A 57,671-nucleotide genomic window follows, 5' to 3' on the forward strand; every position below is an offset into this window, starting at 1 on the left:
ATAACGGTCCTAAGGTAGCGAAATTCCTTGTCGGGTAAGTTCCGACCCGCACGAAAGGCGTAACGATCTGGGCACTGTCTCAACGAGAGACTCGGTGAAATTATAGTACCTGTGAAGATGCAGGTTACCCGCGACAGGACGGAAAGACCCCGTGGAGCTTTACTGTAGCCTGATATTGAATTTTGGTACAGCTTGTACAGGATAGGTAGGAGCCTTGGAAGCCGGAGCGCCAGCTTCGGTGGAGGCATTGGTGGGATACTACCCTTGCTGTATTGAAATTCTAACCCACAGCCCTGATCGGGCTGGGAGACAGTGTCAGGTGGGCAGTTTGACTGGGGCGGTCGCCTCCTAAAATGTAACGGAGGCGCCCAAAGGTTCCCTCAGAATGGTTGGAAATCATTCGCAGAGTGTAAAGGCACAAGGGAGCTTGACTGCGAGACCTACAAGTCGAGCAGGGACGAAAGTCGGGCTTAGTGATCCGGTGGTTCCGCATGGAAGGGCCATCGCTCAACGGATAAAAGCTACCCCGGGGATAACAGGCTTATCTCCCCCAAGAGTCCACATCGACGGGGAGGTTTGGCACCTCGATGTCGGCTCATCGCATCCTGGGGCTGTAGTCGGTCCCAAGGGTTGGGCTGTTCGCCCATTAAAGCGGTACGCGAGCTGGGTTCAGAACGTCGTGAGACAGTTCGGTCCCTATCCGTCGTGGGCGCAGGAAATTTGAGAGGAGCTGTCCTTAGTACGAGAGGACCGGGATGGACGCACCGCTGGTGTACCAGTTGTCTTGCCAAAGGCATCGCTGGGTAGCTATGTGCGGAAGGGATAAGTGCTGAAAGCATCTAAGCATGAAGCCCCCCTCAAGATGAGATTTCCCATCACATTAGTGAGTAAGAACCCTGAAAGATGATCAGGTTGATAGGTCTGAGGTGGAAGCGCGGTGACGTGTGGAGCTGACAGATACTAATCGTTCGAGGACTTAACCACAGTCTAATAAAGTGTAAAACCTAAGTGAATCTTGTTATCATACGTTATTTAGTTTTGAAAGAATAACTTCTTTCAAAAAAACACTTGAAATCTTCGGATTTTATAGTATAATAATTTTTGTCATTATGTCTGGTGATGATGGCGAAGAGGTCACACCCGTTCCCATGCCGAACACGGAAGTTAAGCTCTTCAGCGCCGATGGTAGTTGGGGGTTTCCCCCTGCAAGAGTAGGACGTCGCCAGGCTAGCATTATTCCGCAGTAGCTCAGTGGTAGAGCTATCGGCTGTTAACCGATCGGTCGTAGGTTCGAGTCCTACCTGCGGAGCCTTGCTTCCATAGCTCAGTCGGTAGAGCACTTCCATGGTAAGGAAGAGGTCATCGGTTCAAGCCCGGTTGGGAGCTTACATTAAACTAATAAAACGGCCCGTTGGTCAAGCGGTTAAGACACCGCCCTTTCACGGCGGTAACACGGGTTCGAATCCCGTACGGGTCACCATTCAAACTTAAGTCTTAATATGTGAAATATCAAACAATCTTTTATGCGGAGGATTAGCTCAGCTGGGAGAGCATCTGCCTTACAAGCAGAGGGTCGGCGGTTCGAGCCCGTCATCCTCCACCATTAAGACATTGCAGCAGACGACTTTAAAAAGCGAATAAATAGTATTGTATTTCACTATATATGCCGGTGTAGCTCAATTGGTAGAGCAACTGACTTGTAATCAGTAGGTTGGGGGTTCAAGTCCTCTTGCCGGCACCACTTATGTGTGGAGGGGTAGCGAAGTGGCTAAACGCGGCGGACTGTAAATCCGCTCCCTCCGGGTTCGGCGGTTCGAATCCGTCCCCCTCCACCACTTTATTTAGACAAACTTAACTGAATAGTTCTTGTCTAGACTGTAAATAATATGTTTAGTTAACATAAACCTTTTTACGGTCAATTAGAATTTTATAGAATACATAATTGATGGGCTATAGCCAAGCGGTAAGGCAACGGACTTTGACTCCGTCATGCGCTGGTTCGAATCCAGCTAGCCCAGCCATTTCTTGTGCCGATTTCTCAGTCGTTAGAGAACGATCGAGTAATCATTGAAGCGTAGCTTCAGCACATAAATCGAGCCGCTCCTAGAATAATCTTTCTTAGATTAGGGCGTCTTGCAAAACTGAAGAGTGTTTTCTTATAAGGTGCCATTAGCTCAGTCGGTAGAGCATCTGACTTTTAATCAGAGGGTCGAAGGTTCGAGTCCTTCATGGCACACCATTTTGCGGAAGTAGTTCAGTGGTAGAACACCACCTTGCCAAGGTGGGGGTCGCGGGTTCGAATCCCGTCTTCCGCTCCAGAACTTCTTATTTATATCGGGGCCTTAGCTCAGCTGGGAGAGCGCCTGCCTTGCACGCAGGAGGTCAGCGGTTCGATCCCGCTAGGCTCCATCATAAACACCCTGTAAAAACCGTTAGACTTAATGTCTAACGGTTTTTTGTTTAGGAATAATGAAAAAAATTAATTTATGGATACGTGCTTCAATAAAACGTTTATTTATATATGAATTCAATATCCTATCCTTTATGTTATAACAGTTTTCTTGTTGAATATGAGGCTTGCGAGTAGGAGATCAGTTTCCGCAAGTTAGTTCATTATTTTTGCGAGTTGGGCATTCGGGTCTAAATATGAAGTTCAATACACAGCTTAAACTCTTTCATAATTTACAGCAGCTCTGATTAATAATGGCCAACGGCAGCTAGTAACAGGTATTTTTATATCCTTTTTTCATAAAAAAATGAAGTTGCGAGCCAAAAACCCATTTTCGGGAATTGAACACTGATTCGTGCGAGTTGGTTATAGTTTTTCGTTAATTCAAAAACGGCTAATGCGAGTTGGATGGTTTGGATCCAATTTGATGTTTAATTTGTTCAATTCAGATCAGTCATAAAGGTGAAGTAGAAATTCAGAAAAATAATCAAATGACCAGGAAATCAGCTGACTCTACATCATCGTATTAATTATTCCCTGCTATTTTGCCAATTATTTTACAGAAAACTCTGTATATATATACACGATTTTGTCGAGTTGAGTCATGACCCTTTTTATCAGTACAATAGATACAGAGTTTCTTACTAAGGGGGATGATTTACATGAAAGAAAGAATATCAATTATCGGGGTACCAATGGATTTAGGTCAAATGCGCCGAGGTGTGGACATGGGGCCTAGTGCTATCAGATACGCAGGAGTTGTAGAACGACTTGAATGGCTGCAATATGAGATTGAAGATAAAGGTGATATTAAAATTGGACGTCCAAACCGTGAAGAGGATAGCAATTCGTTAAATAATTTAAGAAATTTGAAAGCGGTGTCAGAAGGGAATTTAAAGCTTTCTGAACAAGTTGACGAAGTGATTCAATCAGGTTCGTTTCCACTGGTGCTTGGCGGAGACCACAGTATTGCCATCGGAACACTCGCAGGAGTTTCAAAGCATTATAAAGAACTTGGTGTAATCTGGTATGATGCACATGGAGATCTCAACACAGGCGACACTTCACCGTCAGGCAATATTCATGGGATGCCGCTTGCTGTAAGTATCGGCATCGGCGATGAGACGTTAACGAGAATTGGAGGCTACACTCCTAAAGTGAAGCCGGAAAACATTGTGATTATCGGTGCCCGTTCCCTTGATGATGGTGAAAAGGAATTAATTAAGGAGAAAGGCATTAAAGTATATACAATGCATGAGATTGACCGTCTTGGCATGACTAAGGTAATGGAGGAAACCATTCAATATTTGAAAGAGCGTACTGACGGTGTTCACTTGTCCCTCGATTTAGATGGACTTGATCCGCACGATGCTCCAGGAGTCGGCACACCGGTTATCGGAGGCATCAGCTACAGAGAAAGTCATTTAGCGATGGAGATGCTTGCAGAGTCAGATATCATCACTTCTGCTGAGTTTGTTGAAGTAAATCCTATCTTAGATGAAAAGAACAAAACAGCTACAGTAGCAGTAGCTCTGATGGGTTCTTTATTCGGCGAAAAGCTCCTTTAATTTTTTAAAAAAGACACAGTTTATAAACTGTGTTTTTTATTTAAGAAAAATTTAAGGTAAACATGTTAAAAAGCCATCTACAGACAACCTAAAATTTGTTAAAATATTTTTATGCGAAATAAATGAAACCTTTTATGCGGCTTATACGTAATAAGGGGAACCCGCACTTGCGCGGGGGTAAGGGGTATCATGGAGACGATCGTAAAAAATAGGATTAAACAAGTTAAAAAGGGCGACCAGAATGCTTTTGCCGAAATCGTAGATATATATAAAGACAAAATTTATCAGCTTTGCTACCGCATGCTCGGGAACTCCCATGAGGCGGAGGATATAGCCCAGGAAGCGTTTATCCGGGCTTATGTGAATATTAACAGCTATGACATGGATAAGAAGTTCTCTACGTGGCTGTATCGCATTGCGACAAATTTAACGATTGATCGAATCAGAAAGAAAAAACCGGATTATTACCTGGATGCCGAAGTGACAGGAACGGAAGGGTTAACGATGTATTCTCAAGTAGCAGCAGATGTAGCTCTGCCCGAGGATCAAGTGGAAACAATGGAGCTTCAGCAGATGATTCAAAAAGAAATTTTAAAGCTCCCCGATAAATATCGAACTGTCATCGTATTAAAGTATATTGATGAGCTTTCTTTAATTGAAATCAGTGAAATTCTAGATATGCCGATCGGTACGGTGAAAACAAGAATTCACAGAGGACGAGAAGCGCTGAGGAAGCAATTAAGGCATTTATGATTTGAGGTGATAAGGTTGAAGTGTTCAGAACAAATGAAAGAACGGATCCATCAATATTTGGATCATGATATAAAGCAGCAAGATGAGCGAATCTTGAAAGAGCACCTTCAGTCATGCGCGGACTGCACGCAGCACCTGCATGAGCTTGAGAAGTCAATCGCCTTGGTTCAGAGTACATCCCATATTGAGGCTCCGATGGATTTTACTCAAGCCATCATGGATCGTCTGCCCAAAGAAAAGAAAACGATTGGTGTCAACAGATGGCTAAAGGGTCATCCATTGTTGGCTGCTGCTTCTCTTTTCATGTTATTGATGACAGGCAGTTTATTTTCTTCCTGGTCAACTGATTCAGAATTCAGCGTTTCAAAGCAGCCTAATTTGGTTGTTGAAAATAATACGGTTACCGTTCCTGAAGGTGAAACTGTTGAGGGAGATGTAACCGTTAAAGGCGGAACAATCAATATTGAAGGTAAAGTTGAAGGAAACGTCACGGTGATTAACGGAGAGTATATGGCTTCTGCTGGACAGGTGACAGGTGATGTTGAAGAGATCAATGAGGCTTTTGAGTGGATTTGGTATCAAATGAAATCTCTTTCCAGAGAGGTTGTCGCCATATTTAATTAAAAGGTCACCTTTTGTATAAGGGGCCTTTTTTGTGCTGTACCACTTTTGAGACTCTGGCTAAAAGATAAACCGGTATTTTTTGCCGAAGTCTTATCTGCTGGCCTGCGCTTTGCTTATGTGAGTACAATACGGTTTAATTGCAGAATATATGGTATAATATCGTAGTTATAGTCCTATGCAAATGACTAAAACTGATGGAGGAAGAGAATATGGCATTTGAGGAATTTCCACTACTGCATTACCTCGGCATCGCCGTTGATATTCTCCTGGTTTGGTTCGTTATATATAAGTTGATTATGGTGATACGGGGAACGAAGGCCGTTCAGCTGCTGAAAGGCATTATCGTTATTATTCTCGTTCGTACACTGAGCCAGTACTTAGGGCTGCAGACTTTGCAATGGCTCATGGACCAAGCATTAACATGGGGTTTTCTTGCGATCATTATTATTTTCCAGCCTGAGCTGCGAAGGGCGCTAGAGCAACTGGGCAGAGGGAAATTATTCTCAAGAAGCGGAGCTCCAGAGGAGGAAGAACAACAAAAAATAATCGATGCCATCACAAAAGCGACAGATTACATGGCAAAACGAAGAATTGGCGCATTAGTTACGATTGAAAAAGAAACAGGGATGAGTGATTACATAGAAACGGGCATACCGCTTCATTCAGCTCTCTCTTCTGAGCTTTTAATTAATATCTTTATCCCGAATACTCCGCTTCACGATGGAGCTGTTATTCTCCAGAAAAATCAGATTGCTGCGGCTGCATGTTATCTGCCTCTGTCCGAAAGTCCTTTTATTTCAAAAGAATTAGGGACAAGGCACCGGGCAGCAGTTGGGATCAGTGAAGTAACCGATAGTATTACGATAGTCGTTTCTGAAGAAACGGGCAGTATTTCTGTGACCAGAAACGGAGAGCTTCACAGAAATCTAACCGTTGAAGCTTTAAGTGAAATCTTGGTTTCCGAATTTGGAAAGCAGGCAAAGGTCACTTCCTCAAACCTATGGCAGTGGAGGGGGAAGAAAAATGGATAAGATGATTAATAATCATTGGGTAATGAGAATTATTGCACTGTTAATGGCGCTCATTCTTTATGTATCTGTTAATTTCGAAACGCCGGCTCCGAAAAAACAGCCGGGGCCAGTAACATCCGTATTTCCATCTGCGCCGTCTGAGTCTGCAAAAGATACAGAAACAATTCCTGATGTTGAAGTGAAAACGTATTTGGATCAAGAAGATGTTATTGTGACAGGAGTGCCTGAAACGGTAGCTGTTACGCTGAGCGGGCCGACTAATTCACTATTAAAGGCAAAGCAGCTTAAAGATTTTGAAATTTATGCTGAACTCTCGGATCTGTCCATCGGCTCACACCGGGTTCAATTAAAGCATAAGAATATAGCGGATAATCTTGAGGTGAATTTGAACCCTTCCATTATCACTGTAAATGTGGAGGAGAAAGTTACACGTGATTTTCCGGTACAAGTGGATTTTATAAATAAAGACCAGATTGAAACTGGTTATACAGCACAGGACCCAATTGTTAAACCGAGTGTTGTAAGAGTAACCGGATCTAAAACTCTTATTGACAGCATTGCTATGATCAAGTCAAGGGTGAATCTGCAAAATGCTAATGAAACCATTGAGCAAGAATCAAAAGTCACGGTATATGACGACGACGGAAACATCCTGCCTTTAGAGGTCTACCCTTCGGTTGTTGATGTGACAGTGCCGATTACAAGTCCAAGCAAGAAGCTTCCTTTTAAACTTAAGAATGAAGGCGAGCTTGGAGAAGGATTAAGCATCTCAAACATTGAAGCAGTGCCGAACGAAGTGACCATATACGGACCGCTGGATGTGATTGATCCGCTTGAATTTATAGATGGTGTCACAGTGGATTTAAGCAAAATCAAAGATGATACCGTGCTCGATGTAGATATTCCTGTACCTGACGGAGTGACAAAAGTAAGTCCCGAAAAAATCCAAATTAAAGTTGACGTTGAAAAAGAAGAAGAAAAAGTACTTGAGAATCTGCCTGTTAATATCCGGGGTTTAGGGGAAGGGAAGATTATTCAGTTCCTTGAGCCGGAAACCGAAGAGCTCGATTTAAGCGTTGTTGGTGCACCTAGTGTATTGACGAATATTAAGCCGTCTGATCTTGAATTATTTGTAAATGTGACAGATCTGTCGGACGGAGAGCATGATGTTAAGGTAGAAGTGAATGGGCCGCAGGATATTAAATGGACCCTTCCTGTAGATAAAGTGAAAGTGAAAATTTCTTCTAAGCAATCGTGATGATTGAAACTGTCTAAAGGAGCGATAAAAGAATGGGAAAGTATTTTGGAACAGATGGAGTAAGAGGCGTTGCAAATAGTGAATTAACACCTGAATTAGCGTTTAAAATCGGTCGTTTTGGAGGTTACGTATTAACGAAAAATGCGAACCGTCCAAAAGTGTTAATCGGAAGAGATACACGTATTTCAGGTCATATGCTGGAAGGTGCGCTAGTTGCAGGACTGCTCTCTATCGGTGCTGAGGTGATGCGTTTAGGAGTTATTTCAACACCTGGTGTTTCATATTTAACAAAGGCTCTTGGAGCACAAGCGGGTGTTATGATTTCTGCCTCACATAATCCTGTTCAAGATAACGGAATTAAATTCTTTGGTCCTGACGGTTTTAAATTGTCAGATGAGCAGGAATTAGAAATAGAAGGTTTAATGGATCAGGAAGAAGATTCACTGCCAAGACCTGTTGGCGCTGATCTGGGACAAGTTAATGACTATTTCGAAGGCGGTCAGAAATATCTTCAATTCCTGAAACAAACAGTAGACGAAGATTTCACAGGCATCCACGTTGCACTTGACTGTGCACATGGTGCTACGTCATCTCTTGCAACGCACTTGTTCGCAGATCTTGATTCTGATGTTTCAACTATGGGCACAACTCCAAATGGATTGAATATTAATGATGGGGTAGGTTCTACACATCCAGAAGCATTAGCCGGTTTCCTTATGGAAAAAGGCGCTGATGTCGGTCTTGCTTTTGACGGTGATGGAGACCGCCTGATCGCTGTTGATGAAAAAGGTCAAATCGTTGATGGCGATCAAATCATGTTTATTTGTGCAAAATTCCTAAATGAGCACGGAAGATTGAAAAAAGAAACAGTTGTCTCTACAATCATGAGCAACCTTGGTTTTTATAAAGCAATTGAAGCAAACAACATGAAGAGTTCTCAAACGGCTGTAGGAGACCGTTATGTTGTGGAAGAAATGAAAAAAGGGGATTATAATCTTGGCGGCGAGCAGTCTGGCCATATTATCTTCCTTGATCACAATACAACGGGTGATGGTCTGCTTACAGCTATTCAATTAGTGAATATCATGAAAGTAACTGGCAAGCCGTTATCCGAGCTTGCAGCTGAAATGAAAAAGTTCCCTCAGTTGCTTATTAATGTGAGGGTAACGGATAAGTATAAGGTAACGGACAACATGAAAGTGAAGCAGGTCATTGCAGAAGTAGAGAGTGAAATGAATGGAGACGGACGCATTCTTGTCCGCCCTTCAGGCACAGAGCCGCTTGTGCGTGTAATGGCAGAAGCGCCAACAGCAGAATTATGCGAGAAGTATGTTACACGCATCGTTGCTGTAGTGAAAGAAGAAATGGGAACGGAATAAAGCAATCACGGGTCTGCCTATAAGGCAGGCCCTTTTTCTATTTTCTTCAAAAATAATTATCGTGAATATGCCGCAATTTTCACCTGCTTGAATTTAACTGATTTTCACAGTCATAAACCTGATGGGACAAGTCGAATACTATAACCATACCTCATTGCTTCTTGTCTTTTTATCTTCAGCGCAGCTGGACAGTCCTTGATTGCGGAATGTTTGAGTTGCTGATGAAATAGGGTAAATTCAGTCAAGAACAATCTTTTCAATAAAAACATATACTGAATAGTGCATCTTTCTATCCACATTTGCTAAGTACTTAATTGACGATTTGAAGGTTAATATAGTATGATTACTTTTGTGTTTTTATTTTAGAATGGAAAGGAGCATTGTGAGGTTGTATTAATGAAAAGCGCCTGAACTAAGCGGACCGAAAATAGCTTAGTTGACGAGGATGGAGGATTATCGAAAGTTCGGCGGATGCCTCCCGGTTGACAATTACAGCCGTAAGCTCTCTCCTGAAAACAAAGAGGCAACTTTTTGCACAAAGGGAAGAACGTAATTAAACTAAAAAAAATATAGACATGTGTGAGGGGACAGCAAAAGGTCCCCGTGGCTTGACCTGTCCCCCGCCTATTTGGGAGGATACATTAATTATGTGCGGAATCGTAGGATATATTGGACAACAGGATACGAAAGAAATCTTATTGCGTGGACTAGAAAAGCTTGAATATCGCGGATATGACTCAGCGGGCATTGCTGTTATCAATGAAGATGGCGTGCATGTTTTCAAAGAAAAAGGACGCATTGCTATTCTTCGTGAAGAAGTGAATGCAAATGTAATGTCTACAGCAGGGATTGGACATACCCGCTGGGCGACTCACGGTGCACCAAGCAAACGCAATTCACATCCGCATCAAAGTGCATCAAGCCGCTTTACGCTAGTGCACAATGGTGTTATTGAAAACTATTCAAGCTTGAAACGCGAATATCTTCAGGATGTTGCGCTAGTCAGTGATACAGATACAGAAGTAGTTGTTCAGGTCATTGAACAATTCGTTAATAAAGGAGCGGACGTGGAAGAAGCGTTCAGCCAAACACTTTCCATTTTAAAAGGTTCTTATGCGATTGCGCTTTTAGACAACCAAAATCCAGATACGATTTTTGTTGCTAAAAATAAAAGCCCATTGCTTGTTGGTCTTGGAGAAGGCTTCAACGTTGTTGCATCTGATGCAATGGCGATGCTGCAGGTAACAGACCAATATGTAGAATTGATGGATAAAGAAATCGTCATTGTGAAACGTGAAGCTGTTACAATCAAAAACCTTCAAGGTGAAACAATTGACCGTGCTCCTTATACAGCAGAATTAGATGCCAGTGATATTGAAAAAGGAACATACCCTCACTATATGTTAAAAGAAGTGGATGAGCAGCCGCTTGTTATGCGCAAAATCATCCAAAAATATCAAAATAATCAAGGCAAGCTGACAATTGATCCAGCAATTGTAGATGCTATCAGCTCTGCAGACCGCCTTTATATCGTAGCATGCGGAACAAGCTACCATGCAGGTCTTGTCGGTAAGCAATTCATTGAAAGATGGGCTAAGAAACCGGTAGAGGTTCATGTTGCAAGTGAATTCTCATACAACATGCCGATTTTATCAGAAAAGCCATTATTCATCTTCATCTCACAAAGCGGTGAGACAGCAGACAGCCGTGCCGTTCTTGTTCAAATTAAAGAGCATGGCTACCAGTCATTAACCATTACAAACGTACCTGGTTCAACCCTTTCACGTGAAGCGAACCACACGTTATTGCTTCATGCTGGTCCTGAAATCGCTGTTGCTTCAACGAAAGCTTATACAGCACAATTAGGCGTACTTGCCATTCTTGCAGCTGTAACGGCTGAAGCAAGAGGTGTAGAGTTAAGCTTTGATCTTGTAAAAGAGCTTGGCATCGTGGCAAATGCAATGGAAGTCCTTTGCGATCAGAAAGACGAAATGGAGTACATTGCACGTGAATACCTTTCAACAACACGCAACTGCTTCTTTATCGGCCGTTCTGTAGACTACTATGTAGGACTTGAAGGTGCGCTTAAACTGAAAGAAATCTCTTACATCCAGGCAGAAGGATTTGCCGGTGGAGAGCTTAAGCATGGAACAATCGCCCTGATTGAAAACGGCACGCCTGTTATCGCGCTTGCAACCCAAGAGCACGTAAACTTAAGCATCCGCGGAAATGTTAAGGAAGTAGCAGCACGCGGTGCTAACCCATGCATCATCGCGCTTAAAGGTCTAGAAGAAGAAGATGACCGTTTCGTTCTTCCTGCAATACATGAGGAACTGACACCACTTGCTTCTGTTATTCCTTTACAGCTGATTGCTTACTATGCAGCCCTTCACAGAGGCTGTGACGTTGATAAACCGCGTAACCTTGCTAAGAGTGTTACGGTTGAGTAAGAGGGATTATAGAGAAACAGCGACTGTTCAATGAAAATAAAGTATTAGACTGAAAAATAAAGTTCTAGACTGAGTAAATAAAGTATTAGACTGCTGGGTGTTTCAGCATTTACTCCGGTATAACAGACATCATGAGCTTGAACCCCGTAATTGAAACTAATTACGGGGTATTTTTGTTTTCTGGAGCTGATACAGTTGAACATGGGTGAAAAAGTCAGATTTATCCGAAAATCAAATGAATTAAATCAAAAAGAATTTTCGGTCAGGATTGGTGTTTCACAAGGAACGTTAAGTGATATTCCCTTCATGCGAAACGATTATTGCATTCAGAAATAAATTTAAATACGATTTGAATTGTCTGCTTGCAGATGACGTTAAGTCTTCTCTTTCGAGGTCGATTTGAATGTCGTGCCCGTGAAGACCACCATGATGGGCAGACAGTTCCTTTCTGTCGAGCGGGTCGACAGACGGCACGTCCACCCCGATGAGCCGAATTCCTTTGCTCGCCAGAAAGAGCGCAATATCGCCTCGCAAATAAGCTATTTCCGTAGGGAACACGCTTGGATTAGTCTATGTACCGGTCCGAAGCAGCAAGCGGACGACTCCGTTCAGTTCATGCACGCCCAAATCTTCTGCGCCGATGCTATGCTCGGTTTGCCCGAGACATCGATAACTCGGACCGGTCCCGCGTACAATTCCAAATCCAGTTCCGTCACTTTCCCGCCCCTCGTTATCGAAATGAAACGGAGAGTCGATTTGCGTGCCGGTATGTATGCTCATGTCAGCTTGCCGACGTTTACCGAGATGCTTTGCTCCTTCAGCCAGCTAACTTCGTGAGAAGGGCGTGTCGCCGGGCCAAGTCGGAACTCCTTTCGCCAGACGTCTCGAAATTGATCATCGTGATGGTCATCAGCCTCTATGGACGGAGCGGACGGGTTGCGTTAGTCCCGTTTGTTATCTGCTGCTGGTGAAGTAACCTTTTTTGAGAAAATGGAATAAGAAATGCACTTCGGATGGAACCTAACAAAAGGGTATCACTAGAATACTATCCGAATGGAGCGCTACTACTTATGAGCAGAAGATACTGGTTTCGTTTGGCAATGATTTCGGCTCTGTCCCTAGGATTGACAACCTGCGGCACAAATGCCCTGGCACAGAATATCCAAAAATCCCAAACTATTCAAAAGGAGATAAAAAAGCAACATACTGATAAGAACGCCATTCGTCCGTTTCATGTAAATGTTCCGGAATCGGATCTTAACGAATTGCGCAGGCGCATACTCGCGACAAAATGGCCTGACAAGGAAACAGTCTCGGATCAATCGCAGGGCGTGCAGCTTGCAACCATTCAGGAACTCGCGCGCTATTGGGCAACAGATTACGATTGGCACAAGTTCGAGGCGAAGCTGAACGCGCTGCCGCAGTTCATCACCAATATCGATGGTGAGGACATTCACTTCATTCACGTTCGTTCGAAGCATAAAGATGCTTTGCCCCTCATCATCACGCACGGATGGCCCGGCTCAATCATCGAGATGATGAAGATTATCGGGCCGCTTACCGATCCCACGGCATATGGCGGGAAGGAATCAGACGCTTTCGATGTGGTGATTCCGTCGATGCCCGGCTACGGATTTTCGGGCAAACCGACCAAGGTCGGCTGGGACCCCGACCGCATCGCACGTGCCTGGTCTGTGCTGATGAAGCGCCTTGGATACACGAAGTATGTGGCGCAAGGTGGCGACTGGGGGGCGCTTATCACGGATTTGATGGCAGTACAGAAGGCTCCGGGACTGGTCGGCATTCACTCCAACATGCCTGGCGTGGTTCCGCCCGACATTGATAAGGCAATTCAGTCAGGCAATCCGCTGCCCTCCGGTCTCTCAGACGAAGAGAAACGCGCGGTACAGCAGCTGAACTTCTTCTACAAACACAGCGGTTACGCCTTCTTGATGGGGACGCGCCCGCAGACGCTGACCGGACTGGTGGATTCGCCTGTCGGATTGGCAGCCTTTATGATTGACCATGACGCGAAGAGTCTGGAGCTGATCTCAAAGGCTTTTGCCGGACACCCCGGAGGCCTTACGCGAGACGATGTGCTCGACAACATCACACTCTACTGGCTGACGAACACAGCGATTTCTGCGGCTCGTCTCTACTGGGAGAACAAGTACTCCTTCTTCGACGTCAAAGGCGTATCTATCCCGGTAGCCGTAAGCGTCTTTCCTGATGAGCTCTATCAGGCCCCGAAGAGTTGGACGAAGAAGGCGTATCCCAAACTCATCTATTACAACAAGCTCGACAAAGGCGGACATTTCGCGGCGTGGGAGCAGCCAGAGCTTTTCACTGCAGAACTCCGCGCGGCATTCAAGTCGCTACGCTAATCGGAGTCAGGTGGAATACGCTCACACGGGTTCGTCGTCCTTTCGCCAAAACAAGAGTTTGAATTCATATTAAAGAACAGGCGATTTGACTAGCCATTAATCTACGATGAAGCCCAAGGAAACAGGAAGCTTCGTCAAACAATTGCTAAGCATCTAGCAGAAACGCGGAAGATTCATTCCAATCCTGATTTGAGTTTAGAATTACATTTTCATTGGATAAAGAATATTTAAATGTTAATAGAAGGTCAGTTGAACAATTTTTCTTTAATACATTTGATTCTTTAAAAAATAAATCTAAATTAAAGAAATAATTTTTCTTGAGAGGATATATTCCTCTCTTTTTATTTTGTTCTTCTTTAACTAACCATAAGAAAAGATACAGCAACATTGGTGAGGGATCAGTCGCTGTTTTTTTTATTAGAAAAAAGAGGAGCCAGGCAAAAAAATACCTGTCTCCTCTTTTATATTAATTAATAAACCTTATCACCATTAAAAATCGAATTCTTAACCACCACATAATCCACCGTACGAATAGCATCAAGTTTGGTTCCGCCTGCATACGAGATAGATGACTGCAGATCCTGTTCCATTTCAGTCAAGGTATCCTTTAAAGCGCCTTTATGCTCCACGTACATTTTCTTGCCTTCTACGTTTTTCTTTTCGCCTTTTTGGAACTCTGAAGCAGAGCCGAAATATTCTTTGAAGAGCTTTCCATCCATTTCGATTGTTTCTCCAGGAGATTCTTCGTGCCCTGCAAACAATGAACCGATCATGACCATAGAAGCACCGAAACGAATCGACTTTGCGATGTCTCCGTGTGTGCGGATACCGCCGTCAGCAATGATTGGTTTGGTTGCAGCTTTTGCACACCAGCGAAGTGCAGCTAATTGCCAGCCGCCTGTGCCAAATCCTGTTTTAATTTTCGTGATACATACTTTACCTGGGCCAATGCCTACTTTTGTTGCATCTGCACCGGCATGCTCAAGTTCTCTTACAGCTTCTGGAGTACCAACGTTTCCAGCGATGACAAAGCTTTCAGGAAGATGCTTCTTGATGTGCTTAATCATTTCGATAACCGCATTAGAATGACCATGTGCAATATCGATTGTAATGTAATCCGGTGTCAGCTGCTCTGCAGCCAATTGCTCAATGAATTCGTATTCTTCTTCTTTCACACCAACACTGATAGAAGCGATTAATCCGCGTGATTTCATATCTTGAATAAATGAGTTTCTTTTCTCCGGCTGGAAGCGGTGCATGATATAGAAATAACCATTTTCAGCTAAGTTAACCGCAATTCTTTCATCTATAATCGTCTGCATATTGGCAGGCACAACAGGCAGCTTGAATGTATGATTTCCTAAAGCGATTGTTGTGTCACACTCTGAGCGGCTGTTTACTACACATTTTGCAGGTATTAATTGAATATCTTCATAATCAAATACATTTTCCATATGATTTACACCCCTAAATACGAATGTTGTTGTTGAAAATCAATTTAATTGTTCGTCCATTTGGTACTTTACATCATTTGTATATGAATGTCAAAGATTTTGGAAGAAAAAAACGAAGAATAGCGATTATCTTTTTCATTTTAGAAAGCCTTTTCAAAAAAACAGGCATATGTATATTGTCTAAAAAGTCAAACCCTTTTATTCGGTAAAAACTACCGCTATTCTTCTAATCTAGTATTCGTATAAAATAAAACTATGAAAACATTAAAATCTTTATCACTTATGTTGTTGGTTGTCGCTCTAGCCTTTGGATTCAGCAGTCAAGCAAGTGCTGCAAGTACATACACCGTTAAAAGCGGTGACACGATGTGGAAAATTGCGTCGAAATATCAGGTTGGCGTCTCGGAATTAATCAAAGCCAATCCAAGCGTTAAAAATGCCAATGTGATCTATCCGGGTCAATCGCTTAACATTCCTTCTGGAAGCGCTTATCAAAGCATGGAAAGCGAAGTGGTTACTCTAGTTAACCAAGAACGCGCCAAATACGGGTTAAAGCCGCTTACGGCCAATTGGGAAGTTGCGAGAGTAGCAAAATATAAGTCGGAAGATATGCGTGACAAAAATTACTTCAGTCACACATCACCTACATACGGTTCTCCATTCGATATGATGAAGAGCTTCGGTATTCAGTACAGCTATGCAGGAGAAAATATCGCAGCGGGCCAAACAACAGCGAAAAGCGTTGTGACAGCTTGGATGAACAGTGAAGGACACCGCAAGAACATTCTGTCTTCTAATTTCAAAGAAATTGGTGTAGGCTACGCTAAAGGCGGATCTTACGGCCATTACTGGACGCAGATGTTTATCAGCAAATAATAAGTAGGAGGATCAGGGACAATCCGTACAGGGTTGTCCTTTTTGCTGTCTTTGTGCAGGGCGTTAATATGCTTTGGGGCTGTTTCGTTGTGTCAAAGGAGTCCAATGAGTCCTTAAAATGAATAAAAAAGCAGATTTGAGGACTCAAAGGAGTACAATGAGTCATTAAATTGAGTAAAAAAGCAGATTTGAGGACTCAAAGGAGTACAATGAGTCATCAAAATCAGTAAGAGAGCGGATTTGAGGACTCAAAGGAGTACAATGAGTCCTTAAAATGAGTAAAAAAGCAGATTTGAGGACTCAAAGGAGTACAATGAGTCATTAAAATGAGTAAAAAATCAGATTTGAGGACTCAAAGGAGTACAATGAGTCATTAAAAAGAGTAAAAAATCAGATTTGAGGACTCAAAGAAGTCCAATGAGTCCTGAAAATGAGTAAAAAAGCAGATTTGAGGACTCAAAGGAGTTTAATGAGTCATCAAAATCAGTAAAAGAGCAGATTTGAGGACTCAAAGGAGTTTAATGAGTCATCAAAATCAGTAAAAGAGCAGATTTGAGGACTCAAAGGAGTACAATGAGTCATTAAAATAAGTCAAAAATCAGATTTATAGTTCAAAAAAAAGGATGACTGATTGTTTTCAGTCATCCTTTTTTTTACATATCATTCATGAAAATCCGATGGTCATTAAAAAGGCTTCCATTTTAATTGCTGTGCTTTTTGAAAGCGCCCTTCTGCTTCTTGCCAATTAACAACATTCCACCAATTTTCGATGTATTTTTTTCTGTCATTCTTATATTGCAGGTAATAGGCATGTTCCCACACGTCAAGGACAAGTATTGGTACGACATCCCATTGACTTAAGTTTTGATGCTTTTCAGCCTGAAGGATCTCTAATCGGCGTGCACGGGGTGACCAGACTAAAATTGCCCAGCCAACTGCTTCAACTTTGTCAGCTGCTTCAGAGAAGTGCTGTTTAAACTTTTCAAAGGTGCCAAAGGTTTGATTAATTTCCTTCATTAGCTTTCCAGCAGGTTTTCCGCCGCCATTTGGACTCATAATACTCCAGAATATCGTATGAAGATAATGGCCGGCTCCATGAAATGCAGCTTCTCTTTCCCAATGCTTAATAAGATCATAGTTGTTAGATAAACGTGCTTTCTCCATTTCTTTTTCAGCTTTATTTAATCCATCCACATAACTTTTATGGTGCTTATCATGATGAAGCTTCATAATTTCCTGATCAATGTAGGGCTCTAATGCATCATATTTATAAGGCAGCGGAGGAAGAGTGTGCCCCCCGATTGGAACGACAGTGACGGATTCAGCTTGAATGCGAGTTTGCTCATTTTCGCTGTCTTGTTCAAAATAAGCCGCAAGCTTTACATATAGTGAATTAGCACGTTCATAGATCTCGCTGTCTTCAAATGATCCCGTTGAAAGTTCTTCTTTAAATTGGCTTATTTGCTGCAGCCAAACCTCTAAGTCTTGATGATCCCCATGTTTTCGTTTTTCATCACGTAACTGATTAAAGCATTCTAACATATTTTCACACCACTTTTTCATTAAGACAATGTAATCTTCAGACATTCATATCCCACCCCTTAGTCAGTTGTAGACAATATATGCGTAAAGGGAAAATGGATGATGATTTTTAAAGGCTGCCTTTTACACTGGCTGATCTGGATAAGAATGCTGATTTCAAAAATGACAGACCTCATCTTCATTTGCAGATATTTTCCTTTCTTTAAAAGGGAATTGAATTATATTTTCAATTTCTAAATAAAGCCACTATAATAATCATTAGAGTACAAGTACTGAGTGCATAGAGAAAAAGGAGGACACTCATGAAACAGGTAAATCCCAGAGTAGGGACGTTTAAAAGGTTTATCCTTAATAATAGATTTGTTCTGTTTCTTCTGATTTTGCTTCTGATTGGATTGAACATTCTTGTCTTTATGAAAGTATCCTTTATTTTCACACCGATTGAGGTATTAATTAAAACGATTCTGCTGCCGATTATTCTTGCGGCCATCGTTTATTATGTATTAAATCCGGTAGTTGATTTTTTTGAAAGAAAAGGCATTCGAAGAATATACACGATCCTGGCCCTGTTTATATTGATTATTGGTTTGCTGACAATCTTGATTGTGTCGGTTATCCCGTTTCTTAAGGAACAGGTGTTGAGCCTGATCAAGAGCTTCCCGCAATATACAAGCGATGTAGAGCAGCTGGTCAGAGATGTTGTCGGAAGCGACTTTGTGAATCAGGCGCAAAAGACACTGAATATTAACGTCGCAGATCTCTCAAAACAAATTTCGGATCAGGCATCAACCATTATAAATAATATGTTTGCTGGAATTGGAAATATCGTAGGGATAGTAAAGGATTTTATCCTTGCGATTGTCACGCTTCCGTTCATTTTGTTTTATCTTTTAAAAGACGGCAAAAAGCTTGGGCCTTATGTTCTTAAGTTCATGCCCGTTTCTTTCCGCAGTTCAACGTATAATGTAATGCATGAAATGAATAATCAAATCAGCTCCTATATTAGGGGACAGATCATTGTCAGCTTTTGCATTGGTGCGTTAATGTACATAGGCTTTCTGATTATTGGCATGGAGTATGCATCACTTCTTGCCCTTATTGCAGCCTTTACAAGTGTTGTTCCGTATTTAGGACCGGCAATCGCAATTACACCTGCATTCATTATCGCGCTTGTCACATCACCGTTTATGGTGCTGAAATTGATTATTGTGTGGACGATTGTCCAATTAGTTGAAGGGAAATTCATTTCCCCTCAGATCATGGGAAGGAATCTTCATATCCACCCGATCACCATTATTTTCGTGATCCTGACTGCGGGGAATTTATTTGGAGTAGTCGGCATTATCCTGGCTGTGCCGGGCTATGCGGTATTAAAAGTGATTGTGACTCATCTGTTTGAATGGATGAAGATCCGGAGTAATATGTATGAACAAAGAGACCAGATCAACAGTAAAAATAAATAGCAAAAATAAAAAGTGCTGAAGAATCGTTCTTCAGCACTTTTTTTTGTTTATTTTTTAAGGTCTTCAATTGACTCAATAGGCATGTATTCCGGAACGGTTAAACCTAATTTCGTTCCTTCAAGATTTGGCCCAAGATCGATAATTTGATCTTTATATTCATTAATATAGTCCTGATGTGTTGTTGGGAGCCATGCAGCTACTAACGCGTCTGCACTGCCATTGGCAACACCGGTGAACATTGGTCCTGCCTCTACTTGTTTTAAAGTGACATCATAGCCCTGCTTCTTTAATGCAGCACCAATGACATTCGTACTTGCGATTTCTGATTCCCAAGAAACGTAGACAAGGCTTACTTTTTCACCATTGCCTTTTTGAGCGCCATCCGTCCATTTTTTCACTTTGTCAGGATGGCCGTTAATCCATTTTTCAGCAGCTTCCTCGGGTTTCATGCCTTCCTGGATATCTCCCATCACTTCTTCCATATCTTTTGGTTCCCAGGAGAATTGATCAAGGATTTTATAAGCACCGGGATTTTCTTCTTCTAAGCCTTTTCTGACTATGGTGTGAATGGATTCACCTTTACCGAACGAGCCTTTAGGATCCTCTAAATATTTCAGCTTATACTTTGTAAACATCCAGTGAGGTGTCCATCCAGTGATAATGATAGGTTCTTTTTGTTCATAGGCTTTTTGTAATTCAGCGGTCATGGCTGCTGAAGAGCCTTCTATTAATGTCCAATCTCCCTCTAAGCCGTAATCCTTCATTGCTTTTTCTGTGGATTTCATAAGTCCGGCTCCGGGATCAATTCCTGTAATTTTGTAATCGACCTGTTCGCCTACTTTACTCGGAGAAGCCTTTTCAGCCTGGCCTCCGCCAAAAGATACGGCAATAAAAGCACCAATTACCAATAAAGAAAAAATACTATATGCAAATCTCTTAGGTATAACTTGATGATAGGCAGGCTTACGCAGGTTTTGTGAAATCCGGTCTAATATGATTGCAATAATAACAATGGCTAAACCAGCTACAAATCCTCCTCCAACTTGAACCTGTGTTACAGCACGGTAAACTTCTGCCCCTAATCCTGGCGCCCCTACCAATGACGCAATAACTACCATGGATAATGCAAGCATGATACTCTGATTAACTCCAGCTAAAATGGTAGGCGCTGCAAGCGGCAGCTGCAGGGTAAAGAGTCTTTGAGAAGTCGTTGAACCAAATGCATTCGAAGCCTCGATCAAATCCTTAGGAACTTCGCGTATCCCTAAGTTCGTCAGTCTGATTGTAGGAGGTACAGCAAATATGACAGATGCTATAATTCCTGGTACAACCCCGATTCCGAAAAACAGAATGGCTGGAATAAGATAAACAAATCCAGGCATTGTCTGCATGAAATCTAAAATTGGGGTGACAATCTGTCTTACTTTATCACTTTGCGATGCCCATATTCCAATCGGAATCCCAATAAGGATAGTGATGACAACAGATGAAAGCACTAAGGCCAATGTGTTGACTGTTGCATCCCACAGTCCAAGATTCTCAATTAAAAGCAGACCGATCAGTGTAAAAAGACCAATAGACCAGCGGCTTGTGTAAAAAGCTAGCAGCGTAATCAAAATAATAAGGAGTAAAGGAGGGCCAAGCTCTAAAACTTTTACCAGTCTATCTATAAAGCCTTCGGTGAAGGCAGATATGCCGCTGAAAAAGCCTTGAAAATTAGTTATGATCCATCCTACAGCAGTATCTACCCAATCAGCGAGGGGGATTTGCGGGAGTCCCATTTAATCTGCCTCCTTCATGTTCAGATCATCTTTGTTTCCTGCAAGTGCTCCAATAACAGCACCGCGTATAATAACACCTTTTAAGCGATTTTCCTGATCAACTACTGCAACCGGGAGGGCAGAATTCGATAGTGCTTCGATAACGTCAGTAAGCAATGTATCTTCTGATACTGTCGCTATATTTCTTGCCATCACATCTTCAACCGTCTTATTCTCTTTGACTGCATTGGATGCATCATCAGCGGTGAGCGCCCCTAATAGCTTTTGTTTGCGGTCTACAATAAAGATGCTTGAATATCCCTGAGCCTTCATAATTTGCAGAGCCACACGCGGACCGCGATCAGGAGTCATTCTCTCAGCACGTTTTAAAACATGAGATGCCTGCAGCACCTTGGAAAGGTCCACATCTTCTACAAAACGTTCTACATATTTGTCTGCAGGATTCATCATGATTTCTTCAGGAGATCCGATTTGAATAATTGTACCGTCTTTCATTAATGCAATACGATCCCCTATGCGAAGGGCCTCATCAAGGTCATGAGTAATAAAAATAATCGTTTTCTTCATGGTTTCTTGAAGTTCAAGTAATTCATCCTGCATGTCTTTACGGATCAGCGGATCCAATGCACTAAAAGCTTCATCCATTAACAGAATGTCAGTATTGCTTGCAAGGGCTCTCGCTAGACCGACCCTTTGCTGCATGCCTCCGCTGAGCTGTGAAGGATACTGATTTTCATATCCCTTCAAACCGACAACCGCGAGTGACTGCATGGCTTTTTCTCTTCTTTCATCTGCCGGTACGTTTCGGAGTACAAGCCCATGTTCCGTATTTTCAAGTACGGTTTTATGAGGGAATAAAGCGAAGTTTTGAAAAACCATGCTGATTTTATTTCTGCGTACGTCTCGCAGCTGCTGCGCTGACATTTTAACAATATCGACATCATCGATTAAAATTTCGCCAATTGTAGGATCTATTAAGCGGTTCAGCATACGGATCAATGTTGATTTTCCGCTTCCTGATAAACCCATTACTACAAAAATTTCACCTGGGTAAATTTCAAAACTTGCACTATTTACGCCAATGGTTGAACCCGTTTTTTCCAGTATCTCTTTTTTTGAATATCCTTCTTTAAGTAACTTAATAGCATTCTTGGGGGATTTTCCGAATACCTTCGTTACATTTTTCACTTCAACTTTTGGTCTCATCCTACACCTCAAAACTGCTTATTTTATTTAAATATAATTCGAAAACCTTCTGTTTTCCGCAATCTCCGGAGACTTACTATACTTCTTGCAAAAAACAATAACTGTTTAAGTATATAGAAGTTCAACTTTTGATTGCAAACGATATGGCAGCAGAAACAATCAAGAAAACCCTTACACTTCAATAAATAAAAGACTGCTGCAACCGCTCCGATGTCAATAGCGGTCTTATTTCACAGCTTATTTGTTTTTGATAATTTAGTTTCTGCAAAAATTATTTATTTTATTTCAGGGAAAGGATGAAAGTTTTAAAAAATCATTGAAAATAATGATTTTTTTCTGCAGATTGAAATAGTTTAAAAGAATAACATTCATAAAAAAGGGTATTTAAAATATGTGTATAACAGCTAATGAATTTTCTGGAAAGGAAGATGAAAATTGTCAGAACCATTATTCACTACCTCAGTTACAGCAGTAGGCGGAAGAGAAGGAAAAGTACACTCATCAAATGGCGTAATCAACATGGATATCGCCATGCCGGGATCACCTAGAGCTGAAAGAATGCCTGAAGCTACAAATCCGGAACAGCTATTTGCAGCGGGATATGCTGCGTGTTTCGATGGAGCTCTGCAGCATATGGCCAGAAAAGAAAAAGTGAAATTTGAATCTGAGGTTACGGCTAATGTAAGCTTTTTAAAAGATGAAGCTGATGGCGGCTTCAAATTAGCCGTAAAGCTTGATGTAAAAGGGAAGGGGATTGAAAAATCTCAATTAGAAGACCTTGTTCACAAGGCTCATGAGTTTTGCCCATATTCTAAAGCAACCAGAGGGAATATCGAGGTTACCCTTGAGGCGATTGTTTAATAAGAGAGAGGCACCGTAAATGCGGTGCCTTTTTTATGTTTTTTAGTTGAAAGTAAACAAACGATAATATAAAATGTTTATTATATATTAAACAAAATAAGGAAGTGTTTGTTATATGGGTGTATCTGAGTTGTTTTGGAGTGCTTCTCTGGATGAATGGAAACAGGGGTTCATCCAAAACCAGGAGCACTATATTTGTCTGCTTTGCGGAGACAAAACAGAAAAAGGCGTTATTTACCCTGTAGATGACATGTTCTATGATGCTGAAAAAGCGATGAAGATTCATATTGAAAAAGAACATGGATCTGTCTTTGATTATCTGATTGGACTTGATAAAAAGCTTACTGGGCTGACTGACCATCAAAATCGTTTATTACGGCTTTTTTATGCCGGAAAAAATGATGCCGAAATCCAAAAAGAGCTAGAGATCGGAAGTTCAGCTACAATCAGAAACCACCGATTTGTATTGAAGGAAAAAGAACGCCAGGCAAAAATGATGCTGACGATCATGGAGCTTTTAAGAGAAAAGGATCAGCATGCACCGGTATTGATAACTCCTCACAAGGCAGCCAAAATGATTGACAGCCGATACAATGTCACTCAGGAGGAGGAAGCAGAAATGCTTGAAAAGTTATTTCCTGAGGGGACACATAGAAAGCTTAAGAAATTTCCGCTTAAAGAAAAGCAAAAGCTGATTGTCCTAAAAGCGATTGCTGACCGATTTGAAGGAAAACGGAAATATGACGAAAAAGAAGTGAATCAACTATTAGAATCCATTTATCACGATTATGTCCTCCTTAGACGGTACTTAATTGAATATGGATTTCTTGCCCGCAAGGCAGATGGAAGCGAGTATTGGAAAATACTTTAAAAAGGAAAGGAGATTCAATTAATGGATCGGAAAAAAGAATTAAAACAGCTTTATAAAGAATCGAAACCCGAAGCGGGAATCTATCAAATAAAGAATATCAGAAACGGGAAACTTTTTATCGGAAGCACATTGAACTTAAAAACATTGAATGGAAAGCAGTTTGAACTTGAATCAGGATCAAGCACAAACAAAACACTTCAAAACGAATGGAGTACTTTTGGAAAAGAAGCTTTTTCAATAGAAGTGCTGGAAGTATTAAAAAGAAAAGAAGAGGGCTTTTTTGATGCGAAACATGCTTTGAAAAAGCTTGAGGAAAAATGGCTTAACGAGCTGAAACCATATGGTGAAAAAGGATACAATAAAGAAAAGCTTCAATAAGAAAAGGTGTTTACCAAATGGTAAACACCTTTTGACTGTTAAAGAACATGCTTTCTGCTGTTTCTGAATCCTTTTGCCATATCCACTATTGAAATGAGAATGACGATGGCAGCTGACGCCCAAATCCAGTTAGACCAAACCTCATCATGATTTTCAGGCTGTATTCCAAAGGAATTCATCGTCAAGCTGATAAAATCATTGTTGAAAAGCTCTGGATTCAGCAGCATGATGCAGTAAAAGCTGATGAAAACGAGATTGCTGAGAGTATTGATCCAGGCGAGCCTTTTGGTCCATCTGCCTGTATAAAGCTTGTAAATAGCTATAAACATCTCTAATGCAAAAATGGCAGCAATGCCGGGGAGATACATTTTAAGAACATCTGCCTGAAATAGAGGGGCAGCAAGCTTAAGGTCTTCAAGACCAGTTCCCTGCAGTGTGTACCAGCCAAGAAGGTTCGATGCGTTCAAAAAGATGGAAGCCCACAGCACCGTGAAAAATAATTCGAAAATGGGTTCAGACCTGGGAATGGATCTTTTAGGAGTATGGGTTAAAGCCAGTAAATCGTCTGGTGTCCATTTCGTGTTTTTTACATAATCACTTATCGTTACAGCGCGTTCCAAAAACGCATAAGTCAGAGTTACCCATGTAAACACTTGAAAGCTAACAAGCAGGGAGCCGATAAGAATGTCAAGGAAAATGGTCAGCATGAGAGAAAAAATGGAAGTATCACCCTGATGCTGAATGATTCCTTCAAAAAACCTGGATAAAAACGTGATGCACAATGCCGCAGCAAGGGATATTTTCATGACATACAGATAGGAATTATACATTGCTGGCCCGATTAAATAATTTGGTTTACCAGAGTATTTTTGTGCTAGTTCAGCGGGGTTTCCGAGTTTAGTCAGTACCATTTTTACATCTTCTTCGGTATAGTCCTCCGGAAGCATATTTTCAATATTCGATCGCAGCTCAAGGGCAATATCCTCTTGAGCCTTTTCAGGAAGCCTTCGTGTGACTTCATTAATATAAAGATGAATCAGATTCACTGAATCATTCCTCCTCTAATAGCTTTTTCATTTGAATAGAAGTTTTAAGCCATTCAACTTTAAGCTGTTCATACACCTCTTTTCCAAAATCGCTCAATTTGTAATACTTTCTTGGCCGAGTCTCTGTCAGTTCCCATTCACTTATTAGGAGTTCTTGTTTTTCCAGTCTGCGGAGTAAGGGGTAAAGGGTGCTTTGATCAATTGTTATGTTGTTTTTCTCAAGAAGCTGGACGAGAGAATATCCGTATTGAGGTGTTTGCAGCTGGCTGAGGACGGCAAGTGTAAGGGTTCCTCTTCTTAGTTCAGTGGTCAGCGAGTTCAGTAATTCATTCATTATGACACCTCCAATTTTATAATAGTGTGTGACGTACACTATTGTCAATAAAATAATACTAATATTTGTAAAATGAGCAAATCGTTGACATGCGAGAACAAATGAATTAAAATTATCTTGAATTCGAGATAATTATTAAAATAAGTGTTATTTAGATAAAATGAGAGAAAATACAATTTATTAAGGAGAGGTTTTCTATGACTAAAAAAACGGCAGGTATCCACCATATCACGGCAATCGTTGGTCATCCCCAGGAAAATGCGGACTTTTATGCAGGGGTTCTTGGCTTGAGACTGGTAAAGCAAACAATCAATTTTGATGATCCTGGTACGTATCATCTTTACTTTGGAGACGAAGCAGGAAAACCGGGAACGATTATTACTTTTTTTCCATGGCCTGATGCTTATCAGGGGAAAGTTGGGGATGGCCAGGTTGGAGTAACATCATATGTTGTGCCAAAAGGAGCATTGAGCTTTTGGAAGGCAAGACTTGAAAAGATGGATGTTCCATTTTCTAAAATGGAGCGGTTCGGTGAGGAGTATGTGGTTTTTGATGATCCGCATGGTCTGCACCTCGAAATCGTTGAACGGGAAGAAGGAGAATCAAACAAGTGGGAGTTTGGCGGAGTCACATCTGATGTTGCAATAAAAGGATTTGGAGGGGCAACTCTGTTATCCGCTCAGCCTGAGAGAACAGCAGAACTGCTGGAGGCGATCATGGGATTTGAAAAAATCAGCCAAGAAGGAGATTTTATCCGTTTTCGTTCAACTGGAGAGATTGGAAATGTGATTGATTTGAAAATGACGCCAATCGGCCGCGGGCAAATGGGAGTTGGAACGGTTCATCATATTGCGTTCCGAGCAGAAAATGATGAGGATCAGCTTCAGTGGCAAAAGCATGTTGCAAACGGAGGATATCATGTCACTCCAGTACAGGACCGACAATATTTCAATGCGATCTATTTCAGAGAACACGGTGAAATCCTGTTTGAAATTGCAACAGATCCTCCAGGATTTGCTCATGATGAGGAGACGCTGGGAGAAAAGCTGATGCTGCCGAAATGGTATGAGCCGCAAAGAGATAAGATTGAAAAAGCGCTTGCGCCATTTGAGATTAGAGAGCTTTAAGGAGTGATGAAAATGCTGAGCATTGATCCAGCTGCTAACACGGAAAGGGAGAATTATAAGCTTTTAACTGGAAGCATTATTCCAAGACCGATTGCATTTGTCACTTCGCTTTCAGAAGACGGAACATTAAACGGAGCGCCATTCAGCTACTTTAACATCGTTACCGCCAATCCCCCGATGATTTCGGTGTCCGTTCAAAGAAGCGAAGGAAATCAAAAGGATACTGCCAGGAATATCAGCAGTCTGAAAGAATTTGTTGTGCATATCGTTGATCATGACAACGTTGAAAAGATAAACATCACTGCAGCAAACCTTCAGCCTGATCAAAGTGAGATTGAATTGGCGCAATTAACGCCTATTAAGAGCAGCAGGATTGCTGTGCCAGGAATAACGGAAGCCAAAGTACGCATGGAATGTGTTCTTGAACGAGTGATTGAGCTCGGCGGTGACGATTCGCCTGCATGTGATTTGATCATCGGGAAAATTGTTCAGTTTCACGTAGAAAAGAGCATATATGAAAAAGGAAGAATTAATCCTGATGGACTGGGTGCAGTCAGCAGACTTGCGGGAAATGATTACGCAAGAGTCGGAGAGCTGTTTTCAATCGAACGGCCAATATGAAAAACGGACCAAATCCTGGTCCGTTTTTTATGATCGCAGATAAATTCTTGATTTAGATGGATATCATGTCAAATGTGGCTGATCCAAAATAGATGGATAAATAGAAAACAAGCCCGCTTATAAAAATAAAACCATATGATCCTCATCATAATAGATGCCATCAGCTTTTAGCGCTCTTTTTTCATGACCATAAACGGTGAAGCCAAATGAAGTGTACAGTTGTTTTGCTGAAGGATTGGTGCTCACAACAGATAAATGAAGCTGCTCTGTATCGTCAAACTCCTGTGCTTTTTTTACCACTTCAGCCATCAGTTTTTTTCCTATGCCCCTTCCGCGATAATCAGGAGAAACATACATCGCGTAAATCGAAGCTTTATGCTTAAGCTTGACCTTCGTTTCTTTTACTAGAGTGACAACACCGGCAAGTTCTTCCTTTTCAAAAACTCCAAACGTAAAGGCAGTATCTGATTCAAGTCTAGATTTGTAAAGATCAATCGGATAAAGCTGTTCTTCCTCGTAGCTTGACCCAAATGCTTCAGGGCTGTTTTTTAAACCCTCGAGCCGGATTTTTTGGTAAGCGTCTGCATCATTTCCATTCAGGATTCGCTTCTTCATGGGTTCCTCCATAAATGTTTTCCTCTATTTTACAATCTTGAAAGCGTTAGTTCCAGTCTTTTCATAGTTGGCAACAGCACAAGTGACAAAGTTGGGTTTTCTTTAAATTGTAGGAACAGGATATGAGTCTTAAGATAGACATATAGAGTTTTGGTAAAACGCTTTCATAAATTTCTATTAGGAGGTTAATACATGTCTACACAAAACAATTCAGATATAAAGGTTCGAATTCAGCGTTTTGGAAGTCACTTAAGCGGAATGATCATGCCGAACATCGCAGCATTTATCGCTTGGGGGCTGATTACAGCTTTATTTATTCCAACAGGCTGGTGGCCAAATAAGGAATTGGCAGAGCTAGTAGGACCGATGATCACCTATCTGCTGCCATTGCTGATTGGATTTACCGGCGGACGCATGGTGTATGATCTGCGCGGAGGTGTCGTTGGTGCAACGGCGACAATGGGGGTTATCGTAGGTTCAGAAATCCCGATGTTCCTGGGCGCCATGATTATGGGTCCTCTTGGCGGGTATTTAATTAAGAAAGTGGACCAAGTGTTCAAGGATAAGGTCAAATCTGGATTTGAAATGCTTTACAATAACTTTTCAGCAGGTATTGCAGCGGCTTTTTTAACAATTCTTGCTTTTAAAGCAATCGGTCCTCTTGTATCAGGTTTAACGAACATTCTTATTGGCGGAGTAGAAGCAATTGTCTCTGCAGGTTTGCTGCCTCTTGCAAGTGTTTTTGTAGAGCCGGCAAAGGTTTTGTTCCTAAACAATGCAATCAACCACGGAATTTTCAGCCCGATTGGCATTGAGCAGGCATCAAAAGCAGGAAAATCCATCTTATTCCTGATTGAATCGAACCCTGGACCAGGACTTGGCATTCTGCTTGCCTATATGGTATTTGGAAAAGGCAATGCGAAACAGTCTTCACCTGGTGCAGCAATCATCCATTTCTTCGGGGGGATTCACGAAATTTACTTCCCTTACATTTTGATGAAGCCATTGTTAATCTTAGCGGCTATTGCAGGAGGAGCAAGTGGTGTACTGACATTCATGCTGTTTGATGCAGGTCTTGTTGCCACTCCATCACCAGGAAGTATTTTTGCTCTATTAGCGATGACGCCTAGAGGAAACTTTGCAGGTGTGATTTTAGGGGTAGTAGTTGCTGCAGCCATTTCATTCTTAGTAGCAAGTGTCATTTTAAAATCATCGAAATCAACAGATGATGAGAGCATTGAAGCAGCAACAGAGAAAATGCAGCAAATGAAAGGCAAGAAAAGCAGTGTTGCAGACTCACTTGTTGCTGAAAAGAAACCAAATGCAGCAAACCATTATCAAAATGTGAAAAAAGTCGTATTCGCATGTGATGCAGGCATGGGTTCAAGTGCAATGGGCGCATCTGTTCTGAAGAATAAAATGAAAAAAGCAGAGCTGAATGTTGATGTAACGAACACGGCAATTGCTCAGCTGCCAAGTGATGCAGATGTGGTCATAACCCATAAGGATTTAACAAGCCGTGCAAAAGAAAAATTGCCTAATGCCATTCACCTTTCTGTAGAAAATTTCTTAAACAGCCCGGTTTATGAAAAACTGGTTGGAGATCTGAAAGAAGGAAAGCAGCCTAATATTGCGGGATCAGAAGAAGTACAAACACCAAGTAAAAATGTTGAGAAGGTCATCTTCGCATGTGATGCCGGAATGGGATCAAGTGCAATGGGAGCTTCTGTATTGAAAAATAAATTCAAAAAAGCAGGTCTTGAAATTCAAGTGACAAACTCGGCAATTAATAATCTGCCGGGTGATGCGGATATTATTATTACGCATAAAGACTTAACGGACCGAGCAAAGGCTAAAGTTCCTCAGGCTGAACATCTTTCAGTAGATAACTTTTTAAACAGCCCTAAATATGATGAACTGGTTCAGCGATTAAAGAAGTAATCCGTTTGCTTAGATGAGCAGGGATGGTGATGAAAGTGTATATAACAGCCAGAGAACGGGACATTTTAAAGCAGCTATTTGAACAGCCCGGCTTCATTACGGTTCACACGCTTGCTAATGATGTCGGGGTGAGTTCGAGAACCATTCACCGAGAAATGAAAAAGCTTGAAGATACACTGAAGAATTACCGGATTGTAATTGAGAAGAAGGCAGGGCAAGGGGTGAAGCTGACTGGTCTAAAGGAAGATATAGACCGGCTGCGGAATGACTTGTCCTCGCAGTCTTCCTACGATTACCTTCAGGATGAGCGGGTGTATTTGCTGATAAGTGAATTAATTCAATCCAAAGAACAAATGAAGCTCTATGCCCTTGCGTCAAAACTGCTTGTTTCTGCAGCAACCATCAGTCATGATTTAGACCGGGTGGAGAAGAAAATTGAACCTTATGAGCTTGAATTAGTAAGAAAAAGAGGATTTGGGGTTCAGCTTACAGGGGAAGAAACGGCAAAAAGAAGGCTGCTTGAGGCATTGCTGCTGGAGACAATTGATGAGCAGGAGTTCATTCAGATTATTGATAAAGATCCTATTAGGGAGCCAGAAAGCCAAACGTATTTAGGGTTTTTAACCAGCTGTGATCTGAATAAGGCAGATGATGCATTGAAGCCGATTCTCGAAATGATGCCCTATGAAATGGCGGATAACGCTTATTTTTCCCTATTGATTCATTTAAGTGTTGCAGTGAAAAGGCTGATGCAGCAAAAACCAGTGTCCTTCGTGAAAAGTGATGTGCAGAATGTGCTTCAATCTGAGGAATTTCAAATGGCAGCAAGGATAGGAAAGCAATTAACGAATGTTTTCAGCCTCTCACTTCCAGAAGAAGAAATCACGCAGATTGCTGTTCATCTTCGAAGAGCGAGAAGGCAAAATGAAGATTTCAACTTTGAACAAAGAAATTCCTTGATCTCCCTGCATGTAAAGCAGCTGATTGAATACGTTGCAGACGAACTCGACGCTCCTCTTAGAAACAATCAGTCTCTTTACAATGGACTTATTTCACATTTAGAACCGGCTTATTACCGGATGAAAGACGGGATTTACACACATAACCCGTTTGCCAAAGAGACAAAAGAAAATTACCCTAAGCTTTATGAGGCAGTAAAAAAAGGATTGGAACTCGTCTTTCCTTCGCTTGTCTTTCCAGATGATGAAACGGCTTTTGTCGTTTTGCATTTTGGTTCAAGCCTTGAGGAAAGAAGACAGGTCTTTTCATATAAAGCATTAATCGTCTGCTCAAGCGGAATTGGATCCTCGAAGATGCTTGCGACAAGGATACACAAAGAGATACCTGAAATTACTGAAACAGCTTTATCATCGCTTATTGGCTTAAAAAAACTGAATTTGGAAAACTTTGATTTAATCATTTCAACCGTTAGTCTGCCGCTTGATTCTTCTGATTATATACAGGTCGGACCGCTGCTTGCGGATCATGAGGCTGAAAAAATTCGCGAACAATTAAAAAGCACATCCAAATCTAAAAAAATGACCAGACATCCAAGCTATGCAGAGGCTTTAGGCGAGGTCAATCTGCTTGAAAAGATCGAAGTCTTTGAAGAAGCGGCAAAAACCGTTAAAGAGCTTCTCCGGCATTTCAGAGTCTACCATTTCTCGAATCATGGAAACCACCGGGACGTTTTATTTTCAGCAGCAGAGGTATTGAAGGAACAGGGTCTTATTAGAGACTCCGAAACACTGACGAGCGAGCTTTTGAAGAGGGAGGAGCTTGGCGGGCTTGGTATACCGGATTCGTCAATCGCTCTTTACCATTGCCGGGATACCTGCAACATTAAGCCGGTTTTCGTTCTTTTCAACCTTGAACATCCTTATACAGTACCTGGCATGGATAACAGGGAAATTGAGATGAAGACCCTTGCTCTCCTGCTCGCACCTGAAGATTTTTCTCATACAGGGCTTGAGGTTTTAAGCCTGATCAGTGCAACATTGATCGAAACAGAAGACAACCTTCAGCTTTTTCAATCCGGCAACGGAACAAAGATGACAGCTGTGTTAAATGAAACCTTTCACAAATGGCTTACGCAAAAATTTATAAAATAGGAGAGTGCGACAATGAAAAAAATACTAGATGAGGCAAATATCCTCCTAAATCAAACAATTGGATCAAAAGACGAAGCGATTCGTTTAGCTGGGAAATTACTAGTTGAAAACGGATATGTCAACGAAGATTATGTAGAAAAAATGCTTGAGCGTGAAGAGCTTTCTACGACATATATGGGAAATGGCGTTGCCATTCCACATGGCACGGAAGACGCTAAAAAAGAAGTCAATCACTCTGGAATCTCAATTGTTCAAGTTCCGGAAGGCGTAGATTTCGGTACTGGAGAAGATGCTAAAATTCTGTTTGGAATTGCCGGCAAGGACGGGGAGCACTTAGAGCTTCTATCTCAAATTGCGATTCTATGCTCAGAAGAAGAAAATGTTCAAAAAATGCTTGAAGTAACTACAAAACAAGAGCTGATTGCTTTATTTGAAGAGGAGAATTAAGATGATTGCTGTGCATTTTGGAGCAGGGAACATCGGCCGCGGTTTTATTGGAGCTTTGCTTAGCGGAGCAGGGTATGAAGTTTATTTTGCTGATATCAATAAGGATGTTATTGACGCATTAAATGAAAAAGGGAAGTATGAAGTCAGATTAGCTTCTGATGAGTTTGAGTCCTTTATTGTTTCAGGTGTTAAAGGAATCAACAGCAATGAGAATCAAGAAGAAGTCATCGCAAAGATTGCAGAAGCAGACCTGATCACAACTGCGGTGGGACCAAATATTCTAAAGTTTGTTGCGAAAACAATCGCTCTAGGCCTCAAAGAAAAAAAAACAGAAGCAAATGTGATTGCCTGTGAAAATATGATTGGCGGAACAGACCATTTGAAGAGTGAGATCTTCAAGCACCTAAATGAGGAAGAGCGGCATTCCGTCTCAGAGCTGATCGGTTTCCCTAATTCAGCAGTTGACCGCATCGTGCCTATTCAGGAAAACGAGGATCTTCTAAGTGTATCAGTAGAACCTTTCTTTGAATGGGTGATTGAGCAATCAAAGGCAAAGGGAAATATGCCTTCCATTCAGGGAGTCACTTACGTTGACGATCTTATTCCGTATATTGAGCGCAAACTTTTCACCGTAAATACAGGTCATGCTGTGACTGCATACGCCGGGTATCAAAAAGGACTGGCTACCGTTAAGGAAGCCATTGAAGATACAGAGGTTCGCCGTCTCGTTGAAGGTGCTCTGAATGAGACAAGCATGCTGCTTGTAAAAGAGTATGGTTTTGATGAGGGAGAACATTTGAACTACGTGAAAAAAATCATTGCCAGATTTGAAAATAAACATATTTCAGATGAGGTCACTCGAGTCGGAAGATCTCCAAAACGTAAATTAGGCTTTGATGACCGTCTTGTAGCACCTGCAAGAAGGCTGCTTGAAAAAGGGATTTCGCCTGATGATCTTGCAGCTGGCATTGCAGCATGTCTAAAATATGATTTTGACAAAGATGAAGAAGCGGTTGAAATTCAGCAGCTGATTCAGGCAAAGGGCATTTCGGGTGCACTGCAGGAGGTTTCACAGCTTCCTGAAAATCATCCGCTGATCGGCCTTGTTGAAGAAAAATATCATAAGCTGTAAAAGGAAAAGCCTATCATTGTCAGACAATGATAGGCTTTTTTAACCATACTTTTTCTGATGCTCTTTCTTTAATTCCAAATATTCAACGTCTTCTCTGACTGCCATCCACATTTCTTTGAAGAATGCAGCAGACTTGGCTTTTCCCTCGTCAATTTCCCGTTTATGGATGTTTCCATCTTCTTTATACTTACGTCCGCCTTTGTAATTAGCATATCTTCTTGCTCGTGTGTAGCCCATTTGCAGAAATTTCCGCGCCATGTCCATACCGACAAAGTCATCGTTGTCTTTGTATTCAAGAAAAAGATGATAAATCTTTTCAGAGGATTCCTTTGCGATCTCAGGAGTTTTAAAGCGCCAATAAGGCAAGATCTCACTTTTATATGGCTCTACAAGGAGGACACCCTGTTCGCCTCTGCCAATGCGGTATTTCTCTGGATGCTTTCGGAAATCCGTGTTTTCAAAGTCCTCATCGTAATTAAACGGCACACGAATCACCTCTCTTTTTTTACCATTCCCCGTTCAATTAAAAAGTGAAACGTCCTGAATGTGCCGGTAAAGAAAAATAGACCTTTATAAAAAGGTCATGACTTATTCCATGAAGATAGATGCTGCGCCTATACCAATCAATATGATGAATAACCCAGTAAGAATGGCAGTTGAAATGTTGACATTCCGCCTCCTTCGGGTAATCCCGAGCTTCCGTCTGACAAACAGCCCTGTTAGGAAATTGCTGATATAGTACGGACACAATGTGAACAAAAGGTAGAGCCAAAATAACGGGTTAAAGGCAAAAAAAATAAAAATCATGATGATCCAAAATAAGACGGCTGATCTTCTTCTCAGGAAGGAATTAACCTGTATAACTCGGAGGAAGAACGTGTGAATGGGATAGGCCGTTTTTAATAATTCCATGTATTGCTCTCTGTATGTTTCTTCCTCAGGCTCTATTTCGGCAGCAAGCCTGCTCAGTTCTCTGGCCTGCTTGAAGTCTCCGCGATTAAAAGCAGTATTGGCCAAAGAATAGAATACGTGCGGGTCATTCTCATTTTTTTCTAAGGCAATCCTTTCGAATTCCCTCGATTCTTTCTTCTTGTTGGCAAGCAGCAGGAAATCACTGTAGGCTGCAAGGTAAACAGGCTCTTCGCTCTCATAGGCAAGAGCGCTCTCCATCAGCTTAAGTGAGTCCTTGAGCTTGTTCTTTTGAAAGGCTCTCAGAGCTTTTAAATAATAGAAATGGGCAACATCGGGATATATCCGCAGTGCATCTTCAACAGCGTGATCAAAAGTTTTCATATCTCCGCTTTGATAATAAGAGCTGACCAGCAGAAAGCTGCCTGTGTAATCCTCAGGGTCTTTTTTTAATGCTTCTTTTGAAAAATGAATCGCTGATTTAAAGTCTTCTTTATGAGAATAAATATCTGCCAGTATGGAATAGGAATGGGCGATTTCCGGATCTGATGCGATGAGTTTCTGTGCTTCTTCAATTGCTTCATCATATCTTCTCCAGTCTCTGAGTTTTTTAATGCGCTCGATTGTCTGAATATGCCAATTACTCATGTCTTACCTGATTCCATGTGTCTTCATGTAGTGAAGCACTTTCTTGTAATCTTTATTTGTATCGCTGAAGGTAGCGTAATTTTTTGCCGTGGCAAACCATTCAAGTGTTGTGGGATTACGATCTTTGGCTGACTTCAGCAAATCAGTATTGGACATTGGCTGTAGGGAGCCTTGTTCAAGAGAACGCTCAATCGCTTTTGAGATAGCATCATCGATTACCTGTGTTAAATCAGCGCCTGAGAAATGGTTGGTAACCTTTGCTATTTTTGACAAATCAAGCTTATCCTGAGGCTTATCTTTTGTTTTGATTGAAAGAATCAGCTCACGTTCCTCCTCAGACGGCGGAGGAATAAATAACAGCGAATTAAATCTTCCTGGACGGCGAAGGGCAGGATCGAGGTACCACGGGGTGTTCGTGGCTCCGATAATATATACCTGATCGTTAAAAGATTGGAGACCGTCAAGCTCAACTAACAGCTGATTCACGAGCACACGGTCATGATGCTGGCTCATGCGGTGACGATTGCCTCCCAGTGCATCCAATTCATCAATAAATAGAACGCACGGTTTTTGTTCTCTTGCCTTTTCAAAAATATCATGCAAATTGTGTTCGCTTTGGCCTACATACATTGAGAGAATAGCCTGCAGTTCCAGGTGAATGAAGCTGGCATCGATTTCACCGGCAATCGCTTTAGCAAGGAAAGTCTTTCCGCATCCCGGAGGACCGTACAACAGCAAGCTTCCCCCTCCAGTTTTTCCGTATGCCTGAAAAAACTCAGGAGATTGGATGGGCATGATAAAGTCCATGCGAATCCGCTTTTTGACATCCTCAAGTCCTCCAACATCTTCAAACGTTTCCTTAGGCTGCAAGGTTTCAATTAAACTATTTTTATCCTTATCAAACTGAATGACCTTCAAGTTTTTCCGTCTCTTGTCATCTCCAGAGCTCATGAGATCCCTCCTAAAAAACATTCCTCTTTGATACTAGCAAAATATGAAACTTTTTCCAATGCTTTTAAGGGGAGAGATGGGATTGAATGACATAAATCAGGGGTGAAAAGCCTTATTTCAGCTGTCTTCGGCCATTGCTTATCAGGAACCAGCAGACTATATTTGACATCACTAATCAGAGCGTGTATATTGTAAGTATAGAAATTATCTCGAATTCAAGATATTATTTGGAGGGATGAACATGCAGCCATTAAAAGGCATTCACCATGTATCGGCCATTACTGCTAAAGCACCTGAAAACTACGAGTTTTATACAAAGACGTTAGGTTTAAGATTAATTAAGAAAACCGTTAACCAGGATGATGTATCTGTTTATCATCTATTTTATGGAGATGAAAAGGGCAATCCGGGTACGGAGCTTACCTTTTTTGAAATTCCAAATGCAGGACGCGTGCATGAAGGGGTCAACAGTATATCGGCAACCTCGCTGCGTGTACGAAATGACGAGGCACTGAGCTTTTGGAAAAAAAGATTTGAAGAACATGATGTGGAACACGGCGAAATCGTTCAAGCAGGATACCGCCAAACTTTGTCATTCAAGGACTTTGAAGGACAGCGCCTGATCTTGGTTTCTGATGAAAATAACGATGGAGTTGCCGCAGGACAGCCTTGGGATAAAAGTCCGGTTCCAGCCGAGTTCGCCATCATTGGACTTGGACCTGTGAAGTTAACAGTAGCAGTGCCGGAGAGAACAATTGAAATTTTAACAGACATTCTGGGCTTTAGAGCAAAAGGAAGCTATCCATCTGACGTGCCTGGACAGCCAGAGATTTTAGTATTTGAAACAGGAGAAGGAGGATCAGGGGCAGAGGTTCACATTGAAGAACGCCTCGACCTTCCTCAAGAACGTCTCGGCCGCGGAGGCGTGCATCACGTTGCGTTCCGTGTGGACAATGAAGAGGAAATGCATAAATGGATTGAAAAACTGAAATCTGAGAGAATTCCAAGCTCAGGATTTGTAGACCGTTTTTATTTCCGTTCTCTGTACTTCAGAGAGCCGAATGGCATTCTGTTTGAGCTTGCAACAGATGGGCCTGGATTTGATACAGATGAAGAATTGAACCACTTAGGAGAGTCACTTGCACTGCCGCCGTTCCTTGAAAACCGCCGTGCGGAAATTGAGGCGAAATTGAAGCCTTTGAATACAAAATTGAGCTAAAAAAAGCTGATCCGGGTGACGGATCAGCTTTTTGTCATCTATCAGGGATGCCATTTTCACTTAGCAGCCATTTATAGAATTTATCAAATTAAATCAGAATTTTTACAGTTGAAGTCCAATGTTTTTCAGCCGATTTCCTCATTAAGTCTGAAACTGCGCTTCATAAAGCCTGCGGTATCCTTTTCCTTCTGCCATCAGTTCATCATGTGAACCCTGTTCAGTAATGCCCTCTTTATTTACCACAATAATTCTGTCTGCGTTCTTAATCGTTGCGAGCCTGTGAGCGATGACAAGTGTTGTCCTGCCTGCAGACAGCTTTGCCAGAGATTCCTGAATGGCTTTTTCCGTCTCGGTATCAAGGGCGGAGGTAGCTTCATCAAGTATAAGAATTGGCGGATTCTTAAGGAACATTCTTGCAATGGACAAGCGCTGCTTTTGTCCGCCGGATAATTTGACGCCGCGCTCTCCAATTACCGTATCAAGCCCGTTTGGAAGAGAAAAAATCAGCTCTTCTAATTGTGCATGTTTCGCTGCAAGCCTTATGTCATGCTCCGTTGCATCAAGCTTGCCATAAGCAATGTTTTCTCTCATCGTTCCGGAAAAAAGAAACACATCCTGCTGAACAATTCCAATTTGCCTCCGCAGAGAGTGAAGAGTCAAGTCGCGGATATCTGTGCCATCAATCATAATTCGGCCTGCGCTCACTTCATAAAATCGGGGAAGAAGACTGCATAACGTCGTTTTCCCGGCGCCGGAAGGGCCTACAAATGCAACGGTCTCTCCGGCATGAATCGTTAAATCAATTTTGTTTAATACATTGTCCTCATTCTGATAACCAAAGGATACACCTTCATAGCGAATATCCCCGGTTAATGATCCACCGTCAGCTGCACCTGGTTTATCTTCAATGTCGGGTTCTGTATCAATCAATTCAATATAACGCTTAAAGCCCGCGATTCCTTTCGGATAGCTTTCGATGATGGCGTTGATCTTTTCAATCGGACGGAAAAGAACATTCGTTAACAGGACAAAGCCTATGAATTCACCGTAGGAAAGCTCATTTTGAATCACGAACCAAGTGCCGCATAGTAAGACAAACAGTGTGACAAGGCGCATAAGGAAGTAGCTGATTGATAAGTTCATAGCCATAATTTTATAAGCAAGCAGTTTTGATAAACGGAAGCGCAGGTTGTTTTTCTGAAATTGATCTTTCTCAAATCTTTCATTTCCGAAAGCCTGCACAACGCGAATTCCGCTGACGTTGTTTTCAACACGCGCGCTGAAGTCAGCAACATCTGTATAGAGCTGATGAATCGCGCCTGTCATTTTATTATTAAAGTAAATAGCAAGGAAAAGCAGGGATGGAATGACTAAGAATGTCAGCAGCGCGAGCTTTACATTTATCACAAGCATGACAGAAAAAGCTCCAATTAACGTCATCACAGCTATAAATAAATCTTCTGGACCGTGATGGGCAAGTTCGCCGATTTCCATTAAATCATTTGTAAGGCGTGAAATTAAATGACCGGTTTTCGTATTATCGAAAAAGCGAAAGGAAAGCTTTTGTATATGCTCAAACAGCTTTTTGCGCATATCGGTTTCTATGTTGATTCCAAGCATGTGCCCCCAGTAGGTGACAACATATTGAAGAACTGTGTTTAATATGTACAGCAAAAGCAATCCGGCGCATGCCCAGATAATCAGGTTCCAGTCTCCGCTTGGAAGGAGACGGTCAATAAAGGCATTGACGACAAGCGGGAAGCCGAGCTCGAGCAGTCCGGCGATTACCGCACATGAAAAATCAATCAAAAATAACCCTTTATAAGGGCGGTAATAGGCGAAAAAACGCTTCAGCATGAGACCACTCTTTTCTTTACCATTTTCTATGATAAGTATAGCGACTGGCGCACTGTAAAAACAATGAAATTTTTACTGTACGGCATCGGGTCTTAATTAAACGTTTGTTTAATAAATATAAAAAGGGTTTAAGTAGTGGTTTGCAGGGTATTTAATAAGGTATGAACACTTTCTCGCAATCTTTCAAGGAGTGAAAAGATGATAACTAAATCTAAATACCTTTTAGAAAAAGAAGATATGACAAACCCTGAACTTGTCCCTGAATGGGTCATTCGGGAGTATAAAAATTTTCATAATGTAGTAACAGATAAAACCTTTCCATGCTATTTCGGGATGGCAGCCGAAAAAAAAGGAGAGCTCAGATACGCATATGTTTCAAAGGAAGACTGGTCAAATCTTCCTGAGGCTCTGATTGCTTTCAAGCAATTATTTGATGATGCGAAAAGACTGATCCGCCACGGATTATTTGTTTTCGTCGAACCGGAAGAAGATGAAAAATCCATTCCTTATTACCGGGAGTACTTCTGGAACATTCTTCAATATCTTCATGACAATGACAAGGAGCCATGGCCTGAGGATTATCCTCATGATCCGGATCATCATCTTTGGGCGTTTTCTTTCGCAAATGAGCCGTACTTTGTTTTCGGAAACGCTCCAGCATATAAACAGCGGAAAACGAGAGATCTGGGGAACAGCTTAGTGCTTGGCTTTCAGCCCCGCCGCATCTTTGAAGGGTTAGAAGGCACATCAGAAGGCGGAAGTATGTCCCGTGAAAAGGTGAGAGAGCGCGTTGAGAAGTGGGATCAGCTTCCAAAGCATCCGAACATCAGCCATTACGGAGATCCTGAACACAGAGAGTGGAAGCAATATTTTATCGGGGATGACATTGAGCCTATCCAGGGTAAATGTCCATTCCATCATGGAGATGTGAAAAATTAAGACAGCTGCTTGGTGATCAAGCAGCTTTTTTGTATGCACATATAGAAAGGGGAAGCGGCTAATCCTTGGCAAAAACAAGTCCGGCAAAGAATGCTTTTTTATCATGCCGGCCAGTAAATGATCAGAAGGGCAAAAGCATTACGCTATAAAAATATTGAAAATGGCTAATGAAAATCTAAAACGGCTAGAAAAAATGGAATGATCACTAATAAAGTTTTGGTTTTCGGTAATAACCTTGCAAGATCTTTTTATGCATGCGCTTATTTACGCTTATTTATAATTCTTAATATCTTTTAAAAGCACCCAGCAGATAATCCCGACTGCAAATAGCGACAGTCCGCAAATAAAGAGGACCCGTCCTCCGCCAAATGCATCTGTAAAAAAGGAAGCGAATGCTAATCCTGCAGGGGGCAGAACACTTGTGAGCGCACCAATCATTCCGAACACTCTTCCCTGCAGCTCGCTTGTAACTTCTAATCGAAGGATAACATTCACAAGCAGTGTACAAAAAGAAAACATGAAACCAACCAATAGAATAAGCGGGATGCTCCATGCCGCGGAGTTTATCTCTCCAAGCAGCATGTAAAGCGGTCCAAGTCCTATCATGCTGCCGATAATGAGGACACCCCGGCGCACCAGTTTTTCCCCTAAAAACATAATGAGTCCGGCACCTGCCATGTATCCAAGAGGAATGCTCGCTTCAATCAGTCCAAATTCTATTGGACTTGCCCTCCATTCTTTGATTGCCATAACCTGAATAATCATAAGCGTAGTTGTGAAAAACAAGATAAGGGTAGGAGAGAGAATGGTAATGGCTCTTGCAAACGGCTCTTTCCATATATAAGTGAAACCTGTCATAAAATCCTGCTTGAACGTTGTTTTAGCTGCAAACGCTGCCCGATGTTCAGGGAAATCCTTTACGATGACGACAAGAATAACGGATAAAAGAAACATAAACGCATCAATTAAGATAGCAGTGACACCGCCAAAAGCGGCCACGATGACTCCGCCTGCTGCAAATCCCAGAGTTCTTGCAATATTATCTGCAAGACTCATAGCTCCTGTGGCGGTTTGGATGTTTTCTTTCCCGACTACATCAATAAGGGAAGCGTTAAAAGCAGGTCCTTTAAATAACCCTGATAAAGCAGTTAAAGCGGTTAAAAGAATGATGACCCAAAAAGGAGGATGCACATAAATCGCAGCTGCAAGCCCGATTACAAGCAAGCACCGGATTAAATCCGAAATCCACATCATTTTTTTCCGGTTCATCCGGTCTGCTGCTGTCCCTGCAATGGAAGCAAAACAGGAGCTGATGAGAAGATGAGTAATTAATATCGCTGACATCAAAGTCGCGCTGTCATACGTCTTCAATATCCAAATATTCAAGGCAATTGTGTGAAAGGTGCCTCCGAATATGGAGAGAGTATATGCAGCAAAAAGAGATAAAAATGTACGGTTGCGCCACAAGCCGAGCTGCTTAATACCTGATTCTACCTGAACGGACTGAGGACTTTCCAAGGTTGTCAACCCCTTTACTTAATCGTTTAAGCAAATACAGCAATATGCAAAACATCGTGCAATATGCGAAATCACTTAAACGTTTAAGTTAAGTTTACGTTCAACCCGCATACATGTCAATACAGGAATTTATCTTTCCGATGTAGGTTTAACAAGCTGTGTTTGGTGATAAAGATAAGAAATAGACGAATCCGTAAGAGGTGACAGATATGTTTTCAGCATTTACGAAAAATTTCAGCAAGCCTAAAGGATTTTTTGGTATCATCGCCGGCAGGATTATGGCACTTGAAAACCAGACGATAAACAAATGGACCATTTCAAAATTGCGCATTAAACCAGGTGATCATATTTTAGAAATTGGATTTGGCCCGGGTTACAGCATGGGACACATGCTTAAGAATTACCGCAGCATTAAGATTGATGGTGTTGATGTATCAGAAACAATGAAAGAACAGGCAGAAAAGCATTTCGAATCTGAAATTGCAGAAGGGAGAGTAAAGCTCATGACAGCTGATGCAGAGAAGGTTGAATTACGGCAGCGTTCCTACGATAAAATCCTTTCCGTTAATAACTATACAATTTGGAACAATCCCCGTGCAGGCCTCGAAAACATTACAAAATCCTTAAAACCTGGCGGAGCAATCGCCATTACCATGCAGCCAAGAGAAGAGGATGCAAGCGCTGAAAAGACAAGAATGTTCGGTCGGCAGATACACGATGACATGCTTGCATGCGGATATGAAAACATAAAAGTATCATATAAAAAAGTCCGTCCTGAACTTACAGTTTGCGTAACCGCCAGAAAAAAAGACGATGATAGGATTAAGATAAATTAAAGATACGGTTTCCTTCATCCTTGTTATAATTAAAAAGGAAAAATAAGGATCGTATGATAAACCGCAATAATTATGGCGATTTGCTATGTTTTTGCGGAAACTACATCAGAAGATTAGGCAGTATCCTCGGTTTGGCGTCTGCTTATACCTGGAACAGTAAAAAAAGGAGTGAAATAAAATGAAACTGAAAACATTCATGTTCAAAGACGACGGCAGTATTCCAAATAATCCTAATTTGCCGCTTCTCGTTTACGAAGGAGCCTTTACTTCAACGGAACAATTCGAGTACACGATTCTTGAGCACGGCTGGTCGGGAACATGGGTAGATGGTGTTTATGACTATCATCATTATCACAGCACCTCTCATGAAGTTTTAGGAGTTGTAAGCGGTAAGGCAAAAATCCTTTTCGGAGGGGAAAACGGAACAGCCGTTGCTGTTCAACAAGGGGATGTCGCAGTCATTCCTGCAGGCGTTGGACATAAATGCATAGAAAAAAGCTCAGATTTCAAAGTGATGGGAGCCTATCCAGATCAACAGGAAATGGATATGTGCACGGGAAAGAAAGAAGAGCGTCCAAAGGCGTTGAAGCATATTCAAAACGTGCCATTGCCTGAAAATGATCCTTTATTGGGCAAAGGCGGACCTATGTTTGATTATTGGAAGTAAAGCAGGCGGCTGCCTGCTTTTATGCACAAAAATAGGCAGCGAAACTGATTCCATATAAATTGACATCAAATCGTTTCATTGTGTATTATATGTTTATGAGATTAAACATATAAACACTTTAAAAGGTGGATAAAATCAATGAATACTCATGAACAAATCCAAGCTCTTCTCTCTCATCAAAGAGCTTACTTTTTAAAAGGAAACACAAGAAGCGTTCAGGGAAGACATGATCGGCTCGAAAAGCTTCGTCTTTTTATAAAGAAAAATGAACGTGCGATCATGGATGCATTGAAAAAGGATTTAAACAAATCCGAGTTTGAAGCCTATTCAACAGAGATCGGAATCCTCCTTGAGGAAATATCCTTTTCACAAAAGAATCTACAAAAATGGGCTGCTCCTAAAAAGGTAAAAACAGCAATAACCCACATCGGTACAACCGGGAAAATTGTTCCGGAGCCTTTTGGAACCGCGCTGATTATCGCACCTTGGAATTATCCGTTTCAGCTGGCATTATCGCCTTTAATCGGAGCGATTGCCGCAGGAAACACAGCGGTTTTAAAACCATCTGAATTTGCACCAAACGTGTCTAAGCTTTTGAAAGAGCTTGTAGAAGAAACCTTTCCCTCAGAGCTTGTCGTCGTGATTGAAGGAGGAATTGAAACGAATCAAGTGCTGCTCGCCCAGAAATTTGATGTAATTTTCTTTACGGGAAGTGTGCCGGTCGGGAAAATCGTTATGGAGGCAGCATCCAAGCACCTTACTCCCGTTATCTTGGAGCTTGGCGGAAAAAGCCCGTGTATTGTCCACAAAGATGCTGACTTACAGCTCTCTGCAAAAAGAATTGCATTCGGAAAGTTTACAAATGCGGGTCAAACCTGTATCGCCCCAGATTATCTGCTTGTTCACAGCGCAGTAAAGAAAGAATTTTTATCCTTGCTACAAGCTGAAATAACGGAAATGTTCAGTGAAAACCCGCTTTTAAATGAAAATTACAGCAGAATGATCAGTGAGAAGCATTTCGACCGCTTAACGGAATTTTTCTCAGATGGAAAGGCTATTTTTGGCGGAAAAGCCGATCGTGAATCTTTAAAAATTGCTCCAACAATTTTAGATGAGGTAAATGTGGATGCTGCTGTTATGCAGGAAGAGATCTTCGGTCCGGTTTTTCCGGTTATGGAATATACCGATTTAGATCAGGCCATTACTTTTATTCAAGATCGCCCTAAACCACTAGCGCTCTACTTATTTACTTCAAGTAAACAGACTGAGCAGCAGATTATTGGACAGGTTTCCTTTGGCGGAGGGTGCATAAACGATACACTGATGCATATTGCCACACCGCATCTTCCGTTTGGCGGAGTGGGGGAAAGCGGAATGGGCAATTATCACGGCAAGTACAGCTTTGAAGCCTTTACACATTACAAAAGTGTTCTTCACCAAACAACAAGATTTGATTTCAGTTTCAGATATCCTCATGCAAAAAATGGGCTGAAATTAATAAGGAAATTGCTTAAATAAAGGAAAGCAGCGAACTGTACAAAAGTTCGCTGCTTTTTTTAACAAAAAAGTGATTACTCACTTTACAAAACAATTATTATCGAATACAGTATAAATGAGTGATTACTCACTTTTATTTAGGAGGCGTTTAAATGAATGAAATGAGCATCGTACTCCAATCTGTTTCAAAATCATTTGGCAAAAAAGAAGTAATAAAAGATGTTTCATTTTCAGTAGGCAAGGGGGAAATCTTTGGCCTGCTCGGACCTTCAGGGTCAGGAAAAACAACCTTAATTAAAATGATAGTTGGAATTGAGGAAGCAAGCATCGGGGATGCGAACGTTTTAGGTGTAAAAATGCCGGACTTAAAATCGCTGCAAAAAATCGGATTTATGGCGCAGTCAGACGCTCTTTACGGAGAGCTTACCGGAAAAGAAAATATAGCTTTTTTCGCAGCTCTCAGCGGTTTAAAAGGAAAGAAGAAAAAAGAGAGAATTCAGTATGTGATGGATCTTGTTAACCTTTCTGAGCACGCATCGAAACGGACAGGAGATTATTCAGGGGGAATGAAGCGACGCCTTTCGCTAGCGATCGCCATGCTTCATGAGCCGCAAATCCTAGTCCTTGATGAGCCGACGGTGGGAATCGACCCAATCCTGCGCCAGTCAATTTGGGAGGAGCTTGAGAACATCAGGCGTACTGGAACGACGATTATTGTCACAACGCATGTGATGGATGAAGCTGAAAAATGTGACAGGATTGGTTTCATTCGCGAAGGAGTCCTGATCGCTTCGGGAACTCCAGAACAGTTGAAATCAGAAACAATGTCACACTCCATTGAAGAAGCATTTTTAGCATATGGGGGTGCTAAACAATGAGGGTACTTGCGATTGTGACGCGTATCATTCAGCAATTTTTCCGGGATAAGCGGACGCTTGCGCTGATGCTGATTGCTCCGTTATTTATTCTGACTCTGATGAACTTTATTTTTGACAGTGAAGCCTATTCACCTAAAATTGGCGTGCACGGAGCACCTGAGCAATTGGTGACAGTTCTCGGGGAGAACGATAGTAAAGTCATAGAATATGAGGAAAATGAACCTGAAAAATGGATAACAGCAGACGGCCTGGATGCCTTTATCTCTTTCGATAAAGGAAATCAAGAGATTACATTAGAAGGCTCAGATCCGAGTGTAAGCCGGGCAGTGCTGGGGGTGCTCCAAAAAAGCGGCCAGCCGGATCAACAAGCACAGCCATCTGTGAACTACTTGCACGGATCAGACGATATGACTTCCTTTGATTACATCGGTCCAGTTCTTATTGGTGTATTTATCTTTTTCTTTGTTTTTCTGATTGCAGGCGTTTCATTTCTGCGGGAGAGAACAAGCGGAACATTGGACCGGATCATGGCGACTCCGCTTAAACGCTGGGAACTGGTTCTTGGGTATGTGATCGGATTTGGTATTTTTACTACCTTTCAGGCCGTTTTGATTTCTGCCTTCTCCATAAGTGTGCTGGACATGATGATGGAAGGCCCTTATTTCTATGTACTGCTCATTACGTTTCTGCTTGCGATGACTTCTTTGACTCTCGGAACCTTGCTGTCTACGTTTGCTAATAATGAGCTGCAGATGTTTCAATTTATCCCGCTCGTCATTGTGCCGCAAGTGTTCTTTTCAGGTCTTTTTAAACTCGAAACGATGGCGGAGTGGCTGCAGTCCATTAGTTATGCCATGCCGCTTAAATACGGTGCAGTGGCTCTGCAGGGGATCATGATTAAGGGTTACGGGTGGGAGGACATTGCACAGGATGTCTATATTCTGCTTGGTTTTTCCCTGGCATTTCTGATTCTGAATATCTTCGCTTTGAAAAAGGTAAGAAGGCTGTAATGCTTGTGTTCTCTTTTTCATTTATAATAGGGACATAGATGAATGAGGAGTTTTAAAAGATGAGCAATCAATTTTCCATTGAAGAGCTATTGAAGCTGACAGATGAAGATGTAAAGATGAGTGAAAAACAAAAAAAGGTAGTAGAAGCTGCCATTGAAATATTTGCAGATAAAGGCTTTGCAGCAGCCTCAACAAGTGAAATAGCTAAAAAAGCTGGAGTCGCAGAGGGGACGATTTTCCGTCATTATCAAACGAAAAAAGACCTGCTGTTTGCAATCGTCATGCCGACTATAACTAAATCCATTGCCCCATTTTTAGTGAGAAATTTTCTTCAGGACGTGACGAAGCAAAATCATCAGGACCTTGAACATATGCTGAGATACATTCTTGAAAACCGCTATGAGTTTATAAAGAAAAATCACCCTGTCATCAAGATTTTGCTCCAGGAAGTTTTCTTTCATGAAGAGTTCAGAGGGGAGCTCCGAAAGGTCGTTGAGGAACATGCAGTTGAGAAGCTGAAGAAGCTGATCATTCACTTCCAGGAAAAAGGAGAGATGATTGACATGCCTCCTGAAACAGTGTTGCGGATGATCATTACGACAATTATGGGGTTCCTGATCGGAAGGTTCATCATTCTGCCTGATTTGGATTGGGACGATGAAGCAGAAAAAGAATATACGATCCAGTTTCTTCTGCATGGACTGATGAAGAAGTAAAGCCGCTCATAGGATGAGCGGCTCTTTTTCTTGTTAGGAAAACTATAAAAGTCAAAGGGGTGTGGAAAATAAACCGTAAAGCTCCGGCCCATTGAGCTTTGGTCAGAACAAATCCGCCTGCGCTTTAGATCTATGAAAAAACAGAGTCCAATTTCGGACTCTGCCGGGCAGGAACTACTTGGCTTTTTTAAATTTCGGATAGCCAATAATAATAGCCGCAATACCCATAACGGCTATTAAGAATGGGTAATAAGAGAATGGCAGGATATCAGCTGGTGAAATCTTTGCAAATTGAGCGGCAGTAAGCATTTGAGCGCCATAAGGGATTAAACCCTGTATACTGCAAGAAAAAATATCCAAAAGGCTGGCAGATTTACGTTTATCAATCTCATATTTATCTGCCATATCTTTTGCCAGCGGACCCGCTGCAATAATAGAGATGGTATTATTTGCAGTCGCAAGGTTTGTCGTGCTTACAAGACCGGCAATGGCATATTCTGCCCCTCTTTTAGAAGAAATTCTTTTTGTCATCGCTTCTAAAATAAAGTGAATGCCGCCATTTCGTTTAATCAGTTCAACCATACCGCCGATTAAGAGTGAAAGAATGACCAGTTCGGCCATCCCCATAATACCTTCTGTTATTTTCTGAAGAAAATCAGTTAACGTATAGCTGCCATCAGACATCCCGATAACTCCGCTAAGCAGGATACCCCCAGTTAAAACAATAATGACATTCATTCCAAGAAGAGCTGTTACAAGTACGGCTATATAAGGCAGCATTTTAATGAAACTGAATTCTCCAGGTGAAACAGGAGATTGATTGCCGAGAGTAATCACAATTAAGACAGCACAAGTAATGATGGCAGCCGGCAAAACGATGAAGAAGTTTACCTTGAACTTGTCTCTCATTTCCGTCTGCTGTGTCCGAACTGCAGCTATTGTTGTATCCGATATGAAAGACAGGTTGTCCCCAAACATCGCACCGCCAATAACGGCAGCCATAGCAAGAGCTATTGAAATATCAGCCTCTGCACTGATGCCAACCCCAATTGGAGCAAGTGCAGCAATTGTTCCCATTGAAGTTCCCATTGCAAGTGATATAAAAGCTCCAATGATAAATAATCCAACAATCAAAAAGCTTTGCGGCAAAAATGAAAGCGCAAGATTGACTGTAGATTCCACTGCACCCATCCCTTTTGCCACTTCAGAGAAAGCTCCGGCCAGGATAAATATAAAGACCATAATCATCAAATCAGGATGGCCTGCCCCTTTAGCAAAATTCTCAACCTTCGCAGTGAATGTCTCTTTACGATTCATCATAAGAGCTGCTCCTGATGCAATGATAATTGCAACAAGAATCGGCATCTTATAAAAATCGCCTGTTATAATACCAGACCCTACAAATAGGGCAAGAAATATGATTAACGGCAATAATGCCAGTCCATTTCCTTTTGTCTCCATGTGTACCACCTTTCTTATTATAAAAAAAGATCTCTTCTAAAGCAGAAGAGATCTTAAATCCGGAATGGAATAAACCTCTTCTTATCTTTCAAGCACGCGGCTTGCTGGAATTGGCACAGCACTCGGAAATCCGAGTCCGCTGCCGAGGCATCACAGGGCCAGTCCCTCTGCCTCTCTTAATAAGAAGATATATGTGTGTTTTTAAAAAATGACCTTTCCTACATTAAGGGGTTATTGTGTAAAAGTCAAATGGTAGATTTAACAAACATTTTTTCAAAATTGTTTGAATTTACCGTTAACAGTGGAATAAAATAAACTATATAGTCGGTTTTTAAGGAGGTGTAAAGGTGGCTCCAATTGTTTCAGATGAATATAAGGAAAAAAAGAAACGCCATATCCTGGAAAGTGCCCTTAAGGCTTTTGGAGAAAAAGGATTTCAGCTTGCAACAATAGACGATATTGTTGCTGAATCTGGGTTAAGTAAAGGCGCAATCTACAACTATTTTAAAAGCAAGGAAGAAATTTACCTTCAGCTGATGCAGATGCGGACAGAGCAGAATATCGCAAAACTGAAAAGAAGTTTTCTAGAGAGAGGAACTGCAAAAGAAAAACTTCACCAGTTTTTCAAAAACTATGCGGAAATTGAGCTATCTCAAAAGTGGCAGAAAATGATCGGTGTTCACCTTGAATTCTGGATTCATTCTGGCCGTGATGAAGAACTTAAGAAAGTCATGACAGACCGGTATGACGACGTTTATCAAGTGCTGCTTGTTGAAATCATCGAAGAAGGCATAAGGCAGAATGAATTCAACAAAGAGACGGATCCATCGCTCATATCTTCTATGGTATGGGGAACCATAGACGGCATTTGTCTTCACTATTCAGTAATAGGCAGGAATTACCCTTATCAAGAACAAATCCGTGCCTTAGAAGAAATGATCTTCATGTACTTAGAAAAAGGGGGATCTGCATGAGGTTTTTACAAGGAGAAAATATATACCTGCGTCCTTTTAGAAAAGACGACTTCGAGATGATTTTTAAAAGTGTGCAGGACAAAGAGATTAGAAGGCTTACTGGTACACAAACGTTTTTTACAATGGAGAAAATAGAGCAGGCTTATGAAAGCTTTGCGCTGGATAAAACACGAATGGATCTTGTGATTGTACGGAATGAAACAGATGAAGCAATAGGAGATCTTGCCCTGATGGATATCGATCTCTTAAACCGGAATGCAAGTGTACGAATTGCCCTGAACGATGAAAAGCATCGCGGACATGGTTTTGGCACTGAAGCGATGAAATTAATCCTTGAGCATGGCTTTCACCATTTGGGATTATACCGGATAGGACTAAATGTTTATCACTACAACGCAAGAGCAAAACGCTCCTATGAGAAATTAGGCTTTAAGCAGGAAGGCGTTATACGGGGAGAGCTTTTTTATGAAGGGGAGTTTCACGACAATATCCTAATGGGTGTATTAGCAGATGAATTTTGGGAAGCTAATGAGAAATGGGGCGCGGTATGATCACAATTAAGAGATTGTCTCAATGTACGCTTGAAGAAGCTTTAACCGCATGGAATAAAGGCTTTGAGGGATATTACTTTGATATGACGCTGTCCCTTGAGAATTTTTTTAACCGAATGGTGCTTGAAAATCTTTCGCCGGCATTATCTGTTGTAGCTTTTCACGATTCAAAGCCGGTTGGACTGGTTCTGAATGGAATCAGAACCATTGACGGCAAAAAAATAGCATGGAATGGCGGTACAGGTGTTGCTCCTGAGTACCGAAGCAAAGGGGTCGGGTTAAAGCTGATGGAAGAGGTTTTGTCTATTTATGAAAAAGAAAATGTAGACACTGCTACTCTTGAAGCCGTCTCTCATAATGATCGTGCGATAAAGCTTTATGAAAAAATGGGCTATCAGGTTGTGGACCGGATTGCACACCTTGGTCTTTCAGCTCCTCTAAAGTTCGAAGAACCAAAAGGCAGATTCCGTGTCCAGGTTAAAAAGCCGAGGGACGTACAGGATGTCTCTTTTTATAACAAGCTTACGCCTTGGCAGGTGCAGTGGCAGAACATAAGGGACGGTGAATCCATTCTTGCATTAGACGAAAAGGGTGAAATCATTGGCTTTGCCCTGTCAAAACGGAAATATGATGATGATGGAGCGCTATCAGGAATCCTTTTATTTCAATGTGAGGCACATCCTGAACATCAAGAGAAAGAAGCTGTTCTGCGCACGCTGCTTCATGAAGCATTCGCATTTTCAAACACAGAAGAGATTAACAGGACGGCTGTCAATCTATCGAAATCCAATCAGCTGGTCCATGAAATCTTAGAAAAAGAGGGTTTCATTGAAAAAGCGGAGCAAGTGTTTATGATCAAAGAGATGTCTGCATAGAATTCATTCATTTACAAACCCTATGAAAAAGAAGGCTCTTTTCTAAAAGATTGTTGCTTTTCATTTGTATTTTGTTTATTAAATCGCACCCTGACAGAAAAACTTCGAAAGATTATAAAGAAAAGAGCACGATATGACCTGATAAACGTGAAATTGAAAACAACAATTTTTGCGAACACAGCCAAAAAGAAAGAAGGGATTGTAAAAATGAAGAGCTGGCTGAACATCTTACTGATTTTCTGTTTGGCAGGAAGTACGACCGCGTTTTCTGTTCATGCGCATGCAGAAACTAAAGTTCTTTCTTATGAAGAGTACGGAAGAATTGCTATGCGCAAGACCATGGAAAAATACCCTGGTGCTCAAATCACAGACTACCTGCACGTAGGAAAAAAGAGAAAAAAAGAAACTTCAATCGAAACGTTCAAGCTTACGCTGAAGGAAAAGAATAAAACGTTTCAAGTGCTTGTTTTCGTTGAATATAATGAAAAAACCAAAAAAGTGGTCAAGGTTACATTTGAGAAAATATCATAAAACAGGCGATCCCATTAAGGGATCGTCTTTTTTATTTAGGACCGAACCCATTTTTTCTAAAAAAAGGATGTTCTTGTTGACAATGTTTTACATTTAGATGTATAGTTGATTACATAAGTAACTAACCAACTAACAAGTGAACCGAAAGAGGGGTCATATGAATCCATTTTTAGATACCGACAGGCCAATATTTCAGCAAATAGCAGAACAGATTGAAGATGACATCATCAATGGAATGGTTCAGGAAGGAGAAAGAATTCCATCAACAAATGAGTTTGCGGCACATTATCAAATTAATCCGGCAACAGCGGCAAAGGGAATCAATCAATTAGTGGAGAAAGGCATTCTTTTTAAGAAGAGAGGGATTGGAATGTTTGTGGCTGAAGGGGCAAAGGGGAAGCTGGTTCAAAAGCGTAAAGAGCAATTTTATGAAGCATTTATTTTGCCGCTGAAATCTGAAGCGGCAAAACTGAATATCAGTGTAAACGACCTAAAAGAAATGCTTGAAAAGGGGAGCGGTCTTAATGAACGTTAACATTAGCGGATTAACGAAGGTTTATGGCAAAAAAAGAGCGCTTGACGGCATCACCCTGCAGCTTGAAGAAAATAAGATTTACGGACTGCTGGGCAGGAATGGAGCCGGTAAAACTACATTGATGCAAATTCTTGCCGGACAGATTATGCCTACCGGGGGATCAGTCTTAATTAACAGCCAAAAGCCATTTGAAAATCAAGAAATAACGGAGTCAATCTGTTTGATCAATGAAAGCGAAAATTTTAAAAAAGGGTTAAAGATAAAAGATATCCTTAAGATTGCAAATTACTTTTATCCTAATTGGAACCGGGAAACGGCTGAAAAACTGCTTGAGGATTTTTATCTGAATGAAAATTTGAAAATCAAAACTTTATCAAAGGGAATGGAATCTGCGCTGGGCATAACAGTTGGTCTTGCAAGCAGATCGCCGATTACGATATTTGATGAGCCGTATATCGGACTTGATGCAGCAGCCAGAAGCAAGTTTTATGATTTGCTTTTGGAAGAGTACGAAGAATATCCGAGGACATTAATTTTATCCACTCATTTAATAGACGAAATCACCCGTCTGCTGGAAGAAGTGCTGATTGTATCTGAAGGCAGGCTGCTGATGCAGAAAAATACAGATGAACTGAGAGAGGAATCATTTGTGGTCAATGGATCTTCAGCCGCCGTTTCAGAATTTGTAAAAAACAAAAACGTTGTTTACCGCAAATCATTTGGAAGTATGGAACAGGCCGTCCTGTACGGAGAAAACCGCATGGAAGCTAATGAAGCTGGATTGCAGGTTGAACATGTGCCGGTTCAGGATTTAATGGTTTATTTAACAGCAAAACCGAAAGGCGGGGTTTCTGCATGATGAGACAATGTCGCGGAATCTTACTGTTTGAAGTATTGGATATTCGAAATTCACTCACGATTTTCTGGACGATCCTGATCAGCTGCATGGCTCTTTCCTTTGGCATTCAGCTTTCAACTGGTGGGAATCTGACGGTCTCAAGCGGAATAGCGGTTTATATTTTCAGTGCCATTGCCGGGTTTCTGACTGTAAAAGAGACGTATCCGTTCAGCATCAAAATGGGGTCAACCAGAAAAAATTATTATGCAGCCACGAGTCTCTTTCTCCTTTTGCTTGCTATATTTATGGCGGCTGCGCATACTCTTTTGATCATGGTGCTTGAAGGAATGGAATCAAGTATGGTTCGAGCAGATCTGAAGATTTATTACTTTTCAAAGTTTCTTGGATATGAAAATCTGTATCTAGTCAATTTCTTTATTGACGGCGCTATCTGTTTTTTCTTATTGGCCGGCTTCTTTTTGATCGGCAGTTTGTTTTACCGCTTTGGTTTAATAGGAGGATATGCCGCGATTGGATTGGCTGCTGTCCTTCTGTTCATTCCAGTTGTCCGCGACGAGTTTATCAAACTTGTTTTTGAGTTTGCAGGCAATCAGGCCCTTCAGTATTTTGCTTATTTATTTGGAGCCGGCGGGGTCTTCCTGGTAATAGGCTGGTTTGTATTGATAAAAGCCGCCGCAAAAACAGCTTTTTCGCGATAATTAACTTTAAAAGCAGGCTGCCGTGGCTTGCTTTTTTTTTTAGTATATAACTTGATTTCCTTTTAATAGATTATAATAAAAGGAACACGCATATATATTAAAAGGGGAAACGAAAAGGTGAACAAGAAAAAATGGATTTTGCTCTGTATTTTGATCGTTGTAGTCATGATCCTTTTGCCGCTAAGCCTATCTCTTCTATTCGCATTAATTACTGCGCTCTTACTGGATGGGGCTGTGCAAAGGCTGCAAAAACACTTGAAATTCGGACGCGGTCTTGCCGTTTTTGCCGCATTTACAGCTTATGTTGCACTGCTGGGGATGATTGGCTACTTTACAGTTAAGGTTGTCTTTGATCAATTTGTGTCATTTGCATCGAGTCTCCCTGAAATCATTAAAGAGGTTTATGCAAGCATCATTCAGCCCACATTAACGAAATGGGAACAAGTGCAGGAAACCATTCCGCGAGGAGTTGTTCAATCACTTGAGGAATCGTTTACAGCCGGACTTAAATCGTTTGAAGAAGGCGTGAATGGTTTTTTAAACAGCTTGCTTGATTTTATCGCCTTTCTTCCTGGTTTTATGTTTGAAATCCTGATCTATCTAATCGCCTTATATTTATTCAGCCTTGAGCTTCCGCGATTAAAAAGAATGATTGCAGACAGTTTAACTGAGAAAACGAAAGAGAAACTCACCCTTGTCCTGGAAGAATTAAATAAAGCGGGTATTGGTTTTGTAAAAGCGCAGATTTTTTTAAGTGCTCTGACTTTTGTGATGGCGTTTGCAGGTCTTTCCATCCTGGGAGTTCCCTACACAGTGGTCTTGTCTCTTTTGATAGTCATTGTGGATATTCTGCCGATACTTGGAACAGGATCTTTTCTCGTTCCATGGGCGATCTACGCATTTTTTCAAAATGACCAAGCTTTATCAATTGGGCTGGTGATTCTCTTTTTGGTCATCACTGTGGTCAGAAGGGTCATTGAACCTAAAATCTTTTCAAGCAGTATGGGCATTACACCTTTAGCGGCGCTGATCAGCTTGTTCATAGGGTTTAAACTTCTTGGATTTATCGGTTTATTCGCAGGACCGGCGCTTGTCATTGTCTTTGACACACTTCGTAAAGCCCGTATGATCCGAACGGACTTTAAATTCTAATCCAGAGTACATGAGGGATCATGATGTTTTCTTTATAGAAAATACAAAGCAGGGGAGCGAATATGAAGGAATTCATTTATTCACTTTTAGAGGTTCTGGCTGATTTAGGCTATTACGGAATTGCTCTGGGATTAATGGTTGAGGTTATTCCAAGTGAAATTGTTCTGGGTTATGGCGGCTATTTAATCTCTCTTGGACAAATTAAGTTTGCGGGAGCGGTTGTTGCCGGAGTGATAGGAGGAACGCTTGCACAAGTTTTCCTTTATTGGATGGGGTATTATGGCGGAAGACCCTTTCTTGAAAAGTTCGGGAAGTTTTTATTTATTAATAAACATCATTTGGATCTATCAGAGGCCTGGTTTGAAAAATATGGTGCCGGGGTTATTTTTACAGCAAGATTCATTCCGGTTGTGAGACATGCCATTTCCATTCCTGCCGGGATCGGAAAGATGCCGTTATGGAGATTTACGATTTATACTGTTGCTGCCATGATTCCATGGACCATTTTCTTTTTGTATTTGGGAATTCAGCTAGGCACGAATTGGACCGAGATTAAATATGCTGCTGAGCCATATATTATTCCGATTGTCATTATTATGGCGCTTGCAGGTATCGGCTACTATCTTGTAAAGCGCAATGATCCGCGCACAAAAAGGATTTAAGAGTTAAACAAACGTTTGATAGGATGAGATAAGGCAGTAATTTTCTGCATTGATGTCAAGCTCCATTGCCAAACTCGCTCGGCCTGAACAAATCCGGCAAAAACCCGGACTTTTCTGTCTGCCTGAGCTAAACGGGCGATTCCGCATTTCTTATGTATGAGTCACAGGATTAAGGCTATAAATAATAACATAATTCTACCCGGGAGGCTGGTTACATGTTCAGCAGCTACAGCAAACTTGCAACGGAAGTTTATGATATCGACAAGCCGGTCGGCCATTCTTTTGGAGACATCGAATATTACCGTGAGCGTCTCAAGGATGTAAAAGGACGTATTTTAGAGCCGGGTGCCGGATCAGGAAGAATCTATATTCCTTTTCTTCAGGATGGGCTGAAAATAGAAGGAATCGATCAATCGCAAGATATGCTCGAGTCATGCAGAAAGCGCTGCGAGGAGAGGGGGCTGTCTCCAGTCCTGCAGAAAATGGGGATGAGCGAAATGAAACTCCCCCGCACCTTTGAGGCGATTATCATTCCAGCGGGGACTTTTTTGCTGATTGAAGACAGAAAGCAATCCATTTTGACGCTTAAGAACTTTTACGATCATCTGGCTGCAGGCGGCCGGCTGATTCTTGATTTGTATCTTCAGCCTGATACAGCTCTAAATGAGGTCAAGACGAAAACTTGGGTTACACCCGAACAGAATGTTATTACAATGGAATCAAAGCGGGTGGAAGTGAATTACCTTGAGCAGTATTCGGTAAGCTATTTGAAATATGAAAAGTGGCAGGAAGGCAAGCTGATAGACACTGAACTGCAGAGGTTTGCGATGAGATGGTACGGTGTACGTGAATTTAAATTGGTTTTAGAGCGGCTTGGGTTTATTGACATTGTGATATCAGCCGATTATACATATGGAAAAGAGCCCGTGCACGCGGAGCAAACCATTACGTTTGAAGCAAGAAGACCAGAAGGCACATACTCATGAAGAGTATGTGCTTTCTAGTTTCGCTTTTCTTTTTTCTTCCACAAGCGGCATCACTTCTGTTGAGAATCGTTCCATTTCCTCGAGCTGCGGAGAGAATTGCAGCAGAAGCAAGTCGAGCCCGGCATCTTCATACTGAATAATCTTTTCTGCAATCTGCTCAGGCGTTCCGATTAGATTCGGTCGCAATCCTCGATTGGAGACAGAGTAATCATAAAGCTCGAGCTTTTGTTCAAGCTGGGATTTTGTTGTGAAATCTTTATATCCCGCATAAGCTGAAGATTCCTTAATATCCGTGATTCTTGCAAGCTCCGCCTGAACCTCATCATCCGTATCTCTGCACACAATGTAAGCAGCCATTCCAAAGGATTGAAACGGTTTGCCTTCAGCAGATGCTCTTAACTTCTTCATCTCATCAATCTTGCTTCTGATTTCATCAACCGTTCCGCCGTGCATTACATAGGCATCACAATGCCTCGCAATGGTTTCTTTTCCGCGGGGGCTTTCGCCGCCTGCATAAAGAATCGGATTCGGCTTTTGTACAGGCTTTGGATGGAGATGTGTTTGGCTGAACTGATAGAAATTGCCTTGATAGGTGAAGGTTTCTTTTTCCCACAGCCCTTTTAATACTTGGATGAATTCTTCTGTCCGGTCATATCTTGCATCATGCTCAGTAAAAATTCCGCCATATTGCCGCGCTTCTTCTTCCCACCAGGCCGATACGACGTTTAAGGTGAATCTGCCATTGCTGATGTGATCGATGTTTGCTGCCATTTTTGCTGTAACCGCGGGATTATGAAAACCGGGTCTTACTGCGGTCATGATTTCAATCTTATCTGTCACGGCTGCAAGTGCGGCTGCTGTGGTCCATGCTTCGAGGGAATCGTGCTCAGGTCCTTTAATATCATTTAAGTAAAGCTCGGCAATCAAGGTTGTATCATAACCCCATTTTTCCGCCTTTTGAATGACCTCTTTTGCATATGCGTAGGTCGGGGGCATATTCTCATTTTCCACATTCCGGAGCCATCCGCCGAAGATCGGCA

At 41.6% G+C, this 57,671-nt stretch carries 51 protein-coding genes, 10 tRNA genes, 2 rRNA genes, 1 pseudogene and 1 riboswitch (2 of these 65 only partly in view); of the genes and pseudogenes, 49 read left to right on the forward strand and 15 right to left on the reverse strand.

The window, feature by feature from the left end; all coding sequences use genetic code 11:
- The 19 genes from QLQ22_RS00965 to glmS form a co-directional block, all read left to right on the forward strand.
- Positions 1-984, forward strand: a 23S ribosomal RNA gene (locus tag QLQ22_RS00965) (it extends 1,947 nt beyond the left edge of the window).
- Positions 985-1,112: 128 nt separating this feature from the next.
- Positions 1,113-1,228: ribosomal RNA gene (rrf, locus tag QLQ22_RS00970) — 5S ribosomal RNA — on the forward strand.
- A gap of 9 nt (positions 1,229-1,237) precedes the next feature.
- Positions 1,238-1,309 (forward strand) — tRNA-Asn (locus QLQ22_RS00975).
- Between the two features lie 4 nt (positions 1,310-1,313).
- A tRNA-Thr gene (locus tag QLQ22_RS00980) sits at positions 1,314-1,386 on the forward strand.
- A gap of 19 nt (positions 1,387-1,405) precedes the next feature.
- Positions 1,406-1,480: transfer RNA gene (locus QLQ22_RS00985), tRNA-Glu, on the forward strand.
- Between the two features lie 47 nt (positions 1,481-1,527).
- Positions 1,528-1,603 (forward strand) — tRNA-Val (locus tag QLQ22_RS00990).
- 62 nt (positions 1,604-1,665) lie between these two features.
- Positions 1,666-1,741 (forward strand) — tRNA-Thr (locus QLQ22_RS00995).
- A 9-nt stretch (positions 1,742-1,750) separates the two neighbouring features.
- A tRNA-Tyr gene (locus QLQ22_RS01000) sits at positions 1,751-1,835 on the forward strand.
- Positions 1,836-1,946: 111 nt separating this feature from the next.
- Positions 1,947-2,021 (forward strand) — tRNA-Gln (locus QLQ22_RS01005).
- 142 nt (positions 2,022-2,163) lie between these two features.
- Positions 2,164-2,239, forward strand: a tRNA-Lys gene (locus QLQ22_RS01010).
- Positions 2,240-2,243: 4 nt separating this feature from the next.
- Positions 2,244-2,318, forward strand: a tRNA-Gly gene (locus tag QLQ22_RS01015).
- 18 nt (positions 2,319-2,336) lie between these two features.
- Positions 2,337-2,409: transfer RNA gene (locus QLQ22_RS01020), tRNA-Ala, on the forward strand.
- A gap of 702 nt (positions 2,410-3,111) precedes the next feature.
- Entirely contained in the window at positions 3,112-4,017 is a 906-nt protein-coding gene (rocF, locus tag QLQ22_RS01025) for an arginase (protein WP_223438961.1), read from the forward strand.
- 189 nt (positions 4,018-4,206) lie between these two features.
- Complete coding sequence (sigW, locus tag QLQ22_RS01030) at positions 4,207-4,770, forward strand: RNA polymerase sigma factor SigW (protein ID WP_223438962.1); 564 nt, start codon at positions 4,207-4,209, stop codon at positions 4,768-4,770.
- A 33-nt stretch (positions 4,771-4,803) separates the two neighbouring features.
- Complete coding sequence (rsiW, locus tag QLQ22_RS01035) at positions 4,804-5,394, forward strand: anti-sigma-W factor RsiW (protein ID WP_420828810.1); 591 nt, start codon at positions 4,804-4,806, stop codon at positions 5,392-5,394.
- A 209-nt stretch (positions 5,395-5,603) separates the two neighbouring features.
- Entirely contained in the window at positions 5,604-6,425 is an 822-nt protein-coding gene (cdaA, locus tag QLQ22_RS01040; protein ID WP_223438964.1) for a diadenylate cyclase CdaA, read from the forward strand.
- Positions 6,418-7,683, forward strand: a complete 1,266-nt coding sequence (locus QLQ22_RS01045; RefSeq protein WP_284015831.1) for a CdaR family protein — start codon at positions 6,418-6,420, stop codon at positions 7,681-7,683. Before cdaA ends, QLQ22_RS01045 begins: the two co-directional genes overlap by 8 nt.
- Positions 7,684-7,715: 32 nt before the next feature.
- Positions 7,716-9,062 carry a phosphoglucosamine mutase gene (gene glmM / locus QLQ22_RS01050; RefSeq protein ID WP_284015832.1) on the forward strand — a complete coding sequence of 449 codons (1,347 nt, stop codon included), beginning with the start codon at positions 7,716-7,718 and terminating at the stop codon, positions 9,060-9,062.
- A 647-nt stretch (positions 9,063-9,709) separates the two neighbouring features.
- Complete coding sequence (gene glmS, locus QLQ22_RS01055; protein ID WP_284015833.1) at positions 9,710-11,512, forward strand: glutamine--fructose-6-phosphate transaminase (isomerizing); 1,803 nt, start codon at positions 9,710-9,712, stop codon at positions 11,510-11,512.
- Between the two features lie 396 nt (positions 11,513-11,908).
- On the opposite strand, the pseudogene QLQ22_RS01060 reads toward glmS, so the two are convergent.
- Positions 11,909-12,403: pseudogene (locus QLQ22_RS01060) on the reverse strand (cyclase family protein); the annotation flags it as partial.
- A 179-nt stretch (positions 12,404-12,582) separates the two neighbouring features.
- Here QLQ22_RS01060 and QLQ22_RS01065 point away from each other — a divergent pair.
- On the forward strand, positions 12,583-13,896 hold the full coding sequence (locus QLQ22_RS01065; RefSeq protein WP_284015834.1) for an epoxide hydrolase family protein: 1,314 nt from the start codon (positions 12,583-12,585) through the stop codon (positions 13,894-13,896).
- 470 nt (positions 13,897-14,366) lie between these two features.
- Here QLQ22_RS01065 and guaC read toward each other — a convergent pair whose 3' ends face one another.
- Positions 14,367-15,350 carry a GMP reductase gene (gene guaC / locus QLQ22_RS01070; protein WP_223438969.1) on the reverse strand — a complete coding sequence of 328 codons (984 nt, stop codon included), beginning with the start codon at positions 15,348-15,350 and terminating at the stop codon, positions 14,367-14,369.
- 255 nt (positions 15,351-15,605) lie between these two features.
- On the opposite strand from guaC, the gene safA reads away from it, so the two are divergent.
- Positions 15,606-16,226 (forward strand): SafA/ExsA family spore coat assembly protein, encoded by a 621-nt coding sequence (gene safA, locus QLQ22_RS01075; RefSeq protein ID WP_284015835.1) that lies wholly within the window; start codon positions 15,606-15,608, stop codon positions 16,224-16,226.
- A gap of 684 nt (positions 16,227-16,910) precedes the next feature.
- On the opposite strand, the gene QLQ22_RS01080 is transcribed toward safA, so the two are convergent.
- Positions 16,911-17,813 carry a superoxide dismutase gene (locus QLQ22_RS01080; RefSeq protein WP_252207857.1) on the reverse strand — a complete coding sequence of 301 codons (903 nt, stop codon included), beginning with the start codon at positions 17,811-17,813 and terminating at the stop codon, positions 16,911-16,913.
- Positions 17,814-18,070: 257 nt separating this feature from the next.
- Between QLQ22_RS01080 and QLQ22_RS01085 the strand changes: the two genes are divergently transcribed.
- Positions 18,071-19,231 carry an AI-2E family transporter gene (locus tag QLQ22_RS01085; protein WP_284015836.1) on the forward strand — a complete coding sequence of 387 codons (1,161 nt, stop codon included), beginning with the start codon at positions 18,071-18,073 and terminating at the stop codon, positions 19,229-19,231.
- Between the two features lie 47 nt (positions 19,232-19,278).
- On the opposite strand, the gene QLQ22_RS01090 is transcribed toward QLQ22_RS01085, so the two are convergent.
- Positions 19,279-21,012, reverse strand: a complete 1,734-nt coding sequence (locus tag QLQ22_RS01090) for a glycine betaine ABC transporter substrate-binding protein (RefSeq protein WP_284015837.1) — start codon at positions 21,010-21,012, stop codon at positions 19,279-19,281.
- Positions 21,013-22,218 carry a quaternary amine ABC transporter ATP-binding protein gene (locus tag QLQ22_RS01095; RefSeq protein WP_223438973.1) on the reverse strand — a complete coding sequence of 402 codons (1,206 nt, stop codon included), beginning with the start codon at positions 22,216-22,218 and terminating at the stop codon, positions 21,013-21,015.
- A 435-nt stretch (positions 22,219-22,653) separates the two neighbouring features.
- On the opposite strand from QLQ22_RS01095, the gene QLQ22_RS01100 reads away from it, so the two are divergent.
- The 3 genes from QLQ22_RS01100 (at position 22,654) to QLQ22_RS01110 (ending at position 24,328) form a co-directional block, all read left to right on the forward strand.
- Positions 22,654-23,079 (forward strand): organic hydroperoxide resistance protein, encoded by a 426-nt coding sequence (locus QLQ22_RS01100; RefSeq protein WP_223438974.1) that lies wholly within the window; start codon positions 22,654-22,656, stop codon positions 23,077-23,079.
- A 115-nt stretch (positions 23,080-23,194) separates the two neighbouring features.
- Positions 23,195-23,950, forward strand: coding sequence for a DUF2087 domain-containing protein (locus QLQ22_RS01105; RefSeq protein WP_284015839.1), 756 nt, complete (start codon positions 23,195-23,197; stop codon positions 23,948-23,950).
- A gap of 21 nt (positions 23,951-23,971) precedes the next feature.
- The gene (locus QLQ22_RS01110; protein WP_284015840.1) at positions 23,972-24,328 is read left to right on the forward strand and encodes a GIY-YIG nuclease family protein; all 357 of its coding nucleotides are present in this window, start codon (positions 23,972-23,974) and stop codon (positions 24,326-24,328) included.
- A 38-nt stretch (positions 24,329-24,366) separates the two neighbouring features.
- On the opposite strand, the gene QLQ22_RS01115 is transcribed toward QLQ22_RS01110, so the two are convergent.
- Positions 24,367-25,374 carry an HAAS signaling domain-containing protein gene (locus QLQ22_RS01115; RefSeq protein WP_284015841.1) on the reverse strand — a complete coding sequence of 336 codons (1,008 nt, stop codon included), beginning with the start codon at positions 25,372-25,374 and terminating at the stop codon, positions 24,367-24,369.
- 4 nt (positions 25,375-25,378) lie between these two features.
- Positions 25,379-25,708 (reverse strand): PadR family transcriptional regulator, encoded by a 330-nt coding sequence (locus tag QLQ22_RS01120; protein ID WP_223438978.1) that lies wholly within the window; start codon positions 25,706-25,708, stop codon positions 25,379-25,381.
- Positions 25,709-25,905: 197 nt separating this feature from the next.
- On the opposite strand from QLQ22_RS01120, the gene QLQ22_RS01125 reads away from it, so the two are divergent.
- Positions 25,906-26,835: a ring-cleaving dioxygenase gene (locus QLQ22_RS01125; protein WP_284015842.1), complete on the forward strand. Its 930-nt coding sequence runs from the start codon at positions 25,906-25,908 to the stop codon at positions 26,833-26,835.
- A gap of 12 nt (positions 26,836-26,847) precedes the next feature.
- Positions 26,848-27,456 carry a flavin reductase family protein gene (locus QLQ22_RS01130; protein WP_223438980.1) on the forward strand — a complete coding sequence of 203 codons (609 nt, stop codon included), beginning with the start codon at positions 26,848-26,850 and terminating at the stop codon, positions 27,454-27,456.
- 117 nt (positions 27,457-27,573) lie between these two features.
- Here the strand turns inward: QLQ22_RS01130 and QLQ22_RS01135 are convergent, their stop codons facing one another.
- On the reverse strand, positions 27,574-28,071 hold the full coding sequence (locus QLQ22_RS01135; RefSeq protein ID WP_223438981.1) for a GNAT family N-acetyltransferase: 498 nt from the start codon (positions 28,069-28,071) through the stop codon (positions 27,574-27,576).
- 192 nt (positions 28,072-28,263) lie between these two features.
- Between QLQ22_RS01135 and QLQ22_RS01140 the strand changes: the two genes are divergently transcribed.
- Genes QLQ22_RS01140 through QLQ22_RS01155 form a run of 4 tightly spaced genes read left to right on the forward strand, consistent with a single transcriptional unit; the run spans position 28,264 to position 33,702 of the window.
- Positions 28,264-30,012, forward strand: a complete 1,749-nt coding sequence (locus QLQ22_RS01140) for a PTS mannitol transporter subunit IIBC (protein WP_284015843.1) — start codon at positions 28,264-28,266, stop codon at positions 30,010-30,012.
- Between the two features lie 29 nt (positions 30,013-30,041).
- Complete coding sequence (locus QLQ22_RS01145; protein ID WP_284015844.1) at positions 30,042-32,123, forward strand: BglG family transcription antiterminator; 2,082 nt, start codon at positions 30,042-30,044, stop codon at positions 32,121-32,123.
- A gap of 12 nt (positions 32,124-32,135) precedes the next feature.
- Positions 32,136-32,570, forward strand: coding sequence for a PTS mannitol transporter subunit IIA (locus tag QLQ22_RS01150; RefSeq protein ID WP_223438984.1), 435 nt, complete (start codon positions 32,136-32,138; stop codon positions 32,568-32,570).
- Position 32,571: 1 nt separating this feature from the next.
- Positions 32,572-33,702 carry a mannitol-1-phosphate 5-dehydrogenase gene (locus QLQ22_RS01155; protein WP_284015845.1) on the forward strand — a complete coding sequence of 377 codons (1,131 nt, stop codon included), beginning with the start codon at positions 32,572-32,574 and terminating at the stop codon, positions 33,700-33,702.
- 39 nt (positions 33,703-33,741) lie between these two features.
- Here QLQ22_RS01155 and QLQ22_RS01160 read toward each other — a convergent pair whose 3' ends face one another.
- The 3 genes from QLQ22_RS01160 to QLQ22_RS01170 form a co-directional block, all read right to left on the reverse strand.
- Complete coding sequence (locus tag QLQ22_RS01160; protein WP_252207868.1) at positions 33,742-34,188, reverse strand: DUF4385 domain-containing protein; 447 nt, start codon at positions 34,186-34,188, stop codon at positions 33,742-33,744.
- A gap of 102 nt (positions 34,189-34,290) precedes the next feature.
- Positions 34,291-35,259, reverse strand: coding sequence for a tetratricopeptide repeat protein (locus tag QLQ22_RS01165; RefSeq protein WP_284015846.1), 969 nt, complete (start codon positions 35,257-35,259; stop codon positions 34,291-34,293).
- 3 nt (positions 35,260-35,262) lie between these two features.
- On the reverse strand, positions 35,263-36,210 hold the full coding sequence (locus tag QLQ22_RS01170; protein WP_223438988.1) for an ATP-binding protein: 948 nt from the start codon (positions 36,208-36,210) through the stop codon (positions 35,263-35,265).
- Between the two features lie 241 nt (positions 36,211-36,451).
- Between QLQ22_RS01170 and QLQ22_RS01175 the strand changes: the two genes are divergently transcribed.
- A complete protein-coding gene (locus QLQ22_RS01175; protein WP_420828811.1) occupies positions 36,452-37,429 on the forward strand; it encodes a ring-cleaving dioxygenase in 978 nt (325 codons plus the stop codon).
- Between the two features lie 141 nt (positions 37,430-37,570).
- On the opposite strand, the gene QLQ22_RS01180 is transcribed toward QLQ22_RS01175, so the two are convergent.
- Positions 37,571-39,286, reverse strand: coding sequence for an ABC transporter ATP-binding protein (locus QLQ22_RS01180; RefSeq protein ID WP_284015848.1), 1,716 nt, complete (start codon positions 39,284-39,286; stop codon positions 37,571-37,573).
- Positions 39,287-39,484: 198 nt separating this feature from the next.
- Here QLQ22_RS01180 and QLQ22_RS01185 point away from each other — a divergent pair, with 198 nt between their 5' ends.
- Entirely contained in the window at positions 39,485-40,225 is a 741-nt protein-coding gene (locus tag QLQ22_RS01185; protein WP_223438991.1) for a YqcI/YcgG family protein, read from the forward strand.
- Between the two features lie 270 nt (positions 40,226-40,495).
- On the opposite strand, the gene QLQ22_RS01190 is transcribed toward QLQ22_RS01185, so the two are convergent.
- Positions 40,496-41,743, reverse strand: coding sequence for an MFS transporter (locus QLQ22_RS01190; RefSeq protein ID WP_284015849.1), 1,248 nt, complete (start codon positions 41,741-41,743; stop codon positions 40,496-40,498).
- Between the two features lie 209 nt (positions 41,744-41,952).
- Between QLQ22_RS01190 and QLQ22_RS01195 the strand changes: the two genes are divergently transcribed.
- The 6 genes from QLQ22_RS01195 to QLQ22_RS01220 all read left to right on the forward strand — a co-directional run bounded on the left by QLQ22_RS01195 (position 41,953) and on the right by QLQ22_RS01220 (position 47,347).
- On the forward strand, positions 41,953-42,579 hold the full coding sequence (locus QLQ22_RS01195) for a class I SAM-dependent methyltransferase (RefSeq protein WP_284015850.1): 627 nt from the start codon (positions 41,953-41,955) through the stop codon (positions 42,577-42,579).
- A 178-nt stretch (positions 42,580-42,757) separates the two neighbouring features.
- Complete coding sequence (locus tag QLQ22_RS01200) at positions 42,758-43,246, forward strand: cupin domain-containing protein (RefSeq protein WP_284015851.1); 489 nt, start codon at positions 42,758-42,760, stop codon at positions 43,244-43,246.
- Between the two features lie 138 nt (positions 43,247-43,384).
- Positions 43,385-44,764, forward strand: a complete 1,380-nt coding sequence (locus QLQ22_RS01205; RefSeq protein ID WP_284015852.1) for an aldehyde dehydrogenase — start codon at positions 43,385-43,387, stop codon at positions 44,762-44,764.
- Positions 44,765-44,904: 140 nt separating this feature from the next.
- A complete protein-coding gene (locus QLQ22_RS01210) occupies positions 44,905-45,621 on the forward strand; it encodes an ABC transporter ATP-binding protein (protein ID WP_223443055.1) in 717 nt (238 codons plus the stop codon).
- Positions 45,618-46,631, forward strand: a complete 1,014-nt coding sequence (locus tag QLQ22_RS01215) for an ABC transporter permease (protein ID WP_284015853.1) — start codon at positions 45,618-45,620, stop codon at positions 46,629-46,631. Before QLQ22_RS01210 ends, QLQ22_RS01215 begins: the two co-directional genes overlap by 4 nt.
- A 59-nt stretch (positions 46,632-46,690) precedes the next feature.
- On the forward strand, positions 46,691-47,347 hold the full coding sequence (locus QLQ22_RS01220; protein WP_284015854.1) for a TetR/AcrR family transcriptional regulator: 657 nt from the start codon (positions 46,691-46,693) through the stop codon (positions 47,345-47,347).
- 174 nt (positions 47,348-47,521) lie between these two features.
- Here QLQ22_RS01220 and QLQ22_RS01225 read toward each other — a convergent pair whose 3' ends face one another.
- Complete coding sequence (locus QLQ22_RS01225; RefSeq protein WP_284015855.1) at positions 47,522-48,808, reverse strand: Na+/H+ antiporter NhaC family protein; 1,287 nt, start codon at positions 48,806-48,808, stop codon at positions 47,522-47,524.
- Positions 48,809-48,886: 78 nt separating this feature from the next.
- Positions 48,887-48,994, reverse strand: a riboswitch (SAM riboswitch).
- A gap of 161 nt (positions 48,995-49,155) precedes the next feature.
- Here QLQ22_RS01225 and QLQ22_RS01230 point away from each other — a divergent pair.
- From QLQ22_RS01230 to QLQ22_RS01275, 10 genes are all read left to right on the forward strand, one after another.
- On the forward strand, positions 49,156-49,782 hold the full coding sequence (locus tag QLQ22_RS01230; RefSeq protein ID WP_223438999.1) for a TetR/AcrR family transcriptional regulator: 627 nt from the start codon (positions 49,156-49,158) through the stop codon (positions 49,780-49,782).
- A complete protein-coding gene (locus tag QLQ22_RS01235) occupies positions 49,779-50,333 on the forward strand; it encodes a GNAT family N-acetyltransferase (RefSeq protein ID WP_223439000.1) in 555 nt (184 codons plus the stop codon). Before QLQ22_RS01230 ends, QLQ22_RS01235 begins: the two co-directional genes overlap by 4 nt.
- A complete protein-coding gene (locus QLQ22_RS01240) occupies positions 50,330-51,208 on the forward strand; it encodes a GNAT family N-acetyltransferase (RefSeq protein ID WP_284015856.1) in 879 nt (292 codons plus the stop codon). Before QLQ22_RS01235 ends, QLQ22_RS01240 begins: the two co-directional genes overlap by 4 nt.
- Positions 51,209-51,415: 207 nt before the next feature.
- Positions 51,416-51,739, forward strand: coding sequence for a DUF3889 domain-containing protein (locus QLQ22_RS01245; RefSeq protein WP_284015857.1), 324 nt, complete (start codon positions 51,416-51,418; stop codon positions 51,737-51,739).
- 157 nt (positions 51,740-51,896) lie between these two features.
- The gene (locus tag QLQ22_RS01250; RefSeq protein WP_223439003.1) at positions 51,897-52,274 is read left to right on the forward strand and encodes a GntR family transcriptional regulator; all 378 of its coding nucleotides are present in this window, start codon (positions 51,897-51,899) and stop codon (positions 52,272-52,274) included.
- Complete coding sequence (locus QLQ22_RS01255; RefSeq protein ID WP_284015858.1) at positions 52,264-53,133, forward strand: ABC transporter ATP-binding protein; 870 nt, start codon at positions 52,264-52,266, stop codon at positions 53,131-53,133. The genes QLQ22_RS01250 and QLQ22_RS01255 overlap by 11 nt, the downstream gene beginning before the upstream one ends.
- Positions 53,130-53,831 (forward strand): hypothetical protein, encoded by a 702-nt coding sequence (locus QLQ22_RS01260; RefSeq protein ID WP_284015859.1) that lies wholly within the window; start codon positions 53,130-53,132, stop codon positions 53,829-53,831. Before QLQ22_RS01255 ends, QLQ22_RS01260 begins: the two co-directional genes overlap by 4 nt.
- Positions 53,832-53,948: 117 nt before the next feature.
- Positions 53,949-54,983 (forward strand): sporulation integral membrane protein YtvI, encoded by a 1,035-nt coding sequence (ytvI, locus tag QLQ22_RS01265; protein WP_223439006.1) that lies wholly within the window; start codon positions 53,949-53,951, stop codon positions 54,981-54,983.
- A 62-nt stretch (positions 54,984-55,045) separates the two neighbouring features.
- On the forward strand, positions 55,046-55,645 hold the full coding sequence (gene uptA, locus QLQ22_RS01270; protein ID WP_284015860.1) for an undecaprenyl phosphate transporter UptA: 600 nt from the start codon (positions 55,046-55,048) through the stop codon (positions 55,643-55,645).
- 215 nt (positions 55,646-55,860) lie between these two features.
- Positions 55,861-56,631, forward strand: a complete 771-nt coding sequence (locus QLQ22_RS01275; protein WP_284015861.1) for a class I SAM-dependent methyltransferase — start codon at positions 55,861-55,863, stop codon at positions 56,629-56,631.
- On the opposite strand, the gene QLQ22_RS01280 is transcribed toward QLQ22_RS01275, so the two are convergent.
- Positions 56,626-57,671 carry the 3' portion of an LLM class flavin-dependent oxidoreductase gene (locus tag QLQ22_RS01280; protein ID WP_284015862.1) on the reverse strand. 19 nt of this gene lie beyond the right edge of the window, so only the last 1,046 of its 1,065 coding nucleotides appear in the window; the start codon falls outside the window, past its right edge; the stop codon is at positions 56,626-56,628. The two genes, QLQ22_RS01275 and QLQ22_RS01280, sit on opposite strands and share 6 nt — an antisense overlap.

The organism is Metabacillus hrfriensis, from assembly GCF_030127205.1.
Lineage (GTDB): Bacteria > Bacillota > Bacilli > Bacillales > Bacillaceae > Bacillus_P > Bacillus_P dongyingensis.

Bases quoted from the DNA above. Each gene is read 5' to 3' on its own strand.
- QLQ22_RS01185 (WP_223438991.1), top strand. From the start codon at position 39,485: ATGATAACTAAATCTAAATACCTTTTAGAAAAAGAAGATATGACAAAC.
- QLQ22_RS01095 (WP_223438973.1), bottom strand. From the start codon at position 22,218: ATGAGACCAAAAGTTGAAGTGAAAAATGTAACGAAGGTATTCGGAAAA.
- QLQ22_RS01215 (WP_284015853.1), top strand. From the start codon at position 45,618: ATGAGGGTACTTGCGATTGTGACGCGTATCATTCAGCAATTTTTCCGG.
- cdaA (WP_223438964.1), top strand. From the start codon at position 5,604: ATGGCATTTGAGGAATTTCCACTACTGCATTACCTCGGCATCGCCGTT.
- QLQ22_RS01135 (WP_223438981.1), bottom strand. From the start codon at position 28,071: ATGAAGAAGCGAATCCTGAATGGAAATGATGCAGACGCTTACCAAAAA.
- guaC (WP_223438969.1), bottom strand. From the start codon at position 15,350: ATGGAAAATGTATTTGATTATGAAGATATTCAATTAATACCTGCAAAA.
- safA (WP_284015835.1), top strand. From the start codon at position 15,606: ATGAAAACATTAAAATCTTTATCACTTATGTTGTTGGTTGTCGCTCTA.
- QLQ22_RS01260 (WP_284015859.1), top strand. From the start codon at position 53,130: ATGATGAGACAATGTCGCGGAATCTTACTGTTTGAAGTATTGGATATT.
- QLQ22_RS01275 (WP_284015861.1), top strand. From the start codon at position 55,861: ATGTTCAGCAGCTACAGCAAACTTGCAACGGAAGTTTATGATATCGAC.
- QLQ22_RS01235 (WP_223439000.1), top strand. From the start codon at position 49,779: ATGAGGTTTTTACAAGGAGAAAATATATACCTGCGTCCTTTTAGAAAA.
- QLQ22_RS01065 (WP_284015834.1), top strand. From the start codon at position 12,583: ATGAGCAGAAGATACTGGTTTCGTTTGGCAATGATTTCGGCTCTGTCC.
- QLQ22_RS01130 (WP_223438980.1), top strand. From the start codon at position 26,848: ATGCTGAGCATTGATCCAGCTGCTAACACGGAAAGGGAGAATTATAAG.
- QLQ22_RS01195 (WP_284015850.1), top strand. From the start codon at position 41,953: ATGTTTTCAGCATTTACGAAAAATTTCAGCAAGCCTAAAGGATTTTTT.
- QLQ22_RS01145 (WP_284015844.1), top strand. From the start codon at position 30,042: ATGAAAGTGTATATAACAGCCAGAGAACGGGACATTTTAAAGCAGCTA.
- QLQ22_RS01120 (WP_223438978.1), bottom strand. From the start codon at position 25,708: ATGAATGAATTACTGAACTCGCTGACCACTGAACTAAGAAGAGGAACC.
- QLQ22_RS01085 (WP_284015836.1), top strand. From the start codon at position 18,071: ATGAAACAGGTAAATCCCAGAGTAGGGACGTTTAAAAGGTTTATCCTT.
- glmM (WP_284015832.1), top strand. From the start codon at position 7,716: ATGGGAAAGTATTTTGGAACAGATGGAGTAAGAGGCGTTGCAAATAGT.
- QLQ22_RS01245 (WP_284015857.1), top strand. From the start codon at position 51,416: ATGAAGAGCTGGCTGAACATCTTACTGATTTTCTGTTTGGCAGGAAGT.
- QLQ22_RS01255 (WP_284015858.1), top strand. From the start codon at position 52,264: ATGAACGTTAACATTAGCGGATTAACGAAGGTTTATGGCAAAAAAAGA.
- QLQ22_RS01240 (WP_284015856.1), top strand. From the start codon at position 50,330: ATGATCACAATTAAGAGATTGTCTCAATGTACGCTTGAAGAAGCTTTA.
- QLQ22_RS01200 (WP_284015851.1), top strand. From the start codon at position 42,758: ATGAAACTGAAAACATTCATGTTCAAAGACGACGGCAGTATTCCAAAT.
- QLQ22_RS01165 (WP_284015846.1), bottom strand. From the start codon at position 35,259: ATGAGTAATTGGCATATTCAGACAATCGAGCGCATTAAAAAACTCAGA.
- QLQ22_RS01225 (WP_284015855.1), bottom strand. From the start codon at position 48,808: ATGGAGACAAAAGGAAATGGACTGGCATTATTGCCGTTAATCATATTT.
- QLQ22_RS01155 (WP_284015845.1), top strand. From the start codon at position 32,572: ATGATTGCTGTGCATTTTGGAGCAGGGAACATCGGCCGCGGTTTTATT.
- QLQ22_RS01045 (WP_284015831.1), top strand. From the start codon at position 6,418: ATGGATAAGATGATTAATAATCATTGGGTAATGAGAATTATTGCACTG.
- sigW (WP_223438962.1), top strand. From the start codon at position 4,207: ATGGAGACGATCGTAAAAAATAGGATTAAACAAGTTAAAAAGGGCGAC.
- rocF (WP_223438961.1), top strand. From the start codon at position 3,112: ATGAAAGAAAGAATATCAATTATCGGGGTACCAATGGATTTAGGTCAA.
- QLQ22_RS01210 (WP_223443055.1), top strand. From the start codon at position 44,905: ATGAGCATCGTACTCCAATCTGTTTCAAAATCATTTGGCAAAAAAGAA.
- QLQ22_RS01105 (WP_284015839.1), top strand. From the start codon at position 23,195: ATGGGTGTATCTGAGTTGTTTTGGAGTGCTTCTCTGGATGAATGGAAA.
- QLQ22_RS01250 (WP_223439003.1), top strand. From the start codon at position 51,897: ATGAATCCATTTTTAGATACCGACAGGCCAATATTTCAGCAAATAGCA.
- QLQ22_RS01125 (WP_284015842.1), top strand. From the start codon at position 25,906: ATGACTAAAAAAACGGCAGGTATCCACCATATCACGGCAATCGTTGGT.
- QLQ22_RS01170 (WP_223438988.1), bottom strand. From the start codon at position 36,210: ATGAGCTCTGGAGATGACAAGAGACGGAAAAACTTGAAGGTCATTCAG.
- glmS (WP_284015833.1), top strand. From the start codon at position 9,710: ATGTGCGGAATCGTAGGATATATTGGACAACAGGATACGAAAGAAATC.
- uptA (WP_284015860.1), top strand. From the start codon at position 55,046: ATGAAGGAATTCATTTATTCACTTTTAGAGGTTCTGGCTGATTTAGGC.
- QLQ22_RS01090 (WP_284015837.1), bottom strand. From the start codon at position 21,012: ATGGGACTCCCGCAAATCCCCCTCGCTGATTGGGTAGATACTGCTGTA.
- QLQ22_RS01080 (WP_252207857.1), bottom strand. From the start codon at position 17,813: ATGTCTGAAGATTACATTGTCTTAATGAAAAAGTGGTGTGAAAATATG.
- QLQ22_RS01180 (WP_284015848.1), bottom strand. From the start codon at position 39,286: ATGCTGAAGCGTTTTTTCGCCTATTACCGCCCTTATAAAGGGTTATTT.
- QLQ22_RS01110 (WP_284015840.1), top strand. From the start codon at position 23,972: ATGGATCGGAAAAAAGAATTAAAACAGCTTTATAAAGAATCGAAACCC.
- QLQ22_RS01220 (WP_284015854.1), top strand. From the start codon at position 46,691: ATGAGCAATCAATTTTCCATTGAAGAGCTATTGAAGCTGACAGATGAA.
- QLQ22_RS01150 (WP_223438984.1), top strand. From the start codon at position 32,136: ATGAAAAAAATACTAGATGAGGCAAATATCCTCCTAAATCAAACAATT.
- QLQ22_RS01175 (WP_420828811.1), top strand. From the start codon at position 36,452: ATGCAGCCATTAAAAGGCATTCACCATGTATCGGCCATTACTGCTAAA.
- rsiW (WP_420828810.1), top strand. From the start codon at position 4,804: ATGAAAGAACGGATCCATCAATATTTGGATCATGATATAAAGCAGCAA.
- QLQ22_RS01205 (WP_284015852.1), top strand. From the start codon at position 43,385: ATGAATACTCATGAACAAATCCAAGCTCTTCTCTCTCATCAAAGAGCT.
- QLQ22_RS01140 (WP_284015843.1), top strand. From the start codon at position 28,264: ATGTCTACACAAAACAATTCAGATATAAAGGTTCGAATTCAGCGTTTT.